The sequence below is a fragment of the uncultured Photobacterium sp. genome (genome assembly GCF_947502415.1).
Classification (GTDB): domain Bacteria; phylum Pseudomonadota; class Gammaproteobacteria; order Enterobacterales; family Vibrionaceae; genus Photobacterium.
Genome location: NZ_CANMZV010000022.1, coordinates 1 through 56,880, shown reverse-complemented (window position 1 = coordinate 56,880; position 56,880 = coordinate 1). Strand labels below are relative to the sequence as shown.

Annotated in this window: 59 protein-coding genes (1 of these 59 only partly in view); 37 read left to right on the top strand and 22 right to left on the bottom strand. The window is 49.7% G+C overall.

Translation table 11 applies throughout. The features are described 5' to 3' along the window. Both dnaN and dnaA read right to left on the bottom strand, forming a co-directional pair. Positions 1-425: the 5' end (the start) of a DNA polymerase III subunit beta gene (dnaN, locus tag Q0852_RS19085; protein WP_299020873.1), read on the bottom strand. 676 nt of this gene lie to the left of the window's left edge; 425 of the gene's 1,101 nt are visible here — the first part of the coding sequence; it begins with the start codon at positions 423-425; the stop codon falls past the left edge of the window. Between the two features lies 1 nt (position 426). Next, on the bottom strand, positions 427-1,830 hold the full coding sequence (gene dnaA / locus Q0852_RS19080; protein ID WP_299020872.1) for a chromosomal replication initiator protein DnaA: 1,404 nt from the start codon (positions 1,828-1,830) through the stop codon (positions 427-429). Between the two features lie 309 nt (positions 1,831-2,139). On the opposite strand from dnaA, the gene Q0852_RS19075 reads away from it, so the two are divergent. The 26 genes from Q0852_RS19075 to Q0852_RS18950 all read left to right on the top strand — a co-directional run bounded on the left by Q0852_RS19075 (position 2,140) and on the right by Q0852_RS18950 (position 25,837). Then, complete coding sequence (locus Q0852_RS19075; protein WP_299020871.1) at positions 2,140-2,895, top strand: amino acid ABC transporter substrate-binding protein; 756 nt, start codon at positions 2,140-2,142, stop codon at positions 2,893-2,895. A gap of 106 nt (positions 2,896-3,001) precedes the next feature. Further along, positions 3,002-3,673 (top strand): amino acid ABC transporter permease, encoded by a 672-nt coding sequence (locus tag Q0852_RS19070; RefSeq protein ID WP_299020869.1) that lies wholly within the window; start codon positions 3,002-3,004, stop codon positions 3,671-3,673. After that, entirely contained in the window at positions 3,670-4,407 is a 738-nt protein-coding gene (locus Q0852_RS19065; RefSeq protein ID WP_299020867.1) for an amino acid ABC transporter ATP-binding protein, read from the top strand. The genes Q0852_RS19070 and Q0852_RS19065 overlap by 4 nt, the downstream gene beginning before the upstream one ends. 184 nt (positions 4,408-4,591) lie before the next feature. Next, positions 4,592-4,726: a 50S ribosomal protein L34 gene (rpmH, locus tag Q0852_RS19060; protein WP_004411068.1), complete on the top strand. Its 135-nt coding sequence runs from the start codon at positions 4,592-4,594 to the stop codon at positions 4,724-4,726. A gap of 12 nt (positions 4,727-4,738) precedes the next feature. Continuing rightward, entirely contained in the window at positions 4,739-5,095 is a 357-nt protein-coding gene (gene rnpA / locus Q0852_RS19055) for a ribonuclease P protein component (protein ID WP_299020828.1), read from the top strand. Then, the gene (gene yidD, locus Q0852_RS19050) at positions 5,062-5,319 is read left to right on the top strand and encodes a membrane protein insertion efficiency factor YidD (RefSeq protein ID WP_299020827.1); all 258 of its coding nucleotides are present in this window, start codon (positions 5,062-5,064) and stop codon (positions 5,317-5,319) included. Before rnpA ends, yidD begins: the two co-directional genes overlap by 34 nt. A gap of 2 nt (positions 5,320-5,321) precedes the next feature. Then, the gene (gene yidC / locus Q0852_RS19045; RefSeq protein WP_299020826.1) at positions 5,322-6,938 is read left to right on the top strand and encodes a membrane protein insertase YidC; all 1,617 of its coding nucleotides are present in this window, start codon (positions 5,322-5,324) and stop codon (positions 6,936-6,938) included. A 156-nt stretch (positions 6,939-7,094) separates the two neighbouring features. Further along, entirely contained in the window at positions 7,095-8,462 is a 1,368-nt protein-coding gene (gene mnmE / locus Q0852_RS19040) for a tRNA uridine-5-carboxymethylaminomethyl(34) synthesis GTPase MnmE (RefSeq protein WP_299020824.1), read from the top strand. A 162-nt stretch (positions 8,463-8,624) separates the two neighbouring features. Continuing rightward, a complete protein-coding gene (gene mioC / locus Q0852_RS19035) occupies positions 8,625-9,071 on the top strand; it encodes an FMN-binding protein MioC (protein ID WP_299020822.1) in 447 nt (148 codons plus the stop codon). A 428-nt stretch (positions 9,072-9,499) separates the two neighbouring features. Continuing rightward, entirely contained in the window at positions 9,500-11,389 is a 1,890-nt protein-coding gene (gene mnmG, locus Q0852_RS19030) for a tRNA uridine-5-carboxymethylaminomethyl(34) synthesis enzyme MnmG (protein ID WP_299020820.1), read from the top strand. Between the two features lie 9 nt (positions 11,390-11,398). Then, complete coding sequence (gene rsmG, locus Q0852_RS19025; protein WP_299020818.1) at positions 11,399-12,019, top strand: 16S rRNA (guanine(527)-N(7))-methyltransferase RsmG; 621 nt, start codon at positions 11,399-11,401, stop codon at positions 12,017-12,019. 16 nt (positions 12,020-12,035) lie between these two features. Beyond that, entirely contained in the window at positions 12,036-12,830 is a 795-nt protein-coding gene (locus Q0852_RS19020) for a ParA family protein (protein ID WP_299020817.1), read from the top strand. Between the two features lie 15 nt (positions 12,831-12,845). Then, positions 12,846-13,733 carry a ParB/RepB/Spo0J family partition protein gene (locus Q0852_RS19015; protein WP_299020915.1) on the top strand — a complete coding sequence of 296 codons (888 nt, stop codon included), beginning with the start codon at positions 12,846-12,848 and terminating at the stop codon, positions 13,731-13,733. A 178-nt stretch (positions 13,734-13,911) separates the two neighbouring features. After that, positions 13,912-14,301, top strand: a complete 390-nt coding sequence (locus Q0852_RS19010; protein ID WP_299020815.1) for a F0F1 ATP synthase subunit I — start codon at positions 13,912-13,914, stop codon at positions 14,299-14,301. Positions 14,302-14,309: 8 nt separating this feature from the next. Continuing rightward, the gene (gene atpB, locus Q0852_RS19005; RefSeq protein WP_299020814.1) at positions 14,310-15,098 is read left to right on the top strand and encodes a F0F1 ATP synthase subunit A; all 789 of its coding nucleotides are present in this window, start codon (positions 14,310-14,312) and stop codon (positions 15,096-15,098) included. A gap of 68 nt (positions 15,099-15,166) precedes the next feature. After that, positions 15,167-15,424 carry a F0F1 ATP synthase subunit C gene (gene atpE, locus Q0852_RS19000; RefSeq protein WP_005302247.1) on the top strand — a complete coding sequence of 86 codons (258 nt, stop codon included), beginning with the start codon at positions 15,167-15,169 and terminating at the stop codon, positions 15,422-15,424. 49 nt (positions 15,425-15,473) lie between these two features. After that, positions 15,474-15,944 (top strand): F0F1 ATP synthase subunit B, encoded by a 471-nt coding sequence (atpF, locus tag Q0852_RS18995; RefSeq protein WP_299020736.1) that lies wholly within the window; start codon positions 15,474-15,476, stop codon positions 15,942-15,944. A gap of 16 nt (positions 15,945-15,960) precedes the next feature. Next, positions 15,961-16,494 (top strand): F0F1 ATP synthase subunit delta, encoded by a 534-nt coding sequence (atpH, locus tag Q0852_RS18990; RefSeq protein ID WP_299020733.1) that lies wholly within the window; start codon positions 15,961-15,963, stop codon positions 16,492-16,494. A 16-nt stretch (positions 16,495-16,510) separates the two neighbouring features. Further along, entirely contained in the window at positions 16,511-18,052 is a 1,542-nt protein-coding gene (gene atpA, locus Q0852_RS18985) for a F0F1 ATP synthase subunit alpha (protein WP_299020730.1), read from the top strand. A gap of 44 nt (positions 18,053-18,096) precedes the next feature. Continuing rightward, on the top strand, positions 18,097-18,963 hold the full coding sequence (atpG, locus tag Q0852_RS18980) for a F0F1 ATP synthase subunit gamma (RefSeq protein WP_299020728.1): 867 nt from the start codon (positions 18,097-18,099) through the stop codon (positions 18,961-18,963). Between the two features lie 32 nt (positions 18,964-18,995). After that, positions 18,996-20,402: a F0F1 ATP synthase subunit beta gene (gene atpD, locus Q0852_RS18975; RefSeq protein ID WP_299020726.1), complete on the top strand. Its 1,407-nt coding sequence runs from the start codon at positions 18,996-18,998 to the stop codon at positions 20,400-20,402. 17 nt (positions 20,403-20,419) lie between these two features. Then, positions 20,420-20,842 (top strand): F0F1 ATP synthase subunit epsilon, encoded by a 423-nt coding sequence (locus Q0852_RS18970; protein WP_299020724.1) that lies wholly within the window; start codon positions 20,420-20,422, stop codon positions 20,840-20,842. 164 nt (positions 20,843-21,006) lie between these two features. Further along, on the top strand, positions 21,007-22,365 hold the full coding sequence (gene glmU / locus Q0852_RS18965; protein ID WP_299020721.1) for a bifunctional UDP-N-acetylglucosamine diphosphorylase/glucosamine-1-phosphate N-acetyltransferase GlmU: 1,359 nt from the start codon (positions 21,007-21,009) through the stop codon (positions 22,363-22,365). A gap of 177 nt (positions 22,366-22,542) precedes the next feature. Further along, entirely contained in the window at positions 22,543-23,310 is a 768-nt protein-coding gene (locus Q0852_RS18960; RefSeq protein ID WP_299020718.1) for a DeoR/GlpR family DNA-binding transcription regulator, read from the top strand. Positions 23,311-23,328: 18 nt separating this feature from the next. Then, a complete protein-coding gene (gene glmS, locus Q0852_RS18955) occupies positions 23,329-25,164 on the top strand; it encodes a glutamine--fructose-6-phosphate transaminase (isomerizing) (RefSeq protein WP_299020716.1) in 1,836 nt (611 codons plus the stop codon). 295 nt (positions 25,165-25,459) lie between these two features. Continuing rightward, positions 25,460-25,837 carry a helix-turn-helix transcriptional regulator gene (locus Q0852_RS18950; RefSeq protein WP_075762005.1) on the top strand — a complete coding sequence of 126 codons (378 nt, stop codon included), beginning with the start codon at positions 25,460-25,462 and terminating at the stop codon, positions 25,835-25,837. Positions 25,838-25,999: 162 nt separating this feature from the next. Here the strand turns inward: Q0852_RS18950 and ilvA are convergent, their stop codons facing one another. Genes ilvA through ilvG form a run of 5 tightly spaced genes read right to left on the bottom strand, consistent with a single transcriptional unit; the run spans position 26,000 to position 32,278 of the window. Next, positions 26,000-27,553 carry a threonine ammonia-lyase, biosynthetic gene (gene ilvA, locus Q0852_RS18945; protein ID WP_299020713.1) on the bottom strand — a complete coding sequence of 518 codons (1,554 nt, stop codon included), beginning with the start codon at positions 27,551-27,553 and terminating at the stop codon, positions 26,000-26,002. A gap of 5 nt (positions 27,554-27,558) precedes the next feature. Further along, positions 27,559-29,400 carry a dihydroxy-acid dehydratase gene (ilvD, locus tag Q0852_RS18940; RefSeq protein ID WP_299020711.1) on the bottom strand — a complete coding sequence of 614 codons (1,842 nt, stop codon included), beginning with the start codon at positions 29,398-29,400 and terminating at the stop codon, positions 27,559-27,561. Between the two features lie 11 nt (positions 29,401-29,411). After that, positions 29,412-30,359, bottom strand: coding sequence for a branched-chain amino acid transaminase (locus Q0852_RS18935; protein ID WP_299020709.1), 948 nt, complete (start codon positions 30,357-30,359; stop codon positions 29,412-29,414). Positions 30,360-30,383: 24 nt separating this feature from the next. After that, positions 30,384-30,632, bottom strand: a complete 249-nt coding sequence (gene ilvM, locus Q0852_RS18930) for an acetolactate synthase 2 small subunit (protein ID WP_299020706.1) — start codon at positions 30,630-30,632, stop codon at positions 30,384-30,386. Then, on the bottom strand, positions 30,632-32,278 hold the full coding sequence (ilvG, locus tag Q0852_RS18925; protein ID WP_299020703.1) for an acetolactate synthase 2 catalytic subunit: 1,647 nt from the start codon (positions 32,276-32,278) through the stop codon (positions 30,632-30,634). The genes ilvM and ilvG overlap by 1 nt, the downstream gene beginning before the upstream one ends. A 412-nt stretch (positions 32,279-32,690) precedes the next feature. Between ilvG and Q0852_RS18920 the strand changes: the two genes are divergently transcribed. Further along, positions 32,691-34,223, top strand: coding sequence for a YifB family Mg chelatase-like AAA ATPase (locus Q0852_RS18920; protein WP_299020701.1), 1,533 nt, complete (start codon positions 32,691-32,693; stop codon positions 34,221-34,223). 61 nt (positions 34,224-34,284) lie between these two features. Here Q0852_RS18920 and Q0852_RS18915 read toward each other — a convergent pair whose 3' ends face one another. The 5 genes from Q0852_RS18915 to Q0852_RS18895 form a co-directional block, all read right to left on the bottom strand. Continuing rightward, a complete protein-coding gene (locus Q0852_RS18915; RefSeq protein ID WP_299020698.1) occupies positions 34,285-34,887 on the bottom strand; it encodes a DsbA family protein in 603 nt (200 codons plus the stop codon). A gap of 70 nt (positions 34,888-34,957) precedes the next feature. Continuing rightward, entirely contained in the window at positions 34,958-35,947 is a 990-nt protein-coding gene (locus Q0852_RS18910) for a serine/threonine protein kinase (protein ID WP_299020696.1), read from the bottom strand. A gap of 91 nt (positions 35,948-36,038) precedes the next feature. Further along, entirely contained in the window at positions 36,039-37,469 is a 1,431-nt protein-coding gene (gene ccoG / locus Q0852_RS18905; protein ID WP_299020693.1) for a cytochrome c oxidase accessory protein CcoG, read from the bottom strand. Between the two features lie 258 nt (positions 37,470-37,727). After that, a complete protein-coding gene (locus Q0852_RS18900; protein ID WP_299020690.1) occupies positions 37,728-37,994 on the bottom strand; it encodes a YihD family protein in 267 nt (88 codons plus the stop codon). A 164-nt stretch (positions 37,995-38,158) separates the two neighbouring features. Continuing rightward, positions 38,159-38,344: a hypothetical protein gene (locus tag Q0852_RS18895; RefSeq protein ID WP_299020688.1), complete on the bottom strand. Its 186-nt coding sequence runs from the start codon at positions 38,342-38,344 to the stop codon at positions 38,159-38,161. Between the two features lie 320 nt (positions 38,345-38,664). Here Q0852_RS18895 and Q0852_RS18890 point away from each other — a divergent pair, with 320 nt between their 5' ends. Both Q0852_RS18890 and Q0852_RS18885 read left to right on the top strand, forming a co-directional pair. Then, a complete protein-coding gene (locus Q0852_RS18890) occupies positions 38,665-39,342 on the top strand; it encodes a FadR/GntR family transcriptional regulator (protein ID WP_299020685.1) in 678 nt (225 codons plus the stop codon). Between the two features lie 184 nt (positions 39,343-39,526). Then, the gene (locus Q0852_RS18885; protein ID WP_299020682.1) at positions 39,527-40,189 is read left to right on the top strand and encodes a hemolysin III family protein; all 663 of its coding nucleotides are present in this window, start codon (positions 39,527-39,529) and stop codon (positions 40,187-40,189) included. Positions 40,190-40,404: 215 nt separating this feature from the next. Here the strand turns inward: Q0852_RS18885 and Q0852_RS18880 are convergent, their stop codons facing one another. The 7 genes from Q0852_RS18880 to def form a co-directional block, all read right to left on the bottom strand. Beyond that, complete coding sequence (locus tag Q0852_RS18880; protein ID WP_299020679.1) at positions 40,405-41,001, bottom strand: hypothetical protein; 597 nt, start codon at positions 40,999-41,001, stop codon at positions 40,405-40,407. Further along, the gene (locus Q0852_RS18875) at positions 40,985-41,743 is read right to left on the bottom strand and encodes a hypothetical protein (RefSeq protein ID WP_299020676.1); all 759 of its coding nucleotides are present in this window, start codon (positions 41,741-41,743) and stop codon (positions 40,985-40,987) included. Before Q0852_RS18875 ends, Q0852_RS18880 begins: the two co-directional genes overlap by 17 nt. A gap of 359 nt (positions 41,744-42,102) precedes the next feature. Then, positions 42,103-43,548: a TrkH family potassium uptake protein gene (locus tag Q0852_RS18870; protein ID WP_299020673.1), complete on the bottom strand. Its 1,446-nt coding sequence runs from the start codon at positions 43,546-43,548 to the stop codon at positions 42,103-42,105. Positions 43,549-43,553: 5 nt separating this feature from the next. Then, on the bottom strand, positions 43,554-44,930 hold the full coding sequence (gene trkA / locus Q0852_RS18865) for a Trk system potassium transporter TrkA (protein ID WP_299020670.1): 1,377 nt from the start codon (positions 44,928-44,930) through the stop codon (positions 43,554-43,556). Between the two features lie 94 nt (positions 44,931-45,024). Beyond that, entirely contained in the window at positions 45,025-46,338 is a 1,314-nt protein-coding gene (rsmB, locus tag Q0852_RS18860; protein WP_299020913.1) for a 16S rRNA (cytosine(967)-C(5))-methyltransferase RsmB, read from the bottom strand. A gap of 89 nt (positions 46,339-46,427) precedes the next feature. Next, positions 46,428-47,372 (bottom strand): methionyl-tRNA formyltransferase, encoded by a 945-nt coding sequence (gene fmt / locus Q0852_RS18855; protein ID WP_299020668.1) that lies wholly within the window; start codon positions 47,370-47,372, stop codon positions 46,428-46,430. A gap of 11 nt (positions 47,373-47,383) precedes the next feature. Next, positions 47,384-47,896 (bottom strand): peptide deformylase, encoded by a 513-nt coding sequence (def, locus tag Q0852_RS18850; RefSeq protein WP_299020666.1) that lies wholly within the window; start codon positions 47,894-47,896, stop codon positions 47,384-47,386. A 397-nt stretch (positions 47,897-48,293) separates the two neighbouring features. Here def and Q0852_RS18845 point away from each other — a divergent pair, with 397 nt between their 5' ends. The 4 genes from Q0852_RS18845 to Q0852_RS18830 are packed head-to-tail and all read left to right on the top strand — an operon-like array spanning position 48,294 to position 51,569. Beyond that, on the top strand, positions 48,294-49,370 hold the full coding sequence (locus Q0852_RS18845) for a LysM peptidoglycan-binding domain-containing protein (protein WP_299020664.1): 1,077 nt from the start codon (positions 48,294-48,296) through the stop codon (positions 49,368-49,370). A gap of 36 nt (positions 49,371-49,406) precedes the next feature. Then, positions 49,407-50,501, top strand: a complete 1,095-nt coding sequence (dprA, locus tag Q0852_RS18840) for a DNA-processing protein DprA (RefSeq protein WP_299020662.1) — start codon at positions 49,407-49,409, stop codon at positions 50,499-50,501. Positions 50,502-50,503: 2 nt separating this feature from the next. Continuing rightward, positions 50,504-50,977, top strand: coding sequence for a DUF494 family protein (locus tag Q0852_RS18835; protein WP_299020660.1), 474 nt, complete (start codon positions 50,504-50,506; stop codon positions 50,975-50,977). A gap of 34 nt (positions 50,978-51,011) precedes the next feature. Continuing rightward, the gene (locus tag Q0852_RS18830) at positions 51,012-51,569 is read left to right on the top strand and encodes a topoisomerase DNA-binding C4 zinc finger domain-containing protein (protein ID WP_299020658.1); all 558 of its coding nucleotides are present in this window, start codon (positions 51,012-51,014) and stop codon (positions 51,567-51,569) included. Positions 51,570-51,664: 95 nt separating this feature from the next. Here the strand turns inward: Q0852_RS18830 and Q0852_RS18825 are convergent, their stop codons facing one another. Together Q0852_RS18825 and purE are read right to left on the bottom strand one after the other, a co-directional pair. Further along, positions 51,665-52,780, bottom strand: coding sequence for a 5-(carboxyamino)imidazole ribonucleotide synthase (locus tag Q0852_RS18825; RefSeq protein WP_299020656.1), 1,116 nt, complete (start codon positions 52,778-52,780; stop codon positions 51,665-51,667). Next, positions 52,780-53,268 (bottom strand): 5-(carboxyamino)imidazole ribonucleotide mutase, encoded by a 489-nt coding sequence (gene purE, locus Q0852_RS18820; protein WP_299020653.1) that lies wholly within the window; start codon positions 53,266-53,268, stop codon positions 52,780-52,782. The genes Q0852_RS18825 and purE overlap by 1 nt, the downstream gene beginning before the upstream one ends. Before the next feature lie 207 nt (positions 53,269-53,475). On the opposite strand from purE, the gene tsaC reads away from it, so the two are divergent. The 4 genes from tsaC to Q0852_RS18800 all read left to right on the top strand — a co-directional run bounded on the left by tsaC (position 53,476) and on the right by Q0852_RS18800 (position 56,131). Next, positions 53,476-54,033: an L-threonylcarbamoyladenylate synthase type 1 TsaC gene (tsaC, locus tag Q0852_RS18815; protein ID WP_299020651.1), complete on the top strand. Its 558-nt coding sequence runs from the start codon at positions 53,476-53,478 to the stop codon at positions 54,031-54,033. An 8-nt stretch (positions 54,034-54,041) separates the two neighbouring features. Further along, on the top strand, positions 54,042-54,947 hold the full coding sequence (gene hemF / locus Q0852_RS18810; protein WP_299020646.1) for an oxygen-dependent coproporphyrinogen oxidase: 906 nt from the start codon (positions 54,042-54,044) through the stop codon (positions 54,945-54,947). Between the two features lie 96 nt (positions 54,948-55,043). Next, on the top strand, positions 55,044-55,865 hold the full coding sequence (gene aroE / locus Q0852_RS18805) for a shikimate dehydrogenase (protein ID WP_299020644.1): 822 nt from the start codon (positions 55,044-55,046) through the stop codon (positions 55,863-55,865). Between the two features lie 2 nt (positions 55,866-55,867). Then, positions 55,868-56,131 carry a DUF1488 domain-containing protein gene (locus tag Q0852_RS18800; protein ID WP_299020641.1) on the top strand — a complete coding sequence of 88 codons (264 nt, stop codon included), beginning with the start codon at positions 55,868-55,870 and terminating at the stop codon, positions 56,129-56,131. Between the two features lie 5 nt (positions 56,132-56,136). Here Q0852_RS18800 and Q0852_RS18795 read toward each other — a convergent pair whose 3' ends face one another. Next, positions 56,137-56,676, bottom strand: a complete 540-nt coding sequence (locus Q0852_RS18795; protein WP_299020639.1) for a gamma carbonic anhydrase family protein — start codon at positions 56,674-56,676, stop codon at positions 56,137-56,139. Between the last annotated feature and the right edge of the window lie 204 nt (positions 56,677-56,880).

The window sequence follows — 56,880 nt, the reverse complement described above, 5'->3', positions numbered from 1 at the left end:
GTGCTGTCGATCAAATGGCGCAGCTGGCCTTGCGGCAAGGTCATTTCAACCTCGCTCTGCCAGTCATCAATATTCGGGAAATCTGCTGCCGGCAACGTCGACAAAGAATAGCGGCTACGGCCGGAGCGAATGAGCACGCGATCACCTTCAAGGCTCACGGCAATGTTAGCGCTGTCCGGCAGACCACGGCAAATGTCGAGAAATTTACGCGACGGGACAGTGATTGCACCCGGCTCGAAATCCGCAGCCAGTGCCACTTTGGCAACCAGCTCCACTTCCAGATCGGTACCTGTCATCGACAAGCAGCCATCTTCGACCTGCAATAAAATATTGCCCAGAATAGGCAAAGAAGGACGACCGCCAAGGGCACCAGAGACCTGCTGCAGCGGTTTTAATAGTTGTTCGCGTTCGACGGTAAATTTCATATCAAGACGACAGTGTTCTAATTAGGTTTGAATAATCTTCTTTTATATCGTGGCTTTCTTCACGCAGCTGCTCGATCTTACGGCAGGCGTGCAGCACCGTGGTATGGTCGCGGCCACCAAAAGCATCACCGATTTCCGGCAGGCTGTGGTTAGTCAATTCTTTCGCCAGGGCCATCGCCATCTGGCGCGGACGAGCCACGGAGCGCGAACGGCGCTTAGACAGCATATCAGCCATCTTTATTTTATAGTATTCCGCTACCGTCTTCTGAATATTATCAATCGTTACCAACTTTTCCTGAAGCGCAAGCAAATCTCGCAGGGCTTCACGGACAAAATCAATCGTGATCGCCCGACCAGTAAAGTTGGCATTGGCGATAACACGGTTCAGCGCCCCTTCCAGCTCACGCACATTGGAGCGCAGGCGCTTGGCAATAAAGAAAGCAACTTCGTCAGCCAGGCGGATATTGTGATCCTCGGCTTTCTTCATCAGGATCGCGACACGGGTTTCCAGCTCCGGTGGCTCAATAGCTACCGTCAAGCCCCAACCAAAACGCGATTTAAGGCGGTCTTCCACCCCGTTAATCTCGCGCGGGTAGCGGTCAGAGGTCAGAATGATTTGCTGGTTGCCTTCAAGCAACGCATTAAAGGTATGGAAAAACTCTTCCTGCGAACGCTCTTTATTGGCAAAGAACTGAATGTCATCGATCAGCAGCGCATCAACACTGCGGTAATAGCGTTTGAATTCTTCGATGGCATTGTTCTGCAGGGCCTTAACCATATCCTGTACGAAACGCTCGGAATGCATGTAGACCACTTTGGCATTAGGCTTGCGATCCGCAATCGCATTGCCAACAGCGTGCAGCAGGTGAGTCTTACCCAGGCCTGTTCCACCATACAGGAACAGCGGGTTATAAGCCGCCCCCGGATTGTCAGCCACCTGCCGACAGGCAGCCAGGCCAAGCTGGTTCGACTTACCTTCAACAAAATTGTTGAAGTTGTGTTTCGGATTAACGTTTGAACGATACCCACCCGGAGACTCCGGCTGCACCGGTGACGGCGCAGGCTCCCAGGTACGAGCCGGTGAATCATCACGAACCCGACTTACTGGTGCGACAACCGGAGCAGGAGCGGCCACCGGTTGCGGAGGTGGTGCAGAAACAGGACGGCTCCCCACCTCAAAGCGCAGCATAGGTACATCATTGCCGCAAAATTCATTCAGCAGACGATTAATATTATTGAGGTACTTATCACGTACCCAATCAAGCACAAAGCGGTTCGGCGCAAACAAAGTCAGCGAATTACCGTTTAACTCGGCCTGAAGCGGTCGAACCCACATACTGAATTCTGTTGCAGGGAGTTCTTCCTGAAGGCGTTGAAGGCACTGCAACCAAAGCGAAGATGACAAGCTCGACTCCACACTGAATAACAAAACACAAAAAGGGATGCAATTTTATACCTGCTGGCTCAGGATCGCCAGCAAAGAGATCGCAGATCCAGTGAATAAGATCGGACTTATGCACATAGATCGCACACCAAACGGCAAGATCAGCACAATTTTACCAACCCTTACCCACAATTCTATTAACAACGACTAGGATCAAGGTGCAAACAATTAGTTATTTTTAATAACTCTTCGTTATTTAAGAAAGCCAGTTATAACCGTATAGGATGTCGCAAACAGAGAATCATCACAGCCATCTGAGGAGTAGACAGGATGAAAAGCTGGGTAAAAACAACACTGACAGCCGTAGCACTAACCTTGACCGCCAGCCAAGCCGCCATGGCCGCCACCGATGTAAAAGTCGGAATGTCAGGACGCTATTTTCCGTTTACTTTCGTCAAACAAGACAAGCTGCAGGGCTTTGAGGTGGATCTGTGGAATGAAATAGGCAAGCGCAATGACTACAACGTTGAGTTTGTGACCGCTAACTTCTCTGGCCTTTTCGGCCTTTTGGAAACCGGTCGTATCGATACCATCTCGAATCAGATAACCATCACCGATGAACGTAAAGCCAAATACCTGTTTTCGACTCCTTATGTGATTGACGGTGCCCAGCTGGTGGTTCGAAAAGGCAATGACAGCATCAAAAGCACAGGCGACCTTAACGGAAAAAACGTTGGCGTAAATCTGGGCTCGAACTATGAACAACTGCTGCGCGAGCTGGATAAGGACGGAAAAATCAATATTAAGACCTATGACACCGGTATCGAGCATGATGTGGCACTGGGTCGCACCGATGCGTTTGTCATGGACCGCCTGTCATCCGTGGAGCTAATCAAAAAAGCCAACCTACCACTGCAATTGGCAGGCGAACCCTTTGAGAAAATCGAAAACGCCTGGCCATTTATCAAAGGAAACAAGGGCGAGAAACTTCGCGACGAAGTAAACCAGGCCTTAGAAGCCATGCGCCGTGACGGCACCTTGGCAGAAATATCGGTTAAGTGGTTTGCCGCTGATATTACGCAGTAACCCAGTCTATCGCACCATTTATCTAAACGGTTCATAGACATGAAGGCTCACTACGTGGTGAGTCTTTATCGCTTCTCTCCCCCTGACGATGGAATACTGAACCACTATGGGTTTTGATTTTAACTACATGCTATCGTTGTTGCCCATTTTATTGAAATACCTGGGTACCACACTGAATATGGCATTCTGGGGCCTGCTGTTTGCCCTTGCGATTGCTGTCACACTGGCGCTGATCCGGGTGTATAAAATCCCGGGGCCGGATCAGATAAGTCAGCTCTATATCAGCTTCTTCCGCGGCACCCCATTACTGGTGCAACTGTTTTTACTTTACTACGGCCTGCCTCAGGTCTTTCCCGTGTTCGTCGGCCTTGATGCCTTCAGCGCTGCGGTGATCGGCCTGAGCCTGCACTTTGCCGCCTACAAAGCCGAGAGTATCCGTGCCGCCATTATCGGTATCGACCGCAGCCAACGAGAAGCCAGCTTATCGATCGGCATGACCGAACTTCAGGCAATGCGCCGGATCATCCTGCCGCAAGCCACCCGGGTCGCGCTGCCGTCACTGATGAATTACTTTATCGACATGATCAAATCGACCTCACTGGCCTTCACGCTCGGGGTGACGGAAATCATGGCCAAGGCGCAAATGGAAGCCTCATCAAGCTTCAAGTTCTTCGAAGCCTTCCTGGCTGTCGCCCTAGTGTACTGGGTCATGGTACTAATCCTAACCCGCATTCAGAACTGGGCGGAAATGAAATTGAACAAGGCATATATGCGATGATAAAAATCAACAACCTCACCAAATGCTTTGGCGACGCCGCTATTTTCTCCGGCATCAACCTGAATATCGATAAAGGGGAAATCGTAGTGGTTATCGGCCCGTCCGGCACCGGGAAATCGACGCTACTGCGCTGCATTAACTTTCTAGAAATGGCCAACCAAGGTCAGATCACTATTGACGATGTGACCATTAATTGCCAACAAGCAGTCAAAAGCGATATCCTCGCCCTGCGCCGCAAGACCGGCTTTGTATTTCAGAACTATGCCCTCTTTTCTCACCTTACAGCGAGACAAAATATTGCAGAGGGATTGGTCACCGTCAAAGGATGGAAAAAAGAGGAAGCCCACCAACGTGCCCAGCAGATCCTGGATGACATCGGGCTTAGCGATAAAGGGGATCATTACCCGGCCGCCCTGTCCGGCGGCCAGCAGCAACGGGTCGGTATCGGCCGGGCAATGGCACTGGAAGCCGAGCTACTGCTGTTTGACGAACCGACATCAGCGCTGGATCCGGAATGGGTCGGCGAAGTACTGACCCTAATGCAGAAGCTGGCCACCCGCCACCAGACCATGCTGGTGGTCACCCATGAGATGCAATTTGCCCGCGAAGTCGCTGACCGGGTGATCTTTATGGCCGACGGCGAGTTTGTCGAACAAGGCACACCGGCTCAGATCTTCACTAATCCGCAAGATCCGCGATTACAGAAGTTCCTGCGCCAAGTTGGGATCCAATAAGGATCCTTGCACTTAGCGCCACAAGAAGTATAATTCAGCGCCCGTAGTTCTCTGCGGGTATAATCATTGACTATTTAAAGGCCAGTGATTACAATTCCGCCTCTTTGTTAAGAGGTCCGATTGTTCGCAGTCGGAAACTCAGTAACAAAACTTAAAAACTGATCAGTTAATTTAAGGTAAAACCATGAAACGCACTTTTCAACCTTCAGTTCTAAAGCGCAAGCGTACTCACGGCTTCCGTGCACGCATGGCTACTAAGAACGGTCGCGCAACAATCAACGCACGTCGCGCTAAAGGCCGTAAGCGTCTTTCTAAGTAATCTCTGATTATTTTGAATAAGCTCGCTTTTTCTCGGGAGTTACGTCTGTTAACTCCCGAACATTACAAAAAAGTCTTCCAGCAAGCTCATCGTGCTGGCTCTCCCCACTTAACTATTCTTGCCCGTTCTAACGAACTCGATCATCCTCGTCTCGGCTTGGCTGTTCCTAAAAAACAGATCAAAACCGCTGTCGGCAGAAACAAATTCAAGCGCGCCGTGCGTGAAAGTTTCCGTCTAAAGCAAGCTGATCTGCCAGCCAAAGATTTCGTCGTGATTGCAAAGAAAAGTGCCAGTGAGCTGAGCAACGAAGAACTTTTCAAGTTGCTAGATAAATTATGGCATCGCCTGTCTCGCCCTTCGCGTGGCTAGTCATCGGACTAGTCCGCTTTTACCAACTGACAATAAGTCCACTTATTGGACCACGCTGTCGCTTTACCCCTACATGTTCTCAGTTCGCAATTGAAGCAATAAAAACGCATGGAGCGATAAAAGGTTGTTGGTTCGCAGCGAAACGTCTATTAAGATGTCATCCTTTAAACGACGGTGGTTATGACCCCGTTCCGCCAACCAAGCATAACGACAGAGATAAGTAACGATGGATTCCCAACGCAATATTCTGTTAATTGCCCTACTGTTTGTCTCGTTCCTGCTGTTCCAGCAGTGGAACATGGATAACAGCCCTCAGACTCCAACCCAGGGTGTAGAGCAACAAGTCAACAACAGTGGTGATGTTCCTTCACATACAGGTGACGGCCAGCCGATTACTGACCAAAGCACGTCCAACAACCTAATCACCATCAATACAGATGTACTGGCGCTTACTGTCGATACGCTTGGTGGCGATGTCATCGAAGCCAAACTTCTGGCTTACGACAATGAACTTGATTCAGCAGACCCGTTTGTATTGCTGAAAAACACCCCAGATTACAAATTTACGGCCCAATCAGGCCTGATTGGTGTCAACGGTATCGACACAACAGCCGGCCGTGCCCAGCTGAGCGTTGACGCTGACAGCTTCACTTTGGCTGACGGCCAAGACGAACTACGTGTACCAATGACGTACGAAAAAGACGGCATCAGCTACACCAAGACATTTGTTCTGAAGCGCGGCAGCTACGCTGTTGATGTTGAATACACCATCGACAACCAGACTGACGCTGCAGCCAGTGTTCAAATGTATGCTCAGTTAAAGCAGAACCTGGTCGATGCTGGCGGCAACCTGGCGATGCCAACTTACCACGGCGGTGCCTACTCAGCTGACGACACCAAGTACAAAAAGTACAGCTTCGACGATATGCAGGACAAGAACCTGAACCTGACTATCAACGATCAGGGCTGGGCGGCAATGATGCAGCACTACTTCGTCTCTGCATGGATCCCACGCAACGCCGGTGCAACTAACCTATACACCCGTACCGGCAACGGCCTGGGCTACATCGGTATCCGTATGCCAACGTCAACAGTGGCACCTGGTAGTGAGCAAACACTAACATCAACCCTGTGGGTAGGTCCTAAACTACAGGATCAGATGGAAGCAACTGCAGCCAACCTGAACCTGACAGTTGATTACGGCTGGCTATGGTTCATCGCAAGCCCGCTGCACAGCCTACTGTCGTTCATCCAGAGCATCGTGGTGAACTGGGGTGTGGCAATCATGGTGTTAACCTTCATCGTTCGTGGTGCAATGTACCCGCTAACTAAAGCGCAGTACACATCAATGGCGAAAATGCGCATGCTGCAGCCTAAACTACAGGCAATGCGTGAGCGCCTGGGCGACGACCGCCAGCGCATGAGCCAGGAAATGATGGAGCTGTACAAGAAAGAGAAAGTAAACCCACTGGGTGGCTGTTTACCTATCTTGCTACAGATGCCAATCTTTATTGCCCTTTACTGGTCATTGATGGAATCTGTTGAGCTGCGTCATACGCCGTTCTTTGGCTGGATCCACGATCTGTCTGCGCAGGACCCGTACTTCGTGCTACCGATCCTGATGGGTGTAACCATGTTCCTGATCCAGAAGATGAGCCCATCGACAGTAACGGATCCAATGCAGCAGAAGATCATGACTTTCATGCCAGTGATGTTCACTTTCTTCTTCCTGTGGTTCCCATCTGGCCTGGTTCTGTACTGGCTGGTATCGAACATCGTGACGCTAATCCAGCAGACGCTGATTTACCGTTCATTAGAGAAAAAAGGTCTGCATTCCAAGTAATGTGAATACCTGTCCTAAAAGGCGGCCTTAAGGTCGCCTTTTTTGTTTTCCTGATTTCTAACACCTGCATCTATCAAGCGGAATGCTTGCGATGACTAGGTTTTCCCAACTAGTCTGTTTACAATTGCAGCGAATTTACCAAGCTAAGCCAAAATTATGATCGAACATACTGATACCATTGTTGCGCAGGCCACCCCTCCGGGCCGTGGCGGCGTGGGCATTATTCGCGTCTCCGGCCCAAAGGCCAAAGAAGTTGCTCTTGCGGTTGCCGGCCGTGAACTCAAGCCTCGCTATGCAGAGTACCTGCCTTTCAAAAACGAGGACGGAAGCGCACTGGATCAGGGCATCGCCTTATTTTTCAAAGGACCTAATTCCTTCACCGGCGAAGATGTACTGGAACTGCAGGGCCATGGCGGCCCGGTCCTGATGGACATGATGATCAAGCGCATCCTGCACATCGACGGCATTCGTGCCGCCCGTCCAGGTGAGTTTTCAGAACGAGCTTTCATGAACGACAAGCTCGACCTGGCGCAGGCAGAGGCGATTGCCGACCTGATTGATGCCAGCTCCGAAGAAGCGGCGAAAAGTGCCTTTAAATCGCTCCAGGGCGCTTTCTCAACCCGAGTAAATGAACTGGTTGAAGCACTGATCCACCTGCGTATCTACGTCGAAGCTGCCATCGACTTCCCGGAAGAGGAAATCGACTTTCTGTCTGACGGCAGGGTCAGCGGTGATCTGAACGGCATCATCGACCGCCTGGAAGCCGTTCGCCGCGAAGCCAATCAAGGATCCATCATACGTGAAGGGATGAAAGTGGTGATTGCCGGCCGCCCGAATGCCGGTAAATCCAGCCTGCTTAACGCCCTGTCAGGTAAAGACTCCGCCATCGTCACCGACATTGCAGGAACCACCCGGGATGTCTTGCGCGAACATATCCACATCGATGGCATGCCACTGCATATCATCGACACCGCTGGCTTGCGAGAAGCCTCCGATGAAGTCGAACGTATCGGTATCGAGCGAGCCTGGGACGAAATCCAGCAAGCCGACCGTGTACTGTTCATGGTCGACAGTACCACCACCGATGCCACCGACCCGAAAGAAATCTGGCCGGACTTTATCGAGCGCCTACCGGAAAGCATGGGCCTGACGGTGATCCGCAATAAAGTCGAACTCACTGGCGAAGAAGCTGGGATCTGCCATATCAGCAATCCTACCCTGATCCGCCTGTCAGCCCGTACTGGTGACGGCATCGATAACCTGCGTGAGCACCTCAAGGAATGCATGGGGTTTGCCGGCACGACCGAAGGGGGCTTCATGGCCCGCCGCCGCCACCTGGAGGCCTTGGAACGCGCTGCAACGCACCTGGAAACCGGTAAAGAGCAACTAGAAGGGTTCATGGCCGGGGAAATCCTGGCAGAAGAACTACGCCTTGCCCAGCAACACCTGAGCGAGATCACCGGTGAATTCACCTCAGATGATCTTTTAGGCCGGATCTTTACCTCGTTCTGTATCGGCAAATAACCGGATCCACCACCGAACGCAAGACGGGGCCAGCGAAGGGATCATCCCCTTCCTGGCCCTGTTTTCGTTTACAGCCTGTGAATAAACCTACCTTTTGTCTCTTTTATCTTATTATCCAACCAGTACAATCAGGGAAAACCATCCGTTTATACTGAGGATATTATGAGTCAAATCACCCTGATCACCGGCAGCACCCTAGGCGGTGCCGAATATGTCGCCGACCACCTGTCCGAGCTACTGGAACAAGAAGGCCACCAAACCGACATCGTCAACCGAGCCGATTTAGCCGAACTGCCACACGATAGTACCTGGCTGGTGGTCTGCTCCACGCATGGTGCCGGCGAATTCCCGGATAACATTCAGCCTTTCATCCAACAGCTAAGCGAGCAAAAACCAGATCTTTCCCAACTGAAATACGCCGTTATCGGCTTAGGTGACAGCAGCTACGACACCTTCTGTGCCGCCGCAAAAAACCTAGATCAACTACTTGGCTCACTCGGTGCCACCCACTTAGGAGAGCGTCTTGACATCGATGTATCACAGGATCCGGTACCAGAAGATCCAGCCGAAAACTGGTTCCAGGAATGGAAAAAGTGCTTCTGTGAATAAAAAGCCGGCTACTTTTATTCAATTTTCACGCGTTTTTTAAACTTTTTTCTGTGGATAACTATAGATCTTTCCGGTGATCAAACCATAGTTATCCATTGTATAAATTTAATCGCCCCTACCCCCTGTTGATAAGTAGCCATTTTGATCCCAGCTAATCCTTACGAAGATCCATGCTGTTCCACAGCTAATGATCCTCCCTAACACCATGATCATTAGGATCATTTATCACTTATCCACATGATCTGGCGATCTATATAATAGATCTAACAGAAGATCTCTTTAAAAGATCTTATATATATTTAAGAAGCCATTTTCTCTTGATCAAATGATCTTCACTAATGATTCTCTCTTTCCCTGAAACAGGATAGAATGATCCTCCTTTGCTCGTAGATAACTCACTGGCGATTTTGAATACCCGAGGTAGTTTCATGTTTTACCAGGAAAATTTTGATGTCATCGTGGTTGGTGGTGGTCATGCCGGTACTGAAGCCGCATTAGCCGCAGCCCGTATGGGACAAAAAACCCTACTGCTTACGCATAATATCGATACGCTGGGACAAATGTCGTGTAACCCAGCCATTGGCGGGATCGGGAAAGGACACCTGGTTAAAGAAGTTGATGCCCTGGGGGGTCTGATGGCCCAGGCGATCGACAAAGGCGGAATCCAGTTCCGTACGCTGAACTCTTCAAAAGGTCCTGCAGTTCGTGCAACCCGAGCTCAGGCAGATCGTGCGCTGTACAAGGCGGCGGTACGTGAAAAACTGGAAAATCAGCCGAACCTGATGTTGTTCCAGCAATCCGTAGATGACTTGATCGTTGATAATGATCGTGTTGTCGGTGTAGTGACTGAAATGGGTCTGAAATTCCGTGCTAAATCCGTTGTTCTAACGGTTGGTACCTTCCTTGGCGGTAAGATCCATATCGGTCTGGAGAATTACAGCGGCGGCCGTGCAGGGGATCCACCATCGATCGCGCTGGCTAACCGACTGCGTGAGCTACCGTTCCGTGTTGATCGTCTGAAAACCGGTACACCACCACGTATCGATGCCCGCACTGTCGATTTCAGCCAACTGCAGGCACAGCACGGTGATAACCCGACGCCATTATTCTCGTTCATGGGCAAACCGTCGGATCATCCACGCCAGATCCCATGTTTTATCACCCACACTAACGAGCGCACACATGATGTGATCCGTAATAACTTGGATCGCAGCCCAATGTATTCCGGTGTGATTGAAGGTATTGGTCCGCGTTACTGCCCGTCGATTGAAGACAAGGTGATGCGCTTTGCCGATAAGAACAGCCACCAGATCTTCATTGAGCCTGAAGGCCTGACAACCCATGAGCTGTATCCGAACGGTATCTCCACCAGCCTGCCGTTTGACGTGCAGATGCAAATTGTCCGCTCAATGCAAGGTTTTGAAAACGCAGCTATTGTGCGTCCTGGCTATGCCATTGAGTATGATTTCTTTGATCCACGCGATTTGAAGCAAACTTTCGAGACGAAATTTATCCGGGGTTTGTTCTTTGCTGGCCAGATCAATGGTACTACCGGTTACGAAGAAGCAGCGGCACAAGGCTTGCTGGCAGGTATGAACGCCGCGCTGTTGGCGCAGGACAAAGAAGGTTGGAGTCCACGTCGTGATCAGGCTTATATGGGCGTATTGATTGATGATTTGTCGACCATGGGTACGAAAGAACCGTACCGTATGTTTACTTCTCGTGCTGAATACCGCCTGCTGCTGCGTGAAGATAATGCCGACTTGCGCCTGACTGAAATTGGTCGAGAATTTGGCCTGGTTGATGATGAGCGCTGGGCGCGTTTCAATCAGAAAATCGAAAACATGGAACAGGAGCGTCAGCGCCTGAAAGATATCTGGATCACGCCGAATTCGGATCATGTTGAAGAGCTGAATAAGATCCTTAAAACACCGATCGTCCGTGAGGCCAGCGGTGAAGATCTTCTGCGTCGTCCGGAAGTGACTTACGATCAGCTAACGGCGATCGAGGCGTTTGCGCCGGCCCATGATGACATTCAGGCTCGCGAACAGGTGGAAATCCAGGTGAAGTACCAGGGTTACATCGATCGTCAGAAAGACGAAGTCGAAAAATCACTGCGCCATGAAAAAACCAAGCTACCATTGGATTTGGACTATAGCGTGGTAAAGGGACTGTCAAACGAAGTGGTGGCGAAACTGAATGATGCCAAACCGGAAACTATCGGTATGGCGTCACGTATTTCAGGCGTTACCCCGGCAGCAATTTCGCTGCTGCTGGTTTACCTGAAAAAACAAGGCATGCTGAAAAAAGGCGAATAGGAGTCATCAGTGAAACAGCGTTTGGCGCAACTTATTGCGCAAACAGACCTTGAGGTCACAGAACAGCAAGTTGAGCAACTGGTTGGGTATGTTGCTCTGCTTCATAAGTGGAACAAAGCGTATAATTTGACCTCAGTTCGCGATCCTAATGAGATGTTAGTGAAACATATCATGGATAGTATTGTGGTAAGCACTCACCTTAGTGGTGAGCGCTTTATCGATGTCGGCACTGGCCCTGGCCTGCCGGGTATCCCGTTGGCTATTATGAATCCGGACAAGGAATTTACCTTGCTCGATAGCTTGGGTAAGCGAATTCGCTTCATTCGTCAGGTGATCCACGAGCTGGGGATTGGCAATGTAACGCCAGTTCAGAGCCGGGTTGAGGAATTTCAGCCAGAGCAAGGCTTTGATGTAGTACTGAGCCGTGCCTTTGCTTCGCTGAACGATATGGTGTCCTGGTGTCATCACCTGCCGACAGAAGGCGGGTGTTTTATGGCACTGAAAGGACAGTTTAATCAACAAGAGGTGGCAGAACTTCCTGAGTGGTGTTCTGTGACCGAAGTCAAATCTTTGCAAGTCCCTGAGTTAGATGGGGAGCGTCATCTAGTAATCTTGACGGCAAAGGGTTAATTGATGAGGTTTTTTTGTGGGAAGAGTCATAGCTGTAGCCAATCAGAAAGGAGGCGTGGGTAAAACCACCACTTGCGTCAATCTTGCGGCATCACTGGCCGCTACACAGCGCAAAGTTCTGGTTATTGATCTGGATCCTCAGGGCAATGCCACCATGGCCAGCGGTGTGGACAAATACCAGGTCGATGCCACTGCCTATGATCTTCTGGTCGAAGAAACCCCATTCAACGAGGTGGCGATCACTGACACCACCGGCGGCTATCACCTGATTGCCGCCAATGGTGACGTGACCGCTGCCGAAATCAAATTAATGGAAGTCTTTGCTCGCGAAGTGCGCTTGCGTAATGCTTTAGAGGTAGTTCGTGATAACTATGATTTCATCTTTATCGATTGTCCTCCTGCATTAAACCTTCTTACAATCAATGCTATGACAGCTGCAGATTCTGTACTTGTCCCTATGCAGTGTGAATACTTTGCGCTGGAAGGCCTGACCGCATTGATGGATACCATCAGTAAGCTGACCGCTGTGGTGAACGCCGATCTTAAAATTGAAGGTCTGCTGCGTACCATGTACGACCCGCGTAACCGGTTAGCTAATGAAGTGTCGCAACAGTTGAAAAAGCACTTTGGCGAGAAAGTTTACCGTACCGTGATCCCACGTAACGTCCGTCTGGCTGAGGCGCCGAGTCATGGTCGCCCGGCGATGTACTATGACAAGTATTCAAGCGGTGCTAAGGCTTACCTTGCGCTTGCCGGTGAAATTATCCGCCGTGATGAAATTGAGCGTAGTGCCGGTACTGTGGATGCATAAGGGTTAACAATGAACATGAGTAAACGAGGCCTGGGCAAGGGCCTTGATGCGCTGCTGGCAACCAGCTCGGTAGCACAAGCAAAAAAACAGAGTGCCGACAAGGCACAAACCTTGTCAGCTGATGGACGGCTACAAGACTTATCGGTCCAGATGCTGCAGCCCGGACAGTTTCAGCCGCGTAAAGATATGTCGGATGAAGCGCTGGCCGAGTTGAGTGACTCCATCCGTGCCCAAGGGGTGATCCAGCCGATTGTGGTACGGGAACTTGCACCGCAACAATTCGAGATCATTGCCGGTGAAAGACGCTGGCGAGCGGCTCGTCAAGCTGGGCTTCAGAAAGTCCCTTGTATCATTAAGGATGTGAATGACCGTGCCACGGTGGCAATCGCGCTGATTGAGAATATCCAGCGTGAGGATCTTAATGCCATCGAGGAGGCGCAGGCATTGGAGCGACTGCAGAGTGAGTTTTCACTGACCCATCAGCAGGTCGCAGAAGCGGTTGGTAAGTCTCGTACAACTGTATCTAACTTGTTGAGGCTTAACCAGTTGGCCGAACCAGTGAAGCGTTTGGTTGAGCAGAGCCTGTTGGAAATGGGTCATGCTCGTGCCCTGCTGCCGCTGGATGCAGAGGCTCAGTTAGAAGCGGCACAAGCGGTTGTAGCAAAAATGTTGACCGTCCGTGATACTGAAAAGCTGGTCAAAAAGATGCTGGCCCCGGCAGAGGAGCCGAAAGCCAAAGAGATCAACCCAGTGCTGGAAGCGGCTGAAAACCACCTAAGTGAACATTTTGGTACTCAGGTGGCAATCAACCAGCAAAAAAATGGCAAGGGCAAGATCGTTTTCAGCTTTGACGAAGCAGACAAATTAAAGCAATTCATTGCAATGTTTGGTCATGAAATGTGACGCGTATCGAACATATTTAATTGCAATGATGACAATGACGTGATCAGGTTATTGTGTTGTAAAATCTAACACTTTTTTTTAATGTGATTAGATTGCATTCAATCTGATCCACCGTATAATTTTCGCAGTTTTCCCAGCACGACGTTTGTGTAGTGGAATGGACTCGAGGAACGAATACATGGTATCGGCGCTAGTAAGACCGGGACGCCAGCTGGCGAAAAGGTTGCTGTTACTACAATCTGGCGTCGTTTTGACAACGGCAATTTTGGCAGTGTTTGCTGTCAGTGTTGACTGGGGAATCTCCGCACTACTCGGCGGTGGCATCTTTGTGGTTGCCAATGCTGTCTTTGCTAAGTGTGCTTTTCTGTTCAGTGGTGCCCGCAAGGCGCGGTTGATCATGGCGTCATTTTATGGCGGGGAAGTGCTGAAAATTCTCATCACAGTTATCCTGTTTGCCATTGTTTACCTGTATGTCGAGGTGGAACTTGTTCCCCTCAAACTGACCTATTTGCTGGCACTCGGTATTAATATCTTTGGGCCGGTTTTATTCATTAACAACAACAAATAGGATGAGTTATGGCTGCGCCAGGTGAAGCGCTAACGCCGTCAGGCTACATTACTCACCACCTGACAAACTTGACTGTCGGTGGCGAGGGATTCTGGACGGTTCATATAGACAGCCTGTTTTTCTCTGTCCTAACGGGATTGATCTTTTTAGGTCTGTTCCGCAAGGCAGCGAAAACAGCGACATCAGGAGTTCCAGGTAAGCTACAGTGTTTTGTGGAAATAATGGTTGAATTCGTTGATAGCAGCGTTAAAGAGACCTTTCATGGCCGCAACAAACTGATCGCTCCTTTGGCTCTGACCATTTTCTGTTGGATTATGCTGATGAATATCATGGACTTGGTGCCAATTGATTTTCTCCCTTATCCGGCGGAGCACTGGTTAGGTATTCCTTATCTTAAGGTAGTACCGAGTGCTGATGTCAACATCACCATGGCAATGGCGTTGGGTGTTTTTGCTTTGATGCTTTATTACAGCATCAAAATCAAAGGCCTTGGCGGTTTTGCTAAAGAACTGGCTCTTCATCCGTTCAATCATCCGATCATGATTCCGTTCAACTTGCTGCTTGAAGTAGTATCGCTGCTTGCGAAGCCTATTTCGCTTGGTATGCGTTTGTTCGGTAACATGTTTGCTGGTGAGGTGGTGTTTATCCTTATCGCGGCGTTGATGCCGTGGTGGGCACAATGGCTGGGCTCGCTACCGTGGGCTATTTTCCACGTCCTAGTCATTACAATTCAATCATTCGTGTTTATGATGTTGACTATTGTGTACCTGTCTCAGGCGCATGAAGACAATCATTAGCGATTATTTGTAAATTATTGATTTTTTTTATTGGCACTTTAGCCGACAACTATAAACTGGAGATAGTGATGGAAACTTTACTAAGCTTTTCTGCAATTGCCGTGGGCATCATTGTAGGTCTTGCTGCACTGGGTACAGCGATCGGCTTCGCACTTCTTGGTGGTAAATTCCTTGAAGGTGCAGCGCGTCAACCAGAAATGGCACCTATGCTGCAGGTTAAGATGTTCATCATTGCAGGTCTGCTTGATGCGGTTCCAATGATCGGTATCGTTATCGCTCTACTATTCACATTCGCAAACCCATTCGTTGGCCAACTAGCTGGTTAATAACAAAAACGAACGGACCCCTAGCAACCCTTTTTAAGGAGATGCAGTTGTGAATATGAATGCAACTTTGTTGGGTCAGGCAATCGCGTTTTTCCTATTTGTGGTGTTCTGCATGAAATATGTATGGCCACCAATTATGGAAGCGATTGAAGAACGTCAGAAGAAAATTGCTGACGGTTTGGCGGCCGCTGATCGTGCTTCCAAAGACCTGAACCTAGCGCAGGCTAATGCTTCTGATCAATTGAAAGAAGCGAAACGCACTGCAACTGAGATCGTAGAGCAAGCGAACAAGCGCAAAGCTCAGATCATCGACGAAGCTAAGACTGAAGCCTTAGCTGAGCGTGACAAAATTCTGGCCCAAGGTCTTGCTGAGATCGAAGCTGAACGTAACCGCGCACGTGATGATCTACGAAAACAAGTTGCAACTCTGGCTGTGATTGGTGCTGAGAAAATCATTGAGCGTTCTATCGATAAAGACGCTCATGCTGATCTTCTTAACAAAGTCACTGCAGAACTGTAATTAAAGGGGCAAGCACATGTCGGAAATGACTACTATCGCACGCCCCTACGCTAAAGCAGCCTTTGATTTTGCGGTTGAGAAAGGTGAGCTGGCCCAATGGGCTGAAATGCTCGCCTTTACTGCTGAGGTAGCAAAGAATGACACTATCCAGGATATCTTGGATAGCGGTTATGCTGCCGACAAGCTAACTGAAATTTTCATTTCAGTAGGCGGTGAGCAACTCAACGAATTCGGTCAGAACTTGATTAAAGTGATGGCTGAAAACGGACGTCTGAAAGCACTTCCAGCTGTTTGTGACGAGTTTATGTTCCTGAAAAGTGAACATGAAAAGACTATCGATGCCTCTGTAACCTCAGCAGTTGCCTTGGACGATAGCCAACTTGAAGCAATCAGTACAAAACTGGAACAGCGTCTGGAACGTAAAGTTAAGCTGAATTGCAGTGTAGACGAGACCCTGATTGCCGGGGTTGTGATTAGAGCTGGAGACTTGGTCATCGATAACTCAGTACGCGGTAAGCTAAACCGCCTGAGCGATACCTTGCAGTCTTGATTTGGGGAATTGGAGCATGCAACTTAATTCCACGGAAATTAGCGAACTGATCAAACAGCGTATTGAAAATTTCAACGTTGTAAGTGAAGCTCGCAACGAAGGTACTATCGTATCAGTAAGCGACGGTATCATTCGTATCCATGGCCTTGCAGACGTAATGCAAGGTGAAATGATTGAATTACCTGGTGGCCGTTATGCACTGGCACTTAACCTTGAGCGTGACTCGGTAGGTGCGGTTGTAATGGGCCCATATGCTGACCTTCAGGAAGGCATGAAAGTAACAGGTACTGGTCGAATTCTTGAAGTACCAGTTGGCCCGGCGCTACTTGGCCGTGTTGTTAACACGCTGGGTGAGCCTATCGATGGTAAAGGTCCAATTGAAACAGAGACATTCTCTCCTGTTGAAGTTATTGCACCGGGTGTAATCGATCGTAAATCTGTCGATCAGCCAGTACAGACTGGTTATAAAGCGGTTGACTCAATGATCCCAATCGGCCGTGGCCAGCGTGAGCTAGTTATCGGTGACCGTCAGACTGGTAAAACAGCGATGGCGATTGATGCGATCATTAACCAGAAAGGTTCTGGTATTTACTCTGTTTATGTTGCTATCGGCCAGAAAGCGTCAACTATCGCTAACGTAGTTCGCAAACTGGAAGAGCACGGTGCACTGGAAAACACAATTGTTGTTGTGGCATCGGCTTCTGAAGCAGCAGCGTTGCAATACCTTGCGCCATACGCAGGTTGTGCAATGGGTGAATACTTCCGTGACCGCGGTGAAGATGCACTGATCGTATACGATGACCTGTCTAAGCAGGCTGTTGCTTACCGTCAGATCTCGCTACTTCTTCGTCGTCCGCCAGGCCGTGAAGCCTTCCCTGGTGACGTTTTCTACTTACACTCACGTCTACTTGAGCGTGCTGCTCGTGTTAACGAAAACTACGTAGAAAAATTCACTAACGGTGAAGTGAAAGGTCGTACTGGTTCCCTAACTGCGCTTCCAATTATCGAAACGCAGGCTGGTGACGTATCAGCATTCGTACCGACTAACGTTATCTCGATCACTGATGGTCAGATCTTCCTACAGACAGAGCTGTTCAACGCCGGTATTCGTCCAGCGGTTGACCCAGGTATCTCTGTATCGCGTGTAGGTGGTTCTGCTCAGACCAAGATCATCAAGAAACTGTCTGGTGGTATCCGTACTGCGCTTGCACAGTACCGTGAACTAGCGGCATTTGCCCAGTTCTCCTCTGACCTTGATGAAGCAACCAAGAAGCAGCTAGACCACGGTCAGAAAGTAACAGAGCTGATGAAGCAGAAGCAGTACGCGCCAATGTCTGTGTTCGAGCAAGCTCTTGTTATCTTCGCTGCGGAAAAAGGCTATTTGCTTGATGTTGAGCTGAATAAGCTTGCTGACTTCGAAGCTGCGTTGCTTTCATATGCCAAAGCTCATTATGCTGAGCTAGTGTCTCAGGTTGATGAAACGGGTGCTTGGAACGATGAAATTGAAGCTCAGTTTGTGAAACTGGTTGAAGATTTCAAAGCGACCCAGACTTGGTAATTGGTTGGTGATCGCTTGCGATCACCTACTAACGGAGAGTAACGATGGCCAGCGCAAAAGAGATTCGTAATAAGATCGGCAGTGTGCAAAACACACAGAAGATCACAAAAGCGATGGAAATGGTTGCCGCGTCAAAAATGCGTAAAACGCAAGACGCGATGGAATCATCACGTCCATACGCACAAACTATGCGCAAAGTGATCGGTCATATCGCCCTTGGTAGCCTTGAGTATAAGCATCCTTATCTCGAAGAGCGTGAAGCCAAGCGCGTTGGTTACATCATTGTTTCTACTGACCGTGGTTTGTGTGGTGGCCTGAACATTAACCTGTTCAAGCAAGCTATCACAGATATCCAGAAATGGTCAGATCAGGGTGCGGAAGTTGACTTGGCGCTGGTAGGCGCAAAGGCGACAGCATTCTTTAACAGCTACGGCGGTAACGTAGCAGCTCAGGTTTCCGGTTTGGGTGATAACCCATCGGTTGATGAGCTGATTGGTACTGTCGGCGTAATGCTGAAGAAATATGATGAAGGCCAATTGGATCGCCTGTATCTGGTATACAACAAGTTTGTAAATACCATGGTTCAGGACCCAGTGATCGATCAATTGCTGCCTTTGCCTAAGTCGGAAGACGAAGAAATGCAGCGCAACCATTCTTGGGACTACATTTATGAGCCCGAGCCAAAAGCCCTGCTGGATACCCTGCTGGTTCGCTATGCCGAATCTCAGGTATATCAGGGTGTGGTCGAGAACCTTGCCAGTGAGCAAGCGGCCCGAATGGTTGCGATGAAAGCAGCAACAGATAATGCAGGAAACTTGATTGATGAACTGCAGCTTGTGTACAACAAAGCCCGTCAGGCGGCGATTACACAAGAACTGTCAGAAATCGTTTCTGGTGCGGCTGCTGTTTAAGGCAAAGAATTAATAAGTTTAGAGGATTAACGATGGCTACAGGTAAGATCGTACAGATCATCGGTGCGGTAGTCGACGTAGAGTTTCCACAGGACTCTGTACCACAGGTATATGATGCCCTACACGTTGATGCGAAAGAGAACGGTACACTTGTTCTTGAAGTTCAGCAGCAGCTAGGTGGCGGTGTTGTACGTGGTATCGCTATGGGTACTTCTGATGGCTTACGTCGTGGTTTGTCTGTTGAAAATACAGGCCGCCCTATTGAAGTTCCAGTTGGTACAGCAACCCTAGGACGTATCATGAACGTTCTGGGCCAGCCAATTGATGAGTGTGGTGATATCGGTGAGAAAGAGCGTTACGCAATTCACCGTGAAGCACCAAGCTATGAAGAGCAGTCTAATGCGACTGAGCTGCTTGAGACTGGCGTTAAAGTTATCGACCTGATTTGTCCATTCGCCAAGGGTGGTAAAATCGGCCTGTTCGGTGGTGCGGGTGTAGGTAAGACCGTTAACATGATGGAGCTTATCAACAACATCGCTATCCAGCACTCAGGTCTATCTGTATTTGCAGGTGTTGGTGAGCGTACTCGTGAAGGTAACGACTTCTACTACGAGATGCAGGAAGCGGGCGTGGTTAACGTTGAGAATCCTGAAGAATCGAAAGTAGCGATGGTTTACGGTCAGATGAACGAGCCACCGGGTAACCGTCTGCGTGTAGCTCTGACTGGTCTGACTATGGCTGAGCGCTTCCGTGACGAAGGCCGTGACGTACTGCTGTTCATCGATAACATCTACCGTTATACCCTAGCGGGTACAGAGGTATCGGCACTACTAGGCCGTATGCCATCTGCGGTAGGTTATCAGCCAACACTGGCAGAAGAGATGGGTGTACTTCAGGAGCGTATTACGTCAACGAAGTCAGGTTCTATCACTTCTGTTCAGGCAGTATACGTACCAGCCGATGACTTGACTGACCCATCGCCAGCAACAACGTTCGCGCACCTTGATGCGACGGTTGTACTGTCTCGTCAGATCGCATCGCTAGGTCTGTACCCGGCAATCGACCCACTGGATTCAACATCTCGTATGCTTGATCCTCTAGTGGTTGGTCAGGAGCACTATGACATCGCCCGTGGTGTTCAGAGTATCCTGCAGCGCTATAAAGAACTGAAAGATATCATCGCAATCCTGGGTATGGACGAGCTGTCTGAAGAAGATAAGCAAGCTGTATCTCGTGCACGTAAGATTGAACGTTTCCTTACTCAGCCTTACCACGTTGCGGAAGTCTTTACTGGTTCTCCAGGTATCTACGTATCATTGAAAGATACGCTACGTAGTTTCAAAGGTCTTCTAGCCGGTGAATACGACGATATCCCAGAGCAGGCATTCATGTACTGCGGCGCGATTGAAGACGTATTGGAAAACGCTAAGAAGCTTTAAGCTGAGTAGGAGGCGACATGGCAGCGATAACCTTCCATCTAGACGTAGTAAGTGCTGAGAAAAAATTGTTCTCAGGCCGCGCTGAAAACGTTCAGGTGACCGGTAGCGAAGGTGAACTGGGTATTCACGCAGGACACACACCGCTGCTGACCGCTATCACGCCGGGTATGATCCGAATTATTAAGCAGCACGGCGAGGAAGAAGTTATTTATCTTTCTGGCGGTATGCTTGAAGTTCAGCCAAGTTCAGTAACTGTACTGGCTGACACCGCGATTCGCGGTGAAGATTTGGATGCTGCTAAGGCGGAAGAAGCGAAACGTCAGGCTGAGGAGCATATCCATAATCAGCACGGCGATATCGACTTTGCTCAAGCGGCCAGTGACCTGGCTAAAGCGATTGCTCAGCTTCGTGTTATCGAGCTGACGAAAAAAGCGCGTTAATCAGGCGCATGACGCAAAAAAGCGACCCTTGGGTCGCTTTTTTTATGCCTGCAAAGCGTGTTATTACTCGCAAAAAAAAATCTATTTTCCTTAAACCTTGCTGGCTGAACCGATACAATGCGGGCAGTTGAAAATTAATTATGCATCAAGAAGGATACCTTATCATGAGCTTCAGTGCTGTGATCCTGGCAGCGGGCAAAGGAACCCGCATGTACTCCAACCTTCCTAAGGTACTGCATACCCTGGCAGGCAAGCCGATGGCCAAGCATGTGATTGATACCTGCAGCGGGCTGGGTGCGAATCATATCCACCTGGTTTATGGCCACGGTGGTGAGCAGATGAAAGCGACATTGGCACAAGAGCCGGTTAATTGGGTTCTACAGGCTGAACAGCTGGGAACTGGCCATGCGGTAAACCAGGCTTGTCCGGATCTGGCTGATGATGAAAAAGTCCTGATCTTGTATGGCGATGTGCCACTGATCAGCCCTGATACCCTGGATAATTTGCTTGATGCCCAGCCTGAAGGTGGAATTGCTCTGCTGACTGTAGTGCTAGACGATCCGACAGGCTATGGCCGTATTGTGCGTCGCAATGGCCCTGTTGTGGCGATTGTTGAGCAGAAAGATGCAACTGAAGAGCAGAAACTGATTAATGAGATCAATACCGGTGTGATGGTGGCCAATGGTGGCGATCTAAAACGGTGGTTGGGTCAGTTAAAGAACGACAATGCTCAGGGAGAGTATTACCTGACTGACATTATTGCTATTGCTCACAGTGAAGGTCGCGCGGTAGAAGCCGTTCATCCGGTCAAAGCGATTGAGGTGGAAGGGGTCAATAATCGTATTCAGCTGGCGAAGCTGGAGCGTGCATACCAGGCAATGCAGGCAGAGCGTCTGCTTGAGCAAGGTGTGATGTTGCGTGATCCTGCACGTTTTGACCTGCGTGGTGAGCTGCAGTGTGGCCGTGATATCGAAATTGACGTCAATGTGATTATTGAAGGCAGCGTTTCCCTGGGGGATAACGTGGTGATTGGTGCCGGCTCGATCCTGAAGGACTGTGAGATTGATGATAATACAGTGATCCGTCCTTACAGTGTTATTGAAGGCGCGACAGTCGGTGAAGATTGTACGGTTGGTCCGTTTACTCGCTTGCGTCCGGGCGCTGAGCTGGTCGGTGATTCCCATGTCGGCAATTTTGTGGAAATGAAGAAGGCGCGACTGGGTAAAGGCTCTAAGGCCAACCACCTGACTTACCTGGGTGATGCTGAGATTGGCGATCGGGTTAACATCGGTGCAGGTACCATTACCTGTAACTACGATGGTGCTAATAAGTTCAAGACAGAGATTGGCGATGATGTTTTTGTCGGTTCGGATACTCAGCTGATTGCGCCGGTGAAAGTCGCTAAGGGCGCAACTATCGGCGCTGGTGCGACAATTAACCGTGATATTGGTGAGGGCGAGTTAGTTATTACTCGCGCGCCAGCCCGTACTGTCAAAGGCTGGAAGCGACCTGTCAAAAAGTAACGCTGTTACTGATATTGAACCAAAGGCAAGGGATTTCCTTGCCTTTGTTGTTTCCAGTGATGTGCATTCCCGCTCCTTCTTTTATATGAAAAATTAATTGCACAATATTGATTACAAAAGTTTTGATCTGATAATATTGCTTTCAGTTCGAAACTTAACAGTGTCAGTTCGTAATTAATGTCGAAGCGAAACACCCAACAACGCCGCCATGCCATTGTTTCTAAAGTAAACGAGCAAGGTGAAGTCAGTGTAGACCAGTTGGCAAAGCTTTTTGCCACCTCCGAAGTGACTATCAGAAAAGATCTTGCCGCGCTGGAGAATAACGGCCTATTGTTGCGTCGTTATGGCGGAGCCATTGCCATGCCGACTGAAATGGTCAGCGATGTTGAAGAAAATGTTTCGGTTCGTAAGTTAGCGATAGCCAAAGCGGCCGCAGCTCGGATCCGTGACCATAACCGGATCATCATTGACAGCGGCAGTACCACGGCTAGCCTGATCAGCCTGCTGGGTGAAAAGCAGGGGCTGATAGTGATGACTAACTCGCTCAATGTGGCCAATGCCCTCAATGAGCTCGAGAATGAACCTACCCTGTTGATGACGGGGGGAACTTGGGACCCTCATTCAGAGGCCTTTCAAGGCCAGGTTGCCGAATCTGTTCTTCGCTCCTATGATTTTGACCAGCTGTTTATTGGTGCTGACGGCATTGATATTGCTCGAGGGACGACGACGTTTAATGAACTGGTGGGCTTGAGCCGGGTAATGGCTGAGGTATCTCGTGAAGTGGTAGTCATGGTCGAGTCGAGCAAGGTGGGGCGTAAAATTCCGAATCTGGAGCTGCCGTGGGGCAACATCCACACCCTGATCACGGATGATGGCCTGAGTGACGAAGCAAAACAACAGATTGAACAGCACGGTGTACAGGTGATCTGTACAGCGGCGGAATAAATTAGGAGAAACACGAGTATGTGTGGAATTGTTGGTGCAGTAGCACAACGTGATGTAGCAGAAATTTTGGTAGAAGGCCTGCGTCGCCTGGAATACCGTGGTTACGACTCAGCTGGCGTGGCTGTCGTTGATTCGGAAGGTAACCTACAGCGCGTTCGTCGTTTAGGCAAAGTACAAGAGCTGGCTGATGCCGTAGACGGCTCGCCACTGACCGGCGGTACCGGTATTGCGCATACCCGTTGGGCAACTCACGGTGAACCGTCAGAGATCAATGCCCACCCGCATATGTCTGGTGAAAATATTGCCCTGGTGCATAACGGCATCATCGAAAACCACGAAGAACTGCGTGCAATGCTGACTGAACGCGGTTACACCTTTGTTTCTCAGACTGATACCGAAGTAATTGCTCACTTGGTTGAGTGGGAACTTCGTAGTGCATCTACTCTGCTGGAAGCAGTACAGAAGACTGTTGCCCAGCTGGAAGGTGCTTACGGTACGGTTGTGATGGACCGCCGCGATCCTGAGCGTGTAGTCGTTGCCCGTTCTGGTAGTCCGCTGGTAATTGGTCTGGGTGTGGGGGAAAACTTCCTGGCATCGGATCAGCTGGCATTGCTTAACGTTACCCGTCGCTTTATTTTCCTGGAAGAAGGCGATGTGGCTGAAATTACCCGTCGTGAAGTGAACATCTTTGATACTGAAGGTCAGGCGGTTGAGCGCGAAGTTCACGAGTCTAACCTGCAGCAGGATGCCGCGGATAAGGGGCAGTTCCGCCACTACATGCAAAAAGAAATTTACGAGCAGCCAAGCGCACTGAGCAATACAATGGAAGGCCGTATCAGCAGCGATTCGGTGATCGTTGAAAGTATCGGTAACGGTGCCAAGGATATCCTGGAAAATGTTGAGCATGTCCAGATTGTTGCCTGCGGTACCTCTTACAATGCCGGTATGGTGGCACGCTACTGGTTTGAAGCGATGGCTGGCGTAAGCTGTGATGTTGAGATTGCATCAGAGTTCCGCTACCGCAAATTTGTTACCCGTCCGAACAGCCTGCTGATCACCCTTTCTCAATCCGGTGAGACAGCCGATACGCTGGCGGCACTGCGTCTGGCGAAAGAAAAAGGCTACATGTCGGCGATGACCATTTGTAATGTCGCTGGTTCATCACTGGTTCGTGAGTCGGATCTGGCATTCATGACTCGTGCCGGTACTGAAATAGGTGTGGCATCAACGAAAGCGTTCACTACTCAGCTGGTTACTCTGCTGATGTTCGTAACAGCGCTGGGTAAAGAGAAAGGCCTGATTGATGCAGCGAAAGAAAAAGAAATCGTTGATTCATTGCATCAGCTGCCTGTCCAGGTAGAGAAAGCACTGGCATTTGATAAGCCAATCGAGTTGCTAGCTGAAGACTTTGCAGATAAGCATCACGCGCTATTCCTAGGTCGCGGTGAGTTCTACCCGATTGCGGTGGAGGCCTCGCTGAAGCTGAAAGAAATCTCCTACATCCATGCTGAAGCGTATGCCGCAGGTGAACTGAAGCACGGTCCGCTGGCCCTGATTGATGCTGATATGCCGGTTATCGTTGTGGCTCCGACCAATGATCTGTTGGAGAAGCTGAAGTCGAATATCGAAGAAGTGCGTGCCCGTGGTGGCTTGCTGTATGTCTTTGCCGATAGCGAAGCTGGCTTTGAAGAGAGCGAAGGTATGAAGATCATCACCATGCCGCGTGTTGATGACATCATTGCGCCAATTTTCTACACCGTGCCAATGCAGCTGTTGTCTTACCATGTGGCGCTGATCAAGGGAACCGATGTCGATCAGCCGCGTAACCTTGCAAAGGCCGTTACTGTTGAATAATTAATATTGAGTTAATTCTCAGTAATAAGAAAAGGCGCCGATTACGGCGCCTTTTGTCGTTTTTGGTAGGTTGAAAGTCTACCCTCTAGACAGAGATGACGAGTTTATTGCGAAATGGGAAAAAGAGTGAATGATATGACGAACTGCGACTCAAAATAAAAATGCATCTCGTCAATAATTTATTAAGATGTTGATATAACTACACTTCGTTTGGTGTAAGAAAGTTGGCTCATGTTGTGCATCCTAGGGTTAAAAGCTAGGCAGTCTTCATTTAAATCTGTATTGGAGGTTAGACATGACGGATCCCAAAGCGAAAATAGCGGCTCGCATTAAGGAGGCTCGCGAGTGGAAAGGCCTTACCCAGGTCCATATGGCTCAGCAGCTCCGTGTTGCCAGACAAACCTATCTTGATCTGGAAACCGGGAAAACGGAACCTAAAGTAAGACTGCTGTCCGAGATCTCGGAAATCACCGAACGGCCTTTGACTTGGTTTGTGTACGGGGATGAAGGGATCGAAATATTGGAGAGTGAGTACAAAGAAGAGATTGATCGTTTGCTGCAATATTTCAGCCGTCTTCCCCATTCGGCCAGGAACGTGATCCTCCAGCAGAGCATAAACCTAGCTGGCTTCATGGCGGAATATACCCGCGCCTTGACCCAAAAGGATAAGTAATCACACAAGGTTAACTGACCTGGTTATGGAATCCAGCAAACGGAGCCGAGGGTAAAAGATTGCTGGTGCATCATATCGTATTACTATATTGAACAGCTGAAACCCCTGAAGGTGTCAAAAACAGCAGCCCTGAGGCTGCCGTTTAATGGTGACTTTCTTTACTTATTGGGCAAGGAAGAATTTATAGGAAGGATTGTCCGTTTCATCTTTCCAGTGGTAACCCAATTCACGTAGGTAGCTGGTAAAAGACAGTAAGTCTTTATCTTCCAACTCGAAACCACAAAGTACCCGGCCGTAGTCCGCTCCGTGGTTACGGTAATTGAACAGGCTGATATTCCAATGGGTACCGAGAGTGTTGAGGAATTTCAGCAGGGCCCCCGGGTATTCCGGAAATTCAAAACTATATAATCTTTCTTTTAGTGGCTTGGGTGGTTTGCCGCCAATCATATAGCGAACGTGAACTTTCGCCATCTCATCATCTGATAGGTCGACAACCGGATAACCGGCTTTGCGCAGATCCTGAATAATGCCTTCCAGCTCTTCCTGCCCCTGCATCAGCCGAATCCCGACAAAAACATTCGCCAATGTATCGTCGTTATAGCGGTAGTTGAATTCGGTGACGGCCCGTCCTCCGAGAATGTGGCAGAAATCAAGGAAAGCGCCGGGACGTTCAGGAATGGTCACCGCCAGCAGGCCTTCACGTTTTTCACCCAGCTCGCAGCGTTCGGAAATATAACGCAGGCTATGGAAGTTGAGGTTGGCGCCGGAGAGGATCGCTGCCAGCTGTTTGTTCTTTAGCTGATGTTCTTCAGTGAATTTTTTCAGGCCTGCCAGCGACAGTGCTCCGGATGGCTCGGCAATAGCCCGGGTATCTTCAAAGATATCTTTCACTGCTGAACAGATTTCATCACTGCTGACGGTAATGACATCATCAAGATACTGCTGGCACAGGCGGAATGTTTCTTCTCCGATCTGTTTGACTGCAACCCCGTCGGCAAACATACCGACTTGGCCCAGGGTGACTGGCTTCCCAGCATCAAGCGCCGCTTTAAGGCTGGCTGAGTCTTCTGCTTCTACCCCGATCACCTTGATTTCCGGCAGCAGTTGCTTGAGTAATACTGAAACTCCGGCAGCCAAGCCACCGCCGCCAACGGGGACGAAGACATAATCGAGGTGACCGTTTTGCTGAACCAGTTCGATCCCGATGGTGCCCTGCCCGGCAATCACAGAAGGGTGATCGAACGGTGGAATGAAGGTATAGCCATGTTGGTAGGCCAACTGTTCTGCATGGGCTTTGGCTTCGTCGAAGTTACTGCCGTGCAGTACGACATTACCACCGAAGCTGCGTACTGCGTCGACTTTGATATCTGGGGTGGTTTGCGGCATCACAATGGTGGCATTGACCCCCAAGTGTTTGCCTGACATGGCAAGCCCCTGGGCATGGTTACCTGCCGAGGCGGCAATCACGCCAGCCTGGCGCTGGCTATCGGTTAGTTGTGACATCATGTTGTAGGCGCCGCGCAGCTTGAATGAGTGGACCGGCTGGCGATCTTCCCGTTTTAGCTGAACGGTATTACCGATCCGGTTCCCGAGGCGCGCCATGGTTTGTAACGGGGTGACTTGTGCCACCTCGTAGACCGGCGCCCGAAGGATATTGCGAAGGTAGTCGGCTCCGCTGGGTAGCGCTACATCTTCGGCCTGTTTCACTTCGCTCATTGTCATTATCCTTCTAGCTTGGTTTTGTCACGGACAGCCCCTTTATCGGCGCTGGTAGCAAGGTTGGCATAGGCCCGCAGGGCGAATGACACTTCGCGTTGGCGGTCAAGCGGTTTCCAGCCCTGCTGGTTGGCTGTTTCGCGGCGGGCCGCCAGGGTTGCTTCATCCACTTTGAGATTGAGCGAGCGGTTGGGAATATCAATAGCAATGATATCGCCGTTTTCGATCAGCCCAATGGTGCCGCCGTTGGCTGCTTCCGGGGAGACATGGCCGATGGATAGCCCACTGGTACCGCCGGAGAAGCGACCATCGGTGATTAGCGCACACTCTTTGCCCAACCCCATGGATTTCAGGTAGGTGGTCGGGTAGAGCATTTCCTGCATACCCGGTCCGCCCTTTGGTCCTTCGTAGCGGATGATCACCACATCGCCGGCTTTGACCAGGCCGCCGAGGATTCCTTCAACGGCAGTTTCCTGGCTCTCAAATACGACGGCTGGGCCGGTAAAGGTCAGGCAGCTCTTATCGACTCCTGCCGTTTTGACGATACAGCCGTCCAGAGCCATGTTGCCTGATAGCACAGCCAAGCCACCGTCTTGGCTGAACGCATGCTCCTTGCTGCGGATACAGCCATTTTCTCGGTCATCATCCAAACTGTCCCAGCGGCAGTCTTGGGAAAAAGCCTGGGTAGTGCGGATCCCGGCCGGGCCGGCACGGTAGAAGCGTTTAACATCCTTAGATTCGGTCTTAACCACGTCGAATTCGGTTAGTGTTTCGGCAAAGGTTTGGCCGAGGACGTTATGGCAGCCGTTATGGAACAAGCCTGCACGGTCAAGTTCAGCCAGGATGCCGTAGACCCCGCCGGCGCGGTGGACATCTTCCATATGGTATTGCGGGGTCGACGGTGCGACTTTGCAAAGGTGTGGAACTTGGCGGGACATGCGGTCGATGTCTTCCATGGTGAAGTCGATCTCTCCTTCTTGGGCTGCGGCTAGAAGATGAAGGACGGTATTGGTAGAGCCGCCCATGGCGATATCGAGGGCCATGGCATTCTCGAATGCCTGCTTGGTCGCAATGTTGCGCGGCAAGGCACTGGCATCATCTTGTTCGTAGTAGCGCTTGGTGAGTGCGACAATGCGCTTACCGGCATTGATAAATAATTGCTTACGGTCGGCATGCGTCGCTAGCATCGACCCATTCCCTGGTTGGCTCAGGCCAAGGGCTTCGGTGAGGCAGTTCATCGAGTTGGCGGTAAACATTCCAGAGCATGAGCCGCAAGTTGGGCAGGCGGATCGTTCGATCTGTTCACTCTGCTCATCAGATACGGTTGGATCGGCTCCTTGGATCATTGCATCAACCAGATCCAGCTTGAGGATCTGATCAGACAGTTTGGTTTTACCGGCTTCCATCGGTCCACCAGAAACAAAAATTACCGGGATATTCAGGCGCAACGAGGCCATCAGCATTCCCGGGGTGATTTTGTCGCAGTTAGAAATGCATACCATGGCATCGGCGCAGTGGGCGTTAACCATGTATTCGACTGAATCAGCAATCAGCTCCCTGGATGGCAGTGAGTACAGCATGCCGCCGTGGCCCATTGCGATACCGTCATCTACGGCAATGGTATTGAATTCTTTAGCGATCCCCCCAGCGGCTTCTATTTCCCTCGCTACCAGCTGACCTAGATCTTTAAGGTGAACATGGCCGGGAACAAACTGGGTGAATGAGTTGACGACGGCAATGATTGGCTTGCCGAAGTCTTCATCTTTAACGCCGGTCGCTCGCCATAAAGCGCGCGCACCCGCCATGTTTCGTCCATGAGTTGTTGTTGCACTACGATATTGAGGCATTGTTGGTTCCTTTATTGAGCAGAGGGTGCGTCTTCAGAATATACGTAATCTAACCAGCCCCACTTATCTTCGGTGGTGCCGTTAAACAGGCCGAAGTATGCTGCCTGGATATCTTGGGTGATTGGACCTCGTTTGCCTTCGCCCACGGTGATTTGGTCGACGCTGCGGACTGGAACGATCTCGGCTGCCGTACCTGTCATGAAAATTTCATCGGCGATATATAATGCTTCCCGGGCAATATTTTCTTCATGCACCTCATAACCCATTTCTTTAGCAAGTACCATGATAGAGTCACGAGTGATGCCCGGAAGGATAGCGCTGGTGGCTGGTGGAGTGAGTAATACACCATTTTTGACGACAAAAATGTTTTCGCCCGCCCCTTCAGAAAGATAACCGTCAACGCTTAAAGCGATACCTTCGGCATAACCGTGGCGACGCGCTTCGCTGCCAACCAATAGTGAGGAGAGGTAGTTTCCTCCTGCCTTCGCTGCGGTAGGGATAGTATTGGGTGCAGCGCGGTTCCAGCTTGAAATCATCGCATCTACACCATTTTTTAGTGCTTCCTCTCCGAGGTATGAGCCCCAAGGGAAAGCGGCAACAATGAGATCCATTTCAGTCTCTACAGGTGGGCATACACCGAGACCGACATTGCCGACATAACCCAATGGGCGAATGTATGCGGATTCTAATTTGTTGACTCGGATCGTCTCACGGCAAATTTCCATTAGCTCTTCTGAGGTGTATGGAATAGGAAACCGATATATTTTTGCTGAGTTTTTAAGGCGATCCATGTGTTCCTTATGGCGGAAAACAATCGGGCCTTTTGGGGTGTTGTAGCAGCGGATACCTTCAAAAACCGAAGTACCGTAGTGCATAGCATGGGTTAATACATGAACGTTTGCGTCTGCCCAAGGAACTATTTCGCCATTAAACCAAATATAATCTGCTGTGTTTGCCATGTTGTGCTCCTTCCTTATGATGCACTAATCTCGCTTTTCTAATATTGTTGTTTCGACGGTGCTGATATCCCATAGTTTTTCGATTTGATTGATCAACGTCGTGATGGGACGATCACTGTCTACGATAATTTCTATACGGGCTATTTTGCTTTCGTGATTTTGTGTTGCAGTGACTTGTTTAATTATAAAACCACGGTGACGAACAACGCGTAGAACACGCTCTAATAATACTGGCTTATCATCCGCTTTGATGTCGAGTAAATATCTTTCCATTAGGTATTCTCCAGCATATCTTGGTTTGCAGCACCTGGCGGGACCAGAGGCCACACGTTTTCTTCTTCAGAGATCAGAACGTGGAGTAGGTACGCGGTTTTACTGGCGAGCATCTCTTTTAAAGCCGGTTCGACTTCTTCTTTCTTGGTAATCGTTTTGCCCGGAATACCAAAAGCACTCGCCAGTACGACGAAATCCGGGTTGTCATCCAAAATAGTTTCGCTGTGGCGGCCATCAAAGAACAGGGATTGCCACTGCCTTACCATACCGAGACGCTGGTTGTTGAGTAGTACCATCTTCACCGGGATTTGTTTGCGTTTAAGCGTACCCAGCTCTTGCACGTTCATCATGAACGAGCCATCCCCTGAGATCAGAATCGACTCATCGTCCGGCCTGGCAACTTTTGCACCCATCGCGGCGGGCAGTCCAAACCCCATCGTCCCCAAGCCTGCGGAGGTAATATAATTTTGCGGCTCGCGGGGCTGGGTATGTTGCGCGGCCCACATCTGGTGTTGACCGACATCGGTTGAGATCATCGCACTGTCAGGCATCATATCTGACAGTTGTTTCAGCAGGAGCGGTGCATAAATGAGATCGCCCGGGTGGTCATAGCGCCATTTGAAATCAGAACGTAAATTTTCACTGTGCTGTACCCAAGGTGTGATGTCCTGGGATAGTTCCAGCTGCGGCAGAATGGCGTTGATATCACCGCGCAGCGGTGCATGAGCGTGACGTAGCTTGCTGAATTCTGCCGCATCAATATCCAAATGAATGACTTTGGCATGCGGGGCAAAGGTATCCAGTTTGCCTGTCACCCGGTCATCAAAGCGGGCACCAACAACAATCAGTAAATCAGATTCTTGTACCACTAAGTTTGCAGCCTTGGTGCCGTGCATACCGAGCATCCCCAAGTAGTGAGGATCATGGCGCTCTATTGTTCCCAGCCCTTTTAGCGTACTGACGGAAGGCATTGGGTTTTGTCGTAGAAATGAGCGTACAGTTTCGGTGGCTTTGGCTAGTTGAACGCCGCCGCCAACGTAGAGTACCGGGCGCTGGCTAGCAGATAAAATACGCTGAGCTTTCACGATTGAGTCTGCTGTTACAACGGGAATTGCTGGCGGGGCAAAATATGGCAGAGCGTCAACTGGAGCCTGGGCGAGCTGAACATCTTTAGCGATATCAACAACAACCGGCCCTGGTCGGCCTGCTTTGGCTACTTCAAACGCCTCCGCTAAGGTTGGCGCAAGATCGTCGATATCTGTAACGAGATAGCTGTGTTTAGTACATGATAGAGACATGCCAATCACATCCATTTCCTGGAAGGCATCGGTACCGATGTGCGAGCTGGCTACTTGCCCCGTGATTGCAACCAGCGGAATCGAGTCAAGAAATGCATCGGCTAATCCTGTGACCAGGTTGGTCGCACCAGGGCCAGAGGTGGCCATGCAAACCGCGACATCCTGAGTTGCTCGGGCCATACCGATAGCAGCCATGGCTGCCCCTTGTTCGTGACGGCATAAGATGTGGTCAACGCCGCCGTCATACAGGGCATCATAGATTGGCATGATTGCACCGCCCGGGTAACCAAATACTGTGGTGATCCCCTGCTGCTGCAGCGCTGTAACAACTAATTCTGCTCCTGTCATCGCTGCTTCCTTCCCTTGCTTGCGATTTGCCGAGATATTGTGTGTTTGTTATATCGGCAACTTTTCGAATTGTGTGTAAAAAAAAGCCCCCGGACCGGTTGGTGCGGGGGCTATTTTGCGTATGTTGTGTTTGTTGCTATTTTACGCCTGCCAGCCCCTCTCGCGGTGAAATAATCACCACGATGACGTTAATAATGAGAGAAATAGCTTTGGCGTTAAATTGCATTTACTGACTGTCCAGTTTTATTGTTTATTTGTTGCTCTTTTTAGTGTTAACACAGACATGGCTCGCATGACAAGTAAAAAGTTAAGAATAATTTGCAAAGCATCTGCATAAATCAATCCTGTATGCCACCTATTTGTTATCGTTTGGGTCTGTTCATTGGATGAAAATTCACAAGGAAAAGTGTAGATGACCCTTGCAATAGTTCATAGCCGGGCCTGTGTCGGTGTCGATGCGCCTCCGGTAACGGTTGAAGTACATATCAGCAATGGAATGCCGGCCCTCACTTTGGTCGGCTTGCCGGAGACGACGGTTAAGGAAGCCCGGGATCGGGTTCGCAGTGCCATCGTTAATGCTAACTTCGAGTTTCCTTCCCGGCGGATCACGGTGAATCTTGCACCGGCGGATCTGCCTAAGGAAGGAGGACGGTTTGACCTTCCTATCGCATTGGGGATTTTGGCCGCTTCGGGACAAATACCTGCTAATAAGCTGCAATATTTTGAGTTTTTAGGGGAGTTGGCACTTTCAGGAAAGTTGCGTCCGGTTAAAGGTGCCCTGCCTGCGGCATTAGCTGCGAAACAGTCTGAACGTTGCTTGGTTGTTCCTGATAGTAACGGCGATGAGGTGGCATTGGTGGGGCGGGATTGCCATAAGTCTGCGCCGGACTTGTTGGCCGTTTGTGGCATGCTATGTGGGCAGAATCAGCTCAGTCTCTATTGCCGGAGTCCGCAGGCGGTTGAGGCTGATTCTTCTTTGGTTTGTCGGGATATGCAGGATATTATCGGCCAGCAACAGGGCAAGCGAGCGTTGGAGATTGCGGCGGCGGGAGGACATAACCTCTTGTTCCTCGGCCCTCCTGGTACCGGTAAGACTATGTTGGCCTCGAGGCTGTGTGACCTGTTGCCGGAGATGAGTGTCGATGAAGCGTTGGAAACAGCGGCTGTGGCCTCGCTGACCCAACAGACTTTGCACGAGGGAAACTGGCGTCAGCGGCCATTTCGTACGCCGCACCATTCCAGCTCGATGGCTGCATTAGTGGGCGGGGGATCGATTCCGAGGCCGGGAGAGATCTCGCTGGCACATAACGGAATACTGTTTCTGGATGAAATGCCGGAATTTGAGCGCAAGGTGCTTGATTCCTTGCGCGAGCCTCTGGAGTCCGGTGAGATTGTGATTTCCCGGGCAACGAGTAAAACGTGTTTTCCGGCTCGTTTTCAGTTGATTGGCGCATTAAACCCCAGCCCGACTGGTTACTATGAGGGGAATCAGTCCCGGACTAACCCTCAGGCTATTTTACGTTACCTCAGCCGGTTGTCCGGTCCCTTGCTCGACCGGTTTGATATGTCGATTGAGATCCCGGCCTTGCCGCGCGGTACGTTGGCGGAAGGGGGCGATCGGGGGGAGCCCAGCACGGTGATCCGCCAGAGGATTTTACAGGCTCGGGAAGGAATGCTGGCTCGGAGCGGTAAGGTCAATGCCCTGCTCTCGACCCGTGAGCTTGATCGCTACTGCGAGTTAGAAAAAAATGATGCTGAATTTCTCGAAAATGCCCTGCACCAGCTAGGGCTGTCGATCCGCGCTTATCATCGTATTATCAAGGTTGCCAGAACGATTGCCGATCTGTCTGGTTGCCGATACATTGAGCGGGGGCATCTGGCCGAGGCGTTGGGTTACCGCGCTATGGATAGGCTGATGAAGCAGCTGACGGCGCAGGTGATATAAGAGGAAATAAACAGAAATGAAATAAGGGCCGCGAGAGCCCTTATTGTCACTGAAGGGTAAATTATTTTTTTAGCAGGAAGTTAACCAGATCAAAATATTCATCCATATTTTTTATCTTGTCAGTTTTTACCAGGTATTTGTTGTTAATGATTAGGGCTGGTACGCCAGCTAAGCCGCTGTCCTGGAAGGCTTTGTTGAAGCGGTTAACCATAGAGTTAACTGCAAAGCTGTTGAAAGCGCCATCGAACTGTTTGGCTTCGATACCTTCATCAATGAAGATTTGGCGGATTTCCTGGTCATTACGCGGTGGTTTTTGCATGGTGTGAATACGGTTAAACATCACCGGCAGAATTTTCTCTTCCACACCCAGGACAATGGATGTCGCATAGGCTTTGCTCATGGATTTACCCATTGGGCCACCCATAAAAGAGACGTGGTTTTTCTGTATGTTGGCATTATCCGGCAGGATCTTTTTTAGTGCCCGGATAGTGGATTCAAACTGGTAACAGTGCGGGCAATAAAATGAGAAAAATTCGGTGACAAGCGGGCTGCTGGATTTTTGCGTATTCAATACCTTGTAGTAATCACCTTCGGTAAATTTTGCTGCCTGGACAGAAAAAGACAGCAAGGCGACGCTTGCTAGTGCGATGAGTTTCTTAAACATGTTTCGAAATACTCCCTCAATATGGACTGAAATAACCGTGGTTATTGTTCCGTTTGTGTTCTTTGTATTATTACCACTGCGGCATTAGTTGCAATGGTGGTTCGTTCAATGCGGCCAGTTGCTCTTTAAAGGCCAGTACCTGCCCTTCCCAGTATTTGGTATCGGCAAACCACGGGAAGGCACGCGGGAATGCCGGATCTTCCCAGCGTTTGGCCAGCCAAGCCATATAGTGCACCATTCTAAGACCGCGTAAAGGCTCAATAAGTTGCAATTCTTTGTGATTGAAATCGGCAAATTCACTGTAGGCTTCCAGCACGGTGTCAAGCTGGGCCATCTGGTCGTGGCGTTCGCCGTTAAGCAGCATCCACAGATCCTGGACGGCTGGGCCATTGCGGGCGTCGTCCAGATCGACAAATAACGGGCCGTCACGCCACAGGATATTTCCCGGATGGCAGTCGCCGTGCAGCCGTTGTGACTGCCAGTCGCTGTACCAGTGTTGTTCAAGTTCACGGATCAGTAGGTCGAGATCGGCGAAAAAGACGGTTTTCAGGTGTTCGGGAATAAAGTCGGCATTTTCCAGGATCTGGCGTGGTTGGTGCAGGTATTCGGTCAGGCCGATGGTCGGACGGTGTTGGAATGGCTGGCGCTGGCCAACCCGATGGATGCGGCCGAGGTAGCGTCCTACCCACTCCAGGTGGTCGAAGTTGTCGACTTCAAACTGACGTCCGCCCAAGCTCGGAAACAGTGCAAAGCGGTGTTCCTGGAAGTGGTGCAGAGACTGGCCGTTGAAGGCAATCGGTGCGGCGACCGGAATATCCTGTTCGAGAAGTTCATGGGTAAAGTCATGTTCTTCCTGGATTTGCTCACTGCTCCAGCGCTGGGGACGGTAAAACTTTGCGACATACCGGGCACCGTCCTCGGCACTAAACTGGTAGACCCGGTTTTCGTAGCTGTTAAGGGGCAGTAGTCCTGATTCAGCTCGTACACCGACACTATCGAGGGCATCGAGTAGCAGATCGGGGGTTAGATCAGAAAAACTAAAACCATCTTGTTGTGTCATTTGACAAATTCCGCAGCCAGTTATGAGAGCTTGTCAGTATAACACTTGAAAAGGGCTGATAATGGCCCTTTTCTTTATGCCGCGAGGAAGGTTAGCGTAGCTCGCCGATAAAACGGCTCTCTGTTTTGATTTCTATTTTCTCGCTGTCATCCCCTCTTTCTATCACAAAGGTGATATCGGCAATCGGCGATTGCAGCAGGTAGGGATCGACTCCGAGGCTGACAGGTAAGGTAAAGACTTCGCCAGCAGCTACGGCTACCTGTTGCTGGCCGTACCATTCAATTTCTTCCAGCCCCTCTACACGTAGGCTATAGATTGCAGGTTGCTGGGTTTTATTAAGAAGTTTTAGGGTATAGGTGTTCTCGACCAGCCCTTCGCTGTTGATCTTAAACAGTTGGTTCCTGTCTCTGATCACATCCAGTCCCATAGGTTGAACCGAAGCCAGCAGGAAGAAGAACAGCCCGATCATTGCAATCATCACTGTTCCATACCCCAGCAGTTTCGGACGCATGACATGGGTTTTGTGCCCTTCCAGTTTGTGCTCGGTGGTATAGCTGATCAGGCGTTTCTCATAGCCCATTTTGGCCATGGTTTCATCGCACGCATCAACACAGGCACCGCAGTTGATGCATTCGTATTGCAGCCCGTCCCGGATATCAATGCCGGTCGGACAAACCTGGACGCACAAATTACAGTCGATGCAGTCGCCCAAACCGAGTGCCTTGGGATTTTTCCTACGTGGGCGCGGGCCTCGGGCTTCCCCGCGGGCAACATCATAGCCGACGATATAGGTGTCTTTGTCAAACATTGCTGACTGGAAGCGGGCATATGGGCACATATGGATGCAGACAATTGAGCGCATCCAGCCGGCATTGGCATAGGTACAGCCGGTGAAGAATAGTACCCAGAACCCGGCCCAGAAACTCACCTCGAAGGTAAAGAAGTCAGTGACCAGTGATTTGACTGGCTGGAAGTAGCCAACGAAGGTCAGGCCGGTTGCCAGGGCTACGGTCAGCCAGGCGGCATGCTTGAGCACTTTCCTGCCAAGCAGTTTACCGGATAGTTTGATGCTGTCTTGCTTGCGCCTTTTGTTCGCTGGTCCTTCGAGTTTTTCTTCAAACCAAATGTATATAAATGTCCATACGGTTTGTGGACAGAAATAACCGCACCAGATCCGGCCGAGAAAAGTGGTGACAAAAAACAGGGCAAAAGCCGCGATCATAAACAGGGTGGCGAGCAGGGTTAGATCCTGGGGCCATAAGGTAGTGCCGAAGAAGTTGAATTGCTGCTGGCCGATATCCAGCAGGATAGCTTGGCGGTCTCCATAGGGGATCCATGGGGTGCCCATAAACAGCAGCATCAGTACCCAGCCCATTTTCTGCCGTAACCGTTGGTAGATCCCTTTGACAGCTCGGACATAGATACGGTTACCGGGGTTGAAGCGATCGGCATTGCCTTTGTGAGTCTTGGAATTGAATTGTTTCGGAGTGACATCCTTGATGTCGATTTTCTCTTGGCTCATGACATTACTTTCCTTGGGTTCCCCCCACCATTAACTATAGTTGGAGGTGCTGGCCGGTACATTGCCGAGCCAATAATGTTGTAATTAACAGGTGTATGTTATCAGCTGATTATATAACGGGCGTTTTTGTTATAAATTTAACAGGGTCATAGTTTGAGCGACGGCGTGAAGTGCCGGAGATAGGGCGGAGGTTGAGAGGTCAAAGGGAGCTATTGGCTGGACACATGAGCAGTGAGCCCAGCCATTTCACAGGCTGTGTTATTTGATAATGCCTCGCGCGCGTAGGATTGCGGTTTTGAAGTCGTCTTCGCAATCTTTAGCGATGCCTGGGATCATGTCCTGTTTGTCGCTGTTACGCATTTTAAGGTGGTAAATCAGGACATCGTCAGTCAGATCTTCTAGCTTACCGTGATACTTGGCTTCTTCCGCAAGTTTTAGCAGGAATTCGACCAGGTTCAGGTCTGGATCTTTTTGCCATTCTGGATGCAGTAGCTCAATCAGTTCATTGACGCGATGGGTCTTCATAGTTAACTCCACAATTTAGGCTGGATGAATCGTCGGCGATTCTATTGTCATCATTTTATTGTGGGTAAATTAACGCAAACCAGATAATGATACAAACAGCGTTGATGAGGTGGAAAAAACAAAGGCAGCCACGAGACTGCCTTAGTTAGTTGCGTGAGCCGGGATCAGGCGGCGTGTTCATTCTTTGAATGGACGCTTGTGATCATCGGTTCTGGTGTGGCTATCGTACGCACATCGGCAACATGTTTGGGCGCAGACTTCGCTTTGAAAGTCGGTGCGTGAGAGGTTGCACGTAAACGAGATGGGCTACGACGGGTAGTAACATACCTGACGGAAGATGCAGGGCGCATTAATCACCTATAGTCAGGCGCATCCGTGGCCATAATTAAAAAAATATAACCGCAGTTTATTGTTTTGCTGGCAAAGCCGATCCTATGCGGAAATATTGGACTGTTTGATTTTTTTCGCCGCGAGAATAGCAGCTGTAGGGGGTAAAGTCGAGCAAATAGTAACCAGGCAATATTATGCATCAACCTGAATCGGCTGGGTTAATGGTGAGAAAATGTTAGTCTCATTGGCAACTGTGAAGATTAGCCGTTTCTCGACGGATGCTTTATGGTCTAATGCGTGTAGCTGGCAACTATTATAAAAATAGCCCGGGAGGGAATGAATGGAACGGGATCAGCAGCGGTTAGTCACTAATCGCAATTTATCTTATAAACTGGCTGAGTCGATTGGCCAGAGAATTTTACAAGGTGAAATTACTCCGGGTGATATCTTGCCGGGTGAAATGGAATTGGGCGAGATATATGGCGTCAGCCGGACGGCAGTGCGCGAAGCTATCAAGATGCTGGCGGCTAAAGGCATGGTGCTGCCTCGCCCGCGGATTGGAACTCGGGTATTGCCGAAGCGAAACTGGAATTACCTAGATCAGGATTTGTTGGCGTGGCTGAGCTTTGACCACCATAACGAGTTGGTTGAAGAATTTCAGCGGGTACGTATTACCCTAGAGCCGGAAGCGGCAGCGCTAACAGCAATCCATGCTTGTGATGAAGATCGTGCCGAGTTACAGGTGCTGATGGAAGAGATGTATAAATTGGGCGAATCTTTTGATCAGGAAAGGTGGATTGAAGTGGATACCCGGTTCCATCAGTTAATTTATTTTGCATCGGGCAACCACTTTATCAGCCCGTTCGGTAATATTTTCAAGGCTGTGTTTGAAAATTACTTCCGGGTTATTACCCGTGATCGCCTGCTTAAACTTGAGATTCACCAGCGCATTGTTGATGGTATTTTCGCTCGGGATCCCGAAGCGGCCCGTCAGGCAACCATTGACCTGCTGAAATAAGCCAAATCACGATCATCATAAAGACGGAGCCTCAGGCTCCGTTTCTTTTTCCTGCCTGTCATGATTAACAGATTACAATAAGAATAATTTACATTTATTCTTTACTTTCAGCTTACACCTGTAAGCCAAATGTGCCATACTGCTCATCTATTGAGCTTTAACTCTATTATGGGAAGGCAAAAAGATGGCCAAAAGTGTTGCAGTAGCTGAGTCTGAGTACTCTGTCGCAGAGGAAGTGGCAAATAGCATCAGCCATGGATTAGGAATGATTTTCGGCATCGTTGGATTGGTGTTGTTGCTGAATCAGGCCTTGGAAGCCAATGCGGATGTGTTGAGTATTACCAGTCTGAGTATCTATGGCGGCAGTATGATCCTGCTGTACTTAGCTTCGACGTTATACCACGCTATTCCCTTCGAGCGGGCCAAGCGCGCGCTTAAGACTTTTGACCACTGTGCCATCTATCTGCTGATTGCCGGTACTTATACTCCCTTTTTGTTGATCTCGTTACGAACACCGTTAGCAATCACCTTGATGGCGGTGATCTGGGGCTTAGCGTTGATCGGGATTGTGCTGAAAATTATTTTTGTCTACCGCTTCAAACGACTGTCTCTGGCAACGTACCTGACGATGGGCTGGCTTTCCCTGGTGGCGATTTACCAGCTGGCGTTGTCGCTATCGACTGGCGGATTAGTTTTGTTGGCCGCCGGTGGCATCATTTATTCATTGGGTGTGGTGTTTTACGTCAATGAACGGGTACCTTACAATCATGCAATCTGGCACCTGTTTGTATTAGGCGGGACGGTCTGTCACTTCCTGGCGATTTATTTCTATGTCCACCCGGTTTAATCGCCTTTTTCAAATATGCAGGTATTTGATTACCACCAAGCCTCAGCCAATTGAAGTTAACGCTGAGGCATGGTCTAGGTTATGTGTATGAATTATGTTAATCCCAGTAGAAGAGAATAAAGCTTTTAAAAGTATTGAAGAGAGTACCTACCGCCGTCATTTTTGATGGGTAATATTTTAGTGAGCTGTGTGATGAGCGGCTTTTTATGAACTCACTACAGGCTATACTTTCGTTGGTACTGTGTAAAAATTTTCTCCTGATGTAGCTTAAATTCCTCAACAGTCGGTGTGACTCCTTGTTGCCTTTGTGTTTCTAGCCAATCCAGCAGTTCAGTCCGTACCGGATACCCTTCTTCAATACAATAACCTGAAGCTTTTAACCAGATGGTGGGGGCTCCCAGAGTTGCCCCTGTATACCAGGCACATGAGGTATATCCCTTGTCTTCAAGCCAGTTGTTTAGTTGCCAGTAGTAGAGCCACCACGCCAGTATAAATAAAGGAAAACAACAAATAATTACCATTATCCCCTGTTGTTGCCTGTGATTAGAAAAACGTCCAAGTAATCGTTGCCAAAGGCCAAAGATCAGAACAAAAAAAGCTGGCATCATGAATAAGAATGGTGGTATTACAGAACGTACTTTTAAAGCTACAGGTTGTTCCCCTGTGCGACTCAGGATTTCTATCTCTTCAATTAGTGCATAGCCATATCCCGTTACTATTACACATAGTAACACCAGGAAAAAAATGATTTTCCCGAGCGGAATTGATGGGATTTGAACGGGTGAATCAGGCATATCAATACCTTCTGCCATAATAAGGAATACCAAACAAACGGTGCATAAAGCCAACAGGATCGTAAGTATATTGGTGCTCAGCTTGCTTAATATCTTTTTGGATATTGGCTAACCCTGTTCGAGTGTCTTCTTCTAGATCTCGGAGGCTATCTGATATTCTTTTTGACAAGGAATCTGAATCAATGAAAGCAGAGGTAAAAAGAGTTAAAGCACCTCCAACAACCACGACAGCTAGCATAGGACCAACCGCAACCATGGCAGCCGTACCTCCAACATAGGTAGCAATCGAGCCCCAAGCTATTCCGGAAGAGACTGCAGCAACACCCACATCTACAGCAAGCCCTCCGATGAAATCATGCCATGTCGCTTGGTCATTTAACATTTGCTCAAAGGCATGGAAAGTTACAGAAATGATGATAGTGGTAATAAAACCACCTTTAATGGCATTTTTCACACCTAATTTTCCAATGCTAAAAGAAATGACCTTGGGGTTACCCTTGTAGGTTTTTATTTGGTATTTAGCAAAAGTATTACCGCTACGCTTCATTTCCAGAGCTATAGCTCCTAGTACCTGAACATCTATTGTTAGTGGTATTAGTCCGGAGCTAGTCTTTAAGGCTCCTTTATGTTGTTCCCAAGTATCAGATATGATTTTTTCCTTTTTTAGAGTATGGCTAATATATTCAATGGATTGTGTTCTGCTCATGCCTTTTAAACGATTTACATTGATTACAAAGTCAATAAATTCGTTTGCATTCATTTGAATCATCGTATGTTGATTTTTTCAAGGGCGCATTGTATCTGCTTTTGACGTTGCCGTTGATTTAAAGCTCGGTGAGCATATGCTGACATAAGGTGTATCCCTACACTTAGTAAACAATAAGATAATAAATGAGATGATTAGATTACTATTCAAGATTGGAACTAATGCATATTTAAAAAATAGTTATTAGTAATAATATAAAACCATTGGCTGGTTAATTATTCATTAGTTTTACTGATTGTGAAATGATTCAAATGTTATTGGTTGAGTATCAACTGTAGTTGTTTATCTTATTGGAGATAAATCCCATTATGGATTGTGCTGTAAGGAGGCTGTGAAGCCTCCTCCTATTTGGCTTAGTTTCGCCAGAAGGCCGGAAAAAATACGACCAGGACGGTAAGGATTTCTAGCCTTCCCATCAGCATGCCGAAACTTAAGGTCCACTTGGCGAGATCTGGCAAAGAGGCAAAATTGCCAGTCGGGCCGATCACTTCTCCCATTCCCGGTCCGACATTGGCGACCGCAGTTACGGCCCCGGTAATACTGGTGATCGAATCGAGTCCCTGCATACCGAGCACTGCGGCCACAATCACGATGGTGATAATGAACGTCAGGGCAAAGGCGACAACCGAGCGGACAATTCCGTCGGTAACTGGACGGCCATTGTAGCGCTGGATGAAAACACCGGATGGATGGATAAGCTGCATCATCTGCTTGCGTAGCAGGGCAAAGGCAACCTGGAAGCGGAAGATTTTGACACCGCCGGCGGTTGAGCCCGAGCAGCCGCCAACTAGCATGATGAAGGCAAAAATAATGGTCGGGAAAGGCCCCCATGACGTGAAGTCATCAAGCCCGAATCCGGTGGTGGTGACGACCGAGATGATATTGAATAGCGAGACCCGGAATGCATCAAGGAAACGGTAGTTCAGTTTCCAGGTTAGCCAGAGTGCGACAGCCAGTCCGGCACTCAGTACCAGTAAGGTGAATCCCCGGACTTGGGCGTCGCTGAGCAGGGCTGTGGCTTCTTTCTTGCGCAGGACCTGGACAAACAGCAGGAACGGCAGGCCACCGGCAAACATGAACACGATAGCTACCCAATGGGCAGTATTGGAGAAGTGATTCATCGAGCCGTCTGAGGTGGAGTAGCCGCCGGTCGACAGCGTGGTAAAGGCGTGGTTGATGGCATCGAAGGTATTCATCCCGGCCATCAGATAGCCAAGAATGCACAGCCCGGTCAGGGTCAGGTACACATTGACAATGTTTTTGGCCACGTTCTTGGTTCGCGGTGAGCTTTTATCGGACCAGTCGGATGATTCTGTCTGGAACAGGCGCATACCACCGACGTTCAACATCGGTAAGATTGCCACCCCCATCACGATAAAGCCGATCCCCCCAAGCCATTGCAAGGTAGAACGCCATAGCAAGATACTCGGCGCCATGTTATCGAGCCCGCTGAGTACGGTGGAACCTGTGGTGGTGATCCCCGACATGGTCTCGAAATAGGCATCGGTAAAGCTGATGTGATTGATAAACACGAATGGCAACGCTGCAAAGGCACTGGAGATGGTCCACACCAGGGTGGTGATCAGGAACATATCCCGCACCCCCAGTTTAAACTCAGCTGTCCGGCCGAATGTCAGGCACAGGAAGGCCACCGAGTGAGTGATCAGGACGGCGGTTGCAAAATCGATAAATCCCCCGGTTCCGGTGAAAAAAGCCACCAGAGTCGGGACGTACATAAACAGGGCGATCTTGGATAAGACCAGCCCTATTACAAACAAAATGGGACGGTAATTGACCATAACTACTACAGGAAGAACGGACTAGGTTGGAACAGGCGCTCTACGTCTGGGATATATTTCTTGTCGACCAGGAACATCACAACGTGATCATTCTGCTCGATAACGGTACGATCGTGGGCAATTAGTACCTCATCGCCGCGAACCACGGCACCAATGGTGGTACCCGGTGGTAGCTTGATATCGCCAATCGCCCGGCCGACCACTTTCGAGGTTGTGGAATCGCCGTGGGCAATGGCCTCGATGGCTTCGGCTGCCCCGCGACGCAGTGAGGAAACGTTAACAATATCGGCTTTGCGCACATGGGTCAGCAAGGCGGAGATCGTCGCCTGCTGTGGTGAAATCGCGATATCGATAGTACCGCCCTGCACCAGGTCGACATAGGCACCGCGCTGGATCAGCACCATGACTTTCTTGGCTCCCATCCGCTTGGCCAGCATCGCCGACATGATATTGGCTTCATCATCGTTGGTGACCGCAATGAATACGTCGATCTGCTCGATATGCTCTTCGCTTAGCAGCTCCTGATCGGAGGCATCACCGCAGAAGACGATGGTATCTTCCAGCATTTCGGACAGGTTTTCTGCCCGCTCCGGGTTTCGCTCAATCAGTTTGACACTGTAGTTCTGCTCTAGGCGACGGGCCAGACCGGCACCGATGTTACCACCACCGACGATCATCAGGCGTTTGTATGGTTTTTCCAGTCGCTGTAGCTCACTCATAACCGAACGGATATGGTTGCTGGCAGCGACGAAGAAGACCTCGTCATCGGCTTCGATAATGGTGGTGCCTTGCGGACGGATCGGACGTCCCTGACGGAAAATCGCAGCGACCCGGGTATCGACATGAGGCATGTGCTCGCGCAGGGCTGACAGGGCATTACCGACCAGCGGTCCGCCGTAATAGGCCTTAACGGCAACCAGGCCGACTTTGTCTTCGGCAAAACCGACTACCTGCAAGGCGCCCGGATATTCGACCAGACGTTCGATATAGCCTGTGACCAGCTCCTCCGGTGCAATCAAGTGATCGACTGGCACAGCATCGGACTGGAATAGCTGCTCTTTCTCTCTCAGGTATTCCGGCGAGCGGATACGTGCCACCCGGTTAGGGGTGTTAAACAGAGTAAAGGCTATCTGGCATGCAATCATATTGGTTTCGTCAGAGTTGGTGACGGCAACCAGCATGTCGGCATCCTGTGCGCCAGCTTCCCGTAAGGTACGGGGATGGCTGGCAAAGCCCTGAACGACACGTAGGTCGTATTTGTCCTGTAGTTCGCGCAGGCGCTCGGGATCTTTGTCGACGATGGTGATGTCGTTGTTTTCACCAACCAGGTTTTCGGCCAGCGTCCCGCCGACCTGGCCAGCGCCAAGGATGATAATTTTCATAGCATATGTGCCTGATTATTTACTCTGCTTAAGGTTACTACGCTTGTGGCCTGAGGCCATCCCGGGAAACTCAGATTTTAAAAGATTTAGCTTTTTATTGGGCTTTACGGATTACGGCGTAGTAAAAACCGTCCATGTCATGTTCACCTGGCAGGATCTGACGACCAGGTTGTTCCGCATCACTGCCGATTAATTCGGCATCAGTAGTGCGGGACAAGAAGGCTTTGACTTGCTCGCTGTTTTCTTGCGGAGTGATGGAACATGTCGCGTAAACCAAGGTGCCGCCCGGCTTGAGCTGTTGCCACATGGCATCGACGATTTCGGCCTGCAGCTGTGCCAGGGCATCAATATCTTCGGCACGACGCAGCCACTTGATATCAGGATGACGGCGGATCACGCCGGTCGCCGAACATGGGGCATCAAGCAGGATGCGGTCGAATTGCTCCCCTTGCCACCATTTTTCCGGATAGCGGGCATCGGCACACAGTACTTTTGCATTAAGGTTCAGGCGTTTCAGGTTCTCGTGGACGCGAGACAGACGTTGCTCGTCGCAGTCGATGGCAACTACTTGGGTGTCTTGCTGGCGTTCCATAATATGAGCGGTTTTACCGCCCGGAGCGGCGCAGCAGTCCAGAATGAGTTCACCGGCTTGTGGCGTTAAATATTCGACCGAGAGCTGCGCAGCAGCATCCTGAACAGATACCCAACCGTCAGCAAAACCGGGTAGTTTGCTGACATCACAAGGGCTGTGCAGGCGAAGGGCATCCTGGGCTTCAGGGTGGATATCGGTGTCGATACCTGCTTGGTTCAGTAGCTCGCGGTATTCATCGCGGCTATGGTGGCGGCGGTTGACACGCAGCCACATTGGCGCCTTGGTGTTGTTGGCATCAACGATGGATTCGAATTGTTCCGGGTAGCTCTGTTTAAGTAGTTTCAGCAGCCAGCCCGGGTGGCCGTAGCGACCGGCATCATTGCCTTGTGCTTTCGCGTCCAGCTCTTCCTGTTGGCGCTGGTAGTTACGCAGTATCGCATTGATCAAGCCGCGCAGCTGAGGCTTTTTCAGGTTTTTAGTTGCGTTAACTGTTTCAGCTACGGCGGCATGGGCCGGAATTCGCATATACCCCAGCTGGTATAAGCCGACTAGGATCAGATGGTGAAATACACGCTGTTTGCCTTTTAGGGGCTTGTCCATCAGTTGGTTGGTGACAGACTCCAGACGAGGTAGCCAGCGCAATACGCCATAACAGATCTCCTGTAGCAGGGCGTGGTCACGATCTCGGATCGTTTGCTGGGCAGCAGGCAGGGCGTTGGAAAGGGATTGGCCCTGGTCAACAACCTGATAGATCACCTTGGCTGCAGCGGCTCTTACATTCATTCGAGTTTCCTGAAGTTGTTTCCGTAAACGCATCAAAGTGATGTGCATGAAGCATTTACGTCAGAATAGTTTCGTTTCCATTGGGCGGAAAAGAAAAGCCAGTGCAAGCACTGGCTCGATCATTACAGTACGGTACCGGGTTCAAACCAGTCGCGGCGGGAGTTAAGTAGATCCTGCGCTTTCATGGCTTTTTTGCCCGGGGGTTGCAGCTCGGTCAGGCGTAGTGCGCCCTCGCCAGTGGCAACCAAGATACCGTTTTTGTCTGCGGCCAGAATAGTACCTGGCGCCTGGTTCTGGTTGTCGACTTCGACCTGACTCTGCCAGACTTTGACGTTTTGCTCAGCAACAACAAAGTAGCTCATCGGCCATGAGTTGAAGGCGCGGATGCAGCGTTCAATTGCTACCGCATCCATCGACCAGTCGATTTTTGCTTCTTCTTTGCTCAGTTTCTTGGCGTAGTTAGCCAGTTCGTCGTTCTGTTTCTCCGGTACAGCAGTACCTGCGGCGATGTCGTTTAGGCAGTCAATCAGTGCCACTGGTCCCAGTTCGGCCAGCTTTTCATACATAACTGCACTGGTGTCTGTCGCTTCGATTGGTAGGGTGGCAATTTTCAGCATATCGCCGGTGTCCAGGCCTTCATCCATCTGCATAATGGTAACGCCGGTTTCTTTGTCACCGGCCCAGATTGCACGCTGGATAGGTGCTGCGCCACGCCAGCGAGGCAGAATTGAACCGTGGACGTTGATGCAGCCCAGTTTTGGCGTTTCTAACACTTCGGTCGGCAATATCAAGCCGTAAGCCACTACGACCATTATATCGGCATTCAGTGCGGCCAGCTCCTGCTGGGCTTCTTCATTGCGCAGCGATGCTGGCTGGTAGACCGGGATATCATGCTCAACGGCAATAGTTTTTACCGGACTGGCGGTTAATTTTTTGCCGCGGCCGGCCGGGCGATCCGGCTGGGTGTAAACGGCGATAACTTCATGCTGTGAAGACAACAACGCCGCCAGGTGACGGGCGGCGAAGTCTGGGGTACCAGCAAAAACAATACGTAACGGTTTGCTCAAGGTAGCCTCGATTATTGGTTTTTTTCGTTGAAACGCTTCATTTTTTCCATTTTTTGTTTGATACGCTGGCGCTTTAGTGGCGACAGGTAGTCAACAAATAGCTTGCCTTTCAGGTGGTCAAGCTCGTGCTGGACACAGATTGCCAGCAGATCTTCAGCGTCAAAGGTAAATTCGTTACCGTCACGGTCTAGGGCCTTGACGGAGACTTCTGCGGCGCGCGGCACCAAAGCGCGAGCGCCAGGAACAGACAAGCAGCCTTCTTCAATGCCGTCTTCACCACGTTTGTCGGTGATTTCCGGATTGATAAGTACCATTGGCTGATTGCGTTCTTCTGACAGGTCGATTACAACGATACGTTGATGAACATCAACTTGGGTTGCGGCAAGGCCGATCCCTTCTTCGTCATACATAGTTTCAAGCATGTCATCGACGATTTTTTGGATTTCAGGCGTTACTTTTTCTACCGGTTTGGCAACGGTACGAAGGCGCTCATCAGGGAATGTTAATACTTGCAATACAGACATAGGTACTCGTAAAAATAGACAGTGCTAAAAACTAACGTAGCTTATTTGCTCTAATTCTAGTCATTTTAGAGATCAAATAACAGCACTCGACGGGATTTGGTAGTCCCTCCCCCGATAACTGTCAACCTGACGTTGCACTGTTGAGTGCTTTGGGACTGTGGTTAAATTGTTAGCTGAAAGCAAATTTCAGCTTCAGTTGATGAAAAGCGGACAAGGGAATAGTGAACTGCCCCGAAAAGTCATGGGGCGTTGTTATGTGTACGTGGACATATTAATGGGCCAGTGACAACCTGCCTGTCTCAGCCTGAATATAGTCGGTATCTGCCGTCTTTACAGGAGGGGGTGTAATTTGCAGGTGGTGACCTGCAGTGCCATGATTTTGTTCAAGGAAGATAGCATGAGACAGCCCGTCTTATTTCTCGCGCTAGTTTTGTTTGCTTCACTCGGTTGGGCTAGCCAGCCTCAGCCAATCATCAAGAAATATATTCCATCTGTTTATACCGTAATAAAAGGCGATACCTTGTGGGATATTTCAAAGCATTTTCTGGCTAATCCCTGGTTATGGCCTCGGTTATGGGAGGCTAATTCCTATATCAAGAACCCGCATTTGATTTATCCGGGAGATAAACTGCACTTGGTGTGGGTTGATGGGCAGCCTCGGCTTCGGGTCAAAAAATCGGTTAAGCTGTCGCCCAGCATTCGTATCAAACGCTCGCCAATCACGACCCTGCAGGAGTCGCTGATGCTGCCTTATTTGGCTGAGCACAAGTTGCTGACGCCATCTAAACTTGAACGTCTGCCGCGGATTTTGGGAGATAGCAGCAATAAAGGCTATATGTCTCCGAGCGACGCTGTTTGGGTGGATAGTACCTTGGTGCAGGGAGAGAAATGGTGGGTGTATCGGCCGGATACCGAATTTAGCCGTACGCAGGAAACTGATGAAGGTGAGCAGAAAATGCGGGTTTTGGCGTTAAAGGAGATCGCCAGGGTAAAGGTGACCGAGAGTCAGGATGACATTAGCCGGGTAATTATCGGTCAGTTGCGTGAGGAAATTCGCCAGAATGATGTGTTGCTGCCAGCACCGCTTCCGGGAGCCGAGATGGATCTGAGTTTTGCGCCATCGCCACCGCCTGCGGGGCTTGAAGCTAAGGTCTTGGGTCATCTGGAGGGACATAATTATATTGCGACTTCACAGGTGGTTGTGATTGACCGCGGCCATTTAGATCAGCTGTCTGCCGGGAATATTTTGCAGTTGTACCGCTCAGGAGCGGTTGTTAAAGGAAGCAAGGGTGATTATCGTTATAAAGACCGGAGCGGCAGTTTGTTCAGTAATCAGTTTCAGTTAAGTGATGTTGCTATTGGCGAGTTGATGGTGCTCCGGCCCTATGAGCATTTTAGCCTGGCTGTGGTTACCCGAGCTAGCGAGCCATTTTGCTCTGGTGTGTTGGCACTGCCTCCACGGACCACACTTTGAACTTAGGCGATTGGTCTTGCTCCCTGGTGTGGCGTCATGAGCGATCTTGATAGCTGGTTGGCGTTGGCTGACGTCCCGTACCTTGGGGGAAACCGGATCAGTCAGTTATTGCAGTATGCTTCTCCTTCTCAACTGTGTCAGATGCCGGCGGAGCAATTGCTGGCTATTGGACTTAAGCCTGCTCAAATTGCCCGTTTGCAACAGCCGAGAGCCCGGCGCATTGACCGTTGCCTTGCGTGGGCTGAGAAACCAGATCACGTCATCCTGACTTTAGACTCTCCTGGTTACCCTACCCTGCTTAAAGAAATCGCTTCGGCACCGCCGTTGTTATTTGTCCGTGGTGAGTCGCATTGGCTTCATGAGCCGCAGTTGGCGGTTGTTGGCAGCCGCTCTGCCAGTATTGATGGCAGAGAGTCGGCCTATGAGTTTGCTGCTGCTCTGGTGGCGGCAAACTATGTTGTAACCAGTGGTTTGGCATTGGGTGTTGACGGTCAGGCCCATTACGGGGCTTTGAAAAATGGCGGTGCGACTATTGCCGTGATGGGTTCCGGATTGGAGCAAATCTACCCTGCCCGCCACCGTGAACTGGCTAGCCAGATTGTTGAACAAGGGGCTTTGGTTTCTGAGTTTTGGCCTGATGATAAACCTAGACCACAGAATTTCCCGCGGCGTAATCGAGTGATCAGCGGATTGTCTGTTGGCGTATTAGTCATAGAGGCGGCAGAAAAAAGTGGTTCTCTGATCACGGCCCGTTATGCCCTGGATCAAGGGCGTGAAGTTTTTGCTTTACCCGGCTCGATCCATTACCCCGGTAGCCGAGGATGTAATGCATTAATTAAATCTGGTGCTAAATTGGTAGAAAGCCCGGTCGATATATTTGATGAGGTAGGTGTACTAACGGAGTGTGTGAAAAATAACCAGTTAAACTCGCCGTTGCCACAACCTGAAAATGAAGAATTGCCATTTTCAGTGGTGTTGGCTAACGTAGGCAATGAAGCAACACCCGTAGATGTAGTTGCTGAACGCTGTAAACTACCCGTGTATGAAGTTATGATGCAATTATTGGAACTTGAATTGCACGGTGTAATCAAAACAGTGCCCGGTGGCTATATCAGAACGAGGAGGGGCTAGTTATGATGGATATCCTTATGTACCTGTTTGAAACTTATATCCATAGTGATGTGGAACTATTGGTCGATCAGGACGAGCTTTCAGATGAGCTGCTGCGCGCGGGGTTTCATCAGGAAGATATCTATAAAGCTCTGACATGGTTAGAGAAGCTGGCTGCATTGCAAGATACTGAAAACACCCCATACATGAATAACAGTGCTGTTACTTCTATTCGTGTATATACCGCTCAGGAAATGACGCGGCTCGATACCGTCTGCCGTGGCTTTTTGACCTATCTTGAGCAAATCCATGTTCTGTGTGCTGATACGCGTGAAATGGTTATTGACCGTGTAATGGAGTTGGAAACGGCCGATTTTACTCTTGATGATCTGAAGTGGATTATTCTGATGGTGCTGTTTAATGCACCGGGTAACGAAAGTGCCTATAGCCAGATGGAAGAGCTGCTTTATGGCGCTGAAGACGGTTATATTCACTAATCGCACCAGCCTGGCCGGCGAATGAAAGAGTTATATGTCTGGAAAAATTAACGAGCAACTGTTTGCGGCTCATGAACATGCCTTGTCTCAGGAAAAGTGTTGTCCCCAGTGTGGTGGCGACCTGGTCATTCGCAATAGCAAGCGCGGCCCGTTTTTGGGGTGCGCGGGTTACCCCGCTTGTGATTATATTAAATCGCTGAGTCAGAATGATGGCCATATTGTGAAGTACCTGGGCAAGCCATGCCCTGATTGTGGTGATGAATTGCTGTTGCGACAAGGTCGATACGGCATGTTTATTGGCTGTGCTGGTTACCCTGACTGCCAGCATATCGAATCACCGGAAAAGAAAGCCGAAGATACCAAGCTGACTTGCCCGCAATGTGGGAAAGGTCACCTGATGGAACGGAAGTCACGTTATGGCAAGCTGTTCTATGCCTGTGATCAATATCCAGCTTGTCGCTTTGCGATTAATAACAAGCCTGTTGCTGGCGAGTGTCAGCAGTGCAGTTTTGGTTTGCTGATTGAGAAAAAGCTGGCTAGCGGTATTAAATATCAGTGTGCTGATAGGAAATGCCACGCTTACCAGGAATAAAGCCTCTAGGCTCTTATCATTAATGAGTTTTATCAAACAAGGCCAGCAGATGCTGGCCTTGTTGTTATTTGGGAGTCATGACGAGTAGTGCATTGCTATTGATGTATTGCGGGAAAAGTCGTGGGGTCTAAATGTCTGGCAAGCTCATTTAGTTTGGCTTTCAGTTCATTTGGTGATTGGGCGCAGATATTAATGTGGCCCATTTTTCGTCCCGGTCGCTTTTCTTTGCCATACCAGTGAACATGGCACTGTGGCAGAGCCAATACTGCATCGTCGAGGTGGTTTTCTCCAAGAATATTGACCATGGCTGTTGGCCGAACCAGTGCAGTGCTGCCAAGTGGTAATCCGCACACTGCCCGAAGGTGGTTTTCGAATTGGCAGATTTCGGCGCCTTGTTGAGTCCAGTGGCCGGAATTGTGCACGCGAGGAGCAATTTCATTAACCAGCAACGTACCGCCAACATCAAAGAATTCGATTGCCAGTACCCCGACATAACCTAAGGCATCGGCGATGGCTCGGAACATGACTTCGGCTTGGTTTTGCTGTTTGGTTTGCGCCCTGTCGGCTATCGACAGGCTGAGTACGCCACTGTAGTGGGTGTTTTCTGTGAGCGGATAGATCGCAATGCAGCCATCTTTGCCCCGGGTCCCTATTAGGGATACTTCGCGGTCAAAGGAGATAAACTCTTCAGCCACAATTGCTTGCCCTGAGGTACTAGCTATGAAAGCATCTATTTCTTGCCACAGTGGTTCGATATCTTCTGGAGAGGTTAGCCGCCACTGCCCTTTTCCATCGTAGCCGCCGAGGGCTCCTTTGAGCACCATAGGGATCCCGACGATTTCGATTGCTTTCTCCAGATCCTCTCGGTTGGCTATTATTTGATATTTGGCGTTCGAGACTCCGGCGCGATCGAGCAGTCTTTTTTCTAGTCGTCTATCCCCTCCGGCCTTGATGGCTTCAGTTGTTGGCATCAGCTTACCGCTGGCCTGACAGATACTCAGGATTTCATGAGGAATATGTTCAAATTCTGCCGTGATCACATCCGCATAGGTAATGGCGGTATTTAGCCCTTTCATCTTCAGCTGTTGAGTGAGCGGGTGGACAACCTGGCCTGTACCGACATCATAGGCCAGAACTTCAATGTTCAGAGGGGCTCCGGCCAGCGCCATCATACGAGCCAGTTGCCCGGCTCCGAGTACCAATACTTTCATTATGCGTCCTCGGCCGGATTGGGGTTGTTCAATACGGTATCGGTCTGCTCGTTACGGAACGTTTCGATGGCCGTCATTACGTTGCTGTCCTGGATGCCAATTATCTGGGCTGCCAGTAGTCCGGCATTGGCGGCTCCGGCTTCGCCGATTGCCAGGGTACCAACGGCAACCCCTTTTGGCATTTGGACGATTGAAAGCAGTGAATCCATACCTTTCAGGGCGCGGGATTGAACGGGTACCCCTAATACTGGAAGGCTGGTAAAGGCTGCTGTCATACCAGGCAGGTGGGCGGCCCCGCCAGCACCGGCAATAATTACCTTGATGCCGCGTGACTGGGCATTTTCAGCATATTCAGCCAGTAGATGTGGAGTACGGTGAGCAGATACCACCTTAGTTTCGTAAGGTACATTGAAACGTTCCAGCATTTCAGCAGCATGCAGCATGGTTGGCCAATCTGACTTTGAGCCCATGATAATCCCAACTTTCATCCCGATCTCCTTAGGGTTGCATAAAATGAAGGCATGAATTGCATCTCGTGCCGTGCATTATACGATGTTCAATCAGCAAGGCAAACGTTTGCGTTGGTGGTTTTGTTTCATTCTATTATCAACGTAGAGTTGAGGAACCTGACTCGGTATGATAGGTAAATAAATAGTTAAATCTGGTATCTGCCGGAATTATAAATAGAGGGTAAAGTGGAAAATTTAGCGCAAGTTGTTGCTGCTCTGAAACAGGGAGAGGTTGTTGCCTATCCTACAGAGGCTGTATTTGGTGTGGGATGCGATCCTGACAATGAGCAAGCCGTACAGAAACTACTGGCGCTGAAACAGCGTCCGGTTGAAAAGGGGCTGATCTTAATAGCTGCTGATTATGAGCAGCTCATGCCTTATGTCGATGATAGCCAGTTGACTGCTGAGCAGATACAACGGATCCAGGCAACCTGGCCGGGGCCGGTCACCTGGGTTATGCCAACTAAGCCAGGAGTCCCGAACTTCCTGACCGGTCAGTTCGATACGATTGCTGTGCGAGTGACCGATCATCCGTTGGTACAGGAACTATGTCGTCAATTTGGTAAGCCGTTGACTTCGACCAGTGCTAACCTGACAGGCCAAGAGCCGGGACGTACTGCGGAAGAAGTAAAACAGCAGTTAGGTGCGTTTTTGCCTGCTATCTTGCAGGGAAATACCGGTGGTCGTGATAACCCTTCTGAAATTCGCGATGCCATAACAGGGAACGTGTTTCGCCAAGGATAGAAATCACTATGCAAGAAGTCAGCAAGCAAGCGGTAAAAGCCTTTCTTCTCGATCTCCAGGAGCGCATTTGTCAGGCGCTCGAACAGCAAGATGGTAAGGCCGCTTTCGAGCAGGATCAGTGGGAGCGTGAACAAGGTGGGGGTGGTCGCAGTCGCGTGCTGCGTCATGGCCGGATCTTTGAACAGGCCGGGGTGAATTTCTCACATGTGTTTGGTAGCAAGATGCCGGCGTCAGCGACGGCCCATCGACCAGAGTTAGCAGGGCGCAGTTTTGAGGCTATGGGCGTTTCTTTGGTGATCCACCCGAATAACCCTTATGTGCCGACCTCGCACGCTAATGTCCGTTTTTTTATTGCTGAAAAAGAAGGTGAAGAGCCAGTATGGTGGTTCGGGGGCGGCTTCGACCTGACTCCTTTCTATCCATTTACAGAGGATTGCCAGTATTGGCACGATACGGCCAAAACTATCTGTGCTCCATATGGCGATGATGTTTATCAAGAGCATAAAGCCTGGTGTGATAAATACTTCTATCTTCCCCATCGAGATGAAACCCGCGGTGTCGGTGGCCTCTTTTTTGATGACCTCAATGACTGGGGGTTCGAGAAGTGTTTCCGTTATATGCAGGCGGTAGGTAATGGCTACCTGAATGCTTACCTGCCGATTGTCGAAAAGCGCCACCCTACCCCGTATGGTGAGCGAGAGCGTGAGTTCCAGCTATACCGACGAGGTCGGTATGTTGAATTTAATCTGGTTTATGACCGCGGTACTCTATTTGGCTTGCAGAGCGGTGGACGGACTGAATCTATTTTGATGTCAATGCCGCCTCTGGCGCGTTGGGAGTATTGCTACGAGCCAGAATCAGGCAGCCCAGAGGCTGACTTATACCAAAACTATCTCAAACCTCGGGATTGGTAATTGCGCTGACGAAGCGTTTGAGCCTGCCTCAGCCAGAGATAGGGCCTGTTTACTGACCCTATTTTTTGACAAATTCTACCTATATGGAATAGCTACATGGACAAGTACGTTGTTTTCGGCAACCCGATTGCCCAGAGTAAATCGCCTTTAATCCACACCTTGTTTGCACGTCAGACATCTCAGGCGATGACCTATGAAGCGCAGCTCGTTCCCCTGGATGAGTTCAAGGCAGCGGCCGATCATTTCTTTTCTTTTGGCGGACGTGGCTGTAACGTTACAGTTCCTTTTAAGGAAGAGGCTTTCCTTTATGCGACTCAGCTAACCGAGCGCGCTAAACTGGCTGGTGCCGTAAATACCCTGAAAAAACTCGACGACGGTGTGATTCTCGGTGACAACACTGACGGTGAAGGCTTGGTGCAAGATTTAATGCAGCATCAGGTTGAGTTGCCAGGAAAGCGAATTTTATTGATCGGTGCTGGCGGGGCTGCTCGGGGGGTCATACTTCCTTTGCTGGCTAAGCAGCCGGCACAGTTGGTTATTACCAACCGAACCTTATCTAAAGCAGCGCAATTAGCCGAGGTGTTCTCTCAGTATGGAGAGGTAGAGGTTGCGGCGCTGGATGACTTGGATGCGCCGACTTTTGATGTGATCATCAACTCGACCTCAGCCAGCTTAAATAATCAGTTGCCTGGGATATCAGAAAAACTAATTACCCCTGATGTCACTTGCTATGACATGGTATACGGTTCAGCGAGCACGATCTTTAACAGGTGGGCGAAAGATCTAGGGGCTGGTAAGACACTAGATGGTCTGGGAATGCTGGTCGGTCAGGCAGCTGAGAGCTTTATGCTATGGCGCGGGATCCGTCCGGGGGCCAGACAAGTGCAGCGAGAACTACGTCGAATAATGAAGGAATAAACATGAACCAAGATATTTTATTTGCCGACATTCAACTTTGGGATAGTAACAGACAGGCGGTGAATTTTCCTGCCCAGCAGGCAGGCGCTCTGATCACCTGTTGGGTCAGCTTGGCATGGTTGCAAAAGGAAGTGGATAAGCCGTTGATTGAGGAAGCTGATATTTTGTCCACCTTTTCCGTTTACCGTTTTGATTTGGAAGAGTTGGCGGAAGAGCTGATTGAAGAGGAAGAATTTAACCAGGACGGTGATATCGAAGTTGGCTAACCGAGCTACTGCTCGGCTAGGTATTCATTTTTCAGTCGGACGTAGTTATCGGCTGAAACAGATAAGAAGGCACGCTCTTTGACACTTAAAGGTCGTGCTTGCTTTACCGGGCTACCAATATACAGATAGCCGCTTTTAAGGCGCTTACCTGGTGGAACAAGGCTGCCAGCCCCAATGATAATGTCATCTTCTATTATTGCGCTATCCAGTATGATAGTTCCCATCCCTACTAATACCCTGTTGCCCACTTGGCAGCCATGTAACATTGCTTTATGACCAACAGTGACATCTTCTCCTATAATCAGAGGATGGCCTTCAGGTTGGTCGGGAGTTTTGCGGCTAACGTGCAGTACTGTACCATCTTGGATATTGGATCGCGCACCGATAGTGATGTCATTGACATCTCCCCTAGCGGCGACAAGAGGCCAAATACTGGCATCCGCTTCAAGAGTAACTGAACCGACCAATATGGCAGAGGCATCAACATAGGTACTGGGTGCGAGTGTTGGGTAGTTTCCTTTATAAGAACGCAGTGGTGATGTCATGATGGTAACCTTTTTTATCTTATTCTGATGAGAATAGTGATGGAATGGTGTGATTTACAGCGGGAAATGATGCGATTGATCGTTAATTGCTCGGTTGAGCGGAAAAAGCAAGATTATTTCAAAAAGTCCCTTGCCAACGTGATCGAAGTCTCTATAATGCCATCTCACCGATACGGAGCACGGCAACTAAAGCCAGCGACGTGA

Bases quoted from the DNA above. Each gene is read 5' to 3' on its own strand.
- Q0852_RS19075 (WP_299020871.1), top strand. From the start codon at position 2,140: ATGAAAAGCTGGGTAAAAACAACACTGACAGCCGTAGCACTAACCTTG.
- Q0852_RS19070 (WP_299020869.1), top strand. From the start codon at position 3,002: ATGGGTTTTGATTTTAACTACATGCTATCGTTGTTGCCCATTTTATTG.
- Q0852_RS19065 (WP_299020867.1), top strand. From the start codon at position 3,670: ATGATAAAAATCAACAACCTCACCAAATGCTTTGGCGACGCCGCTATT.
- rpmH (WP_004411068.1), top strand. From the start codon at position 4,592: ATGAAACGCACTTTTCAACCTTCAGTTCTAAAGCGCAAGCGTACTCAC.
- yidD (WP_299020827.1), top strand. From the start codon at position 5,062: ATGGCATCGCCTGTCTCGCCCTTCGCGTGGCTAGTCATCGGACTAGTC.
- yidC (WP_299020826.1), top strand. From the start codon at position 5,322: ATGGATTCCCAACGCAATATTCTGTTAATTGCCCTACTGTTTGTCTCG.
- mnmE (WP_299020824.1), top strand. From the start codon at position 7,095: ATGATCGAACATACTGATACCATTGTTGCGCAGGCCACCCCTCCGGGC.
- mioC (WP_299020822.1), top strand. From the start codon at position 8,625: ATGAGTCAAATCACCCTGATCACCGGCAGCACCCTAGGCGGTGCCGAA.
- mnmG (WP_299020820.1), top strand. From the start codon at position 9,500: ATGTTTTACCAGGAAAATTTTGATGTCATCGTGGTTGGTGGTGGTCAT.
- Q0852_RS19015 (WP_299020915.1), top strand. From the start codon at position 12,846: ATGAGTAAACGAGGCCTGGGCAAGGGCCTTGATGCGCTGCTGGCAACC.
- Q0852_RS19010 (WP_299020815.1), top strand. From the start codon at position 13,912: ATGGTATCGGCGCTAGTAAGACCGGGACGCCAGCTGGCGAAAAGGTTG.
- atpB (WP_299020814.1), top strand. From the start codon at position 14,310: ATGGCTGCGCCAGGTGAAGCGCTAACGCCGTCAGGCTACATTACTCAC.
- atpE (WP_005302247.1), top strand. From the start codon at position 15,167: ATGGAAACTTTACTAAGCTTTTCTGCAATTGCCGTGGGCATCATTGTA.
- atpH (WP_299020733.1), top strand. From the start codon at position 15,961: ATGTCGGAAATGACTACTATCGCACGCCCCTACGCTAAAGCAGCCTTT.
- atpA (WP_299020730.1), top strand. From the start codon at position 16,511: ATGCAACTTAATTCCACGGAAATTAGCGAACTGATCAAACAGCGTATT.
- atpG (WP_299020728.1), top strand. From the start codon at position 18,097: ATGGCCAGCGCAAAAGAGATTCGTAATAAGATCGGCAGTGTGCAAAAC.
- atpD (WP_299020726.1), top strand. From the start codon at position 18,996: ATGGCTACAGGTAAGATCGTACAGATCATCGGTGCGGTAGTCGACGTA.
- Q0852_RS18970 (WP_299020724.1), top strand. From the start codon at position 20,420: ATGGCAGCGATAACCTTCCATCTAGACGTAGTAAGTGCTGAGAAAAAA.
- glmU (WP_299020721.1), top strand. From the start codon at position 21,007: ATGAGCTTCAGTGCTGTGATCCTGGCAGCGGGCAAAGGAACCCGCATG.
- Q0852_RS18960 (WP_299020718.1), top strand. From the start codon at position 22,543: ATGTCGAAGCGAAACACCCAACAACGCCGCCATGCCATTGTTTCTAAA.
- glmS (WP_299020716.1), top strand. From the start codon at position 23,329: ATGTGTGGAATTGTTGGTGCAGTAGCACAACGTGATGTAGCAGAAATT.
- Q0852_RS18950 (WP_075762005.1), top strand. From the start codon at position 25,460: ATGACGGATCCCAAAGCGAAAATAGCGGCTCGCATTAAGGAGGCTCGC.
- ilvA (WP_299020713.1), bottom strand. From the start codon at position 27,553: ATGAGCGAAGTGAAACAGGCCGAAGATGTAGCGCTACCCAGCGGAGCC.
- ilvD (WP_299020711.1), bottom strand. From the start codon at position 29,400: ATGCCTCAATATCGTAGTGCAACAACAACTCATGGACGAAACATGGCG.
- Q0852_RS18935 (WP_299020709.1), bottom strand. From the start codon at position 30,359: ATGGCAAACACAGCAGATTATATTTGGTTTAATGGCGAAATAGTTCCT.
- ilvM (WP_299020706.1), bottom strand. From the start codon at position 30,632: ATGGAAAGATATTTACTCGACATCAAAGCGGATGATAAGCCAGTATTA.
- ilvG (WP_299020703.1), bottom strand. From the start codon at position 32,278: ATGACAGGAGCAGAATTAGTTGTTACAGCGCTGCAGCAGCAGGGGATC.
- Q0852_RS18920 (WP_299020701.1), top strand. From the start codon at position 32,691: ATGACCCTTGCAATAGTTCATAGCCGGGCCTGTGTCGGTGTCGATGCG.
- Q0852_RS18915 (WP_299020698.1), bottom strand. From the start codon at position 34,887: ATGTTTAAGAAACTCATCGCACTAGCAAGCGTCGCCTTGCTGTCTTTT.
- Q0852_RS18910 (WP_299020696.1), bottom strand. From the start codon at position 35,947: ATGACACAACAAGATGGTTTTAGTTTTTCTGATCTAACCCCCGATCTG.
- ccoG (WP_299020693.1), bottom strand. From the start codon at position 37,469: ATGAGCCAAGAGAAAATCGACATCAAGGATGTCACTCCGAAACAATTC.
- Q0852_RS18900 (WP_299020690.1), bottom strand. From the start codon at position 37,994: ATGAAGACCCATCGCGTCAATGAACTGATTGAGCTACTGCATCCAGAA.
- Q0852_RS18895 (WP_299020688.1), bottom strand. From the start codon at position 38,344: ATGCGCCCTGCATCTTCCGTCAGGTATGTTACTACCCGTCGTAGCCCA.
- Q0852_RS18890 (WP_299020685.1), top strand. From the start codon at position 38,665: ATGGAACGGGATCAGCAGCGGTTAGTCACTAATCGCAATTTATCTTAT.
- Q0852_RS18885 (WP_299020682.1), top strand. From the start codon at position 39,527: ATGGCCAAAAGTGTTGCAGTAGCTGAGTCTGAGTACTCTGTCGCAGAG.
- Q0852_RS18880 (WP_299020679.1), bottom strand. From the start codon at position 41,001: ATGGCAGAAGGTATTGATATGCCTGATTCACCCGTTCAAATCCCATCA.
- Q0852_RS18875 (WP_299020676.1), bottom strand. From the start codon at position 41,743: ATGAATGCAAACGAATTTATTGACTTTGTAATCAATGTAAATCGTTTA.
- Q0852_RS18870 (WP_299020673.1), bottom strand. From the start codon at position 43,548: ATGGTCAATTACCGTCCCATTTTGTTTGTAATAGGGCTGGTCTTATCC.
- trkA (WP_299020670.1), bottom strand. From the start codon at position 44,930: ATGAAAATTATCATCCTTGGCGCTGGCCAGGTCGGCGGGACGCTGGCC.
- rsmB (WP_299020913.1), bottom strand. From the start codon at position 46,338: ATGCGTTTACGGAAACAACTTCAGGAAACTCGAATGAATGTAAGAGCC.
- def (WP_299020666.1), bottom strand. From the start codon at position 47,896: ATGTCTGTATTGCAAGTATTAACATTCCCTGATGAGCGCCTTCGTACC.
- Q0852_RS18845 (WP_299020664.1), top strand. From the start codon at position 48,294: ATGAGACAGCCCGTCTTATTTCTCGCGCTAGTTTTGTTTGCTTCACTC.
- dprA (WP_299020662.1), top strand. From the start codon at position 49,407: ATGAGCGATCTTGATAGCTGGTTGGCGTTGGCTGACGTCCCGTACCTT.
- Q0852_RS18835 (WP_299020660.1), top strand. From the start codon at position 50,504: ATGATGGATATCCTTATGTACCTGTTTGAAACTTATATCCATAGTGAT.
- Q0852_RS18830 (WP_299020658.1), top strand. From the start codon at position 51,012: ATGTCTGGAAAAATTAACGAGCAACTGTTTGCGGCTCATGAACATGCC.
- Q0852_RS18825 (WP_299020656.1), bottom strand. From the start codon at position 52,780: ATGAAAGTATTGGTACTCGGAGCCGGGCAACTGGCTCGTATGATGGCG.
- purE (WP_299020653.1), bottom strand. From the start codon at position 53,268: ATGAAAGTTGGGATTATCATGGGCTCAAAGTCAGATTGGCCAACCATG.
- hemF (WP_299020646.1), top strand. From the start codon at position 54,042: ATGCAAGAAGTCAGCAAGCAAGCGGTAAAAGCCTTTCTTCTCGATCTC.
- aroE (WP_299020644.1), top strand. From the start codon at position 55,044: ATGGACAAGTACGTTGTTTTCGGCAACCCGATTGCCCAGAGTAAATCG.
- Q0852_RS18800 (WP_299020641.1), top strand. From the start codon at position 55,868: ATGAACCAAGATATTTTATTTGCCGACATTCAACTTTGGGATAGTAAC.
- Q0852_RS18795 (WP_299020639.1), bottom strand. From the start codon at position 56,676: ATGACATCACCACTGCGTTCTTATAAAGGAAACTACCCAACACTCGCA.